The following is a 52,657-nucleotide window of genomic DNA, read 5'->3' on the forward strand; positions in this document are numbered from 1 at the left end:
CCTCGCCCTTCGACTGCTGGCTGACGGAGCGCGGCCTCTCCACCTTCACGCTCCGCTATGACCGGGCCGAGGCGACCGCCGCCGCGCTGGCGGACCGGCTGGCCGGGCTGAAGGGCGTCAAGCGCGTGCTCTATCCCGGCCGGTCCGACCATCCGGACCACAACCGGGCGGGCGACCTCCTGAAGGGCCGGTTCGGCAACATGATGAGCTTCGTGCTCGACGGCGGGCGGGAGACGGTCAACCGCTTCCTCCGCGCCGCCGAGCACATCCCCTTCGCGCCGACGCTGGGCGATGTCGGGACGACCCTCTCGCATCCCGCCTCCTCCTCCCATCGCGGGCTTACGGTCGAGGCCCGCGCCGCGATCGGCATCGAGGAGGGCTTCATCCGCACCTCCGTCGGCGTCGAGGAGCCGGAGCAGCTGATCGGCGAGATCGAACGCGCCGTCGCCGCCTCGCACGGCTGATCCCCCTCAGCCCGCGCGGAGCCCCTGCATGAGCCGCCCCGGGGCGCCGGCCCCTGGCCGCAACCCGGCGAGGGAGAGCATCCGCCAGCCAAGCGCGAGGTTGGAGGAGAGGAAGGGCCTGCCGCTCTCGGTCTCCATCGCCTCCACGATCCCGAGCGTGCGGAGATTGGTGCAGGAGGCGAAGACGGCCTCCACCCCCGGCGCGGCGGCGAGGCGGAGCGCGGCCTCCAGCGTCGAAGCCTCCGCGATCCGCGCGACCGTCGCCTCCCGCTCCTCCTCGTAGGAGGCGAAGGCGGCGATCTCGATCCCCGCCGCCTCCAGCGCCGCCCGCATCGCGGCGGAGACCTCGGGCCGGTAGGGCGTGAGGAAGCCGAGCCGCCGCGCGCCAAGCGCCCGCAGGGCGGCGATGACGGCGGAGAGCGGGTCCGTCACGGGAACGCCGGGGAGCGCGGCGCCGACCAGCCCGGCGACGCGCTCCGGCCCGATCACCGTCGCTCCCGATGTGCAGCCATAGCCGACGGCGCGGAGCCCGGCGGCGGGAAGGAGCGCGGCGGAGGCCGTCATCTCCCCCGCCATCGCGGCCAGCGTCTCCTTCGTCACGGTCGGGGCCGAGGGAATCCGGCTGTGATAGAGCGGCGCCTGCTCGGGGATCATCCGGCGCATCTCGGGCTCGAGCGTCTCGTCCGTCGCGAGCACGATGAGGCCGAGCGCCCCGTTCGCCGCGAAGCCGCCATCCGTCTCGAACCCCGCGCGCATGAACGCCTCCTCAGATCACGGGAAGGTCCGGCGGCGCCCGCTCCGTCAGGAGCCGCGCGCCCCCCTCCTCGACGACGATGACCTCCTCCGCGACCATCATCAAGCCCGGCCCCGTCTCGACCGAGGGCTCCAGCGTCAGCACCATGCCGGGGCGGAGCGGCGTCCCGTCCCAGGGCGCGAGGCTCGGCGGCTCCGTCAGCTGCATCCCGAGGCCGTGGCCGAAGCGGCCGACATCGCCCCCGGCGCCGGCGCCGAGGCTCTCCGCCATCGCGCGCCAGAGGCCCGCGCAGCTCTCCCCCGGCCGCGCCGCCGCGAGCCCGGCCTCCACCGCCGCGTGCAGCCGCGCATGGCCGCGCCGCGCCGCCTCCGAAGCATGGCCGAGCGCGAAATTGCGATCGAAATCGCAGAAATAGCCCTCAAGGCTCGCGCCCGTGTCGAGCATCAGAACGTCGCCCTCGCGGAGCGGCTCCGGGCCGGGCGGGGAGATCACGTCGGCGTAGCCCTCCGGCCCATGCCCGCCGACGAGATAGGGAACCTCCTCCGCCCCCGCCTCAAGGAGCGCGATGCGGAAGGCGCGGAAGGCCGCCGCCATGCTCATGCCGGGCGCGAAGAGCCGGGGCGCGCGGGCGAAGGCGGCGGAGCCGATCCGGCAGATCGACTCGATCTTCGCGATTTCCGCCACGCTCTTGACCATGCGGAGGTCGCGGAGGAGCGGCGCGGCGTCCCCGAACTCCCGCCCGAGCGCGCGGAGATCGGCGAGCGGCATCCGGAGGCTCGTCTCCGGCCCCGTCGGCAGGCCGAGCCGAGGATAGGGGCGGAGCGCGTCGCGGAGGAGGCTCACGCCGTCATCATCCGGGCGGGGCGCGGGCCAGGTCCGCATATCCTCCACCCAGGTCTGCGCCATCAGCGCGGCGCCGATCTCCGGGATCACGGCGACGGGCCGCCCCTCCCGCGGCAGGATCAGGAACCAGGGCCGCGTCGGGCTGAGCCAGAAGGCGGTGCGGAAGCCGCTGAAATAGCGGAACTCGGGCTCGGTTGTGAGGAGGATCGCGTCGAACCCCGCCGCCGCCATCGCCGCCTGCGCGCGCGCCGTCCGCGCCTCGTATTCCGCCCGGGGAAAGTCAGGCATCCTCCGGCCCCTCGCTGAGAAAGACGAGCGCGCGGCTCTCCGGCCCGAGCCCGGCAGCCCCCGCCCGCGCCGCCGCTTCGAGCCCGGCGAAGCCCGCGCCGCCCGAGGGCGTGGTGGGAAGCCCGGCCTCGCCGAGCGCGCGCCCGGCCCCGTCCGCCTCCGCCTCGGTCACGGTCATGAAGAGGTCCGCGTCCCGCGCCAGCGCCGCGAGCGCGAGATGGGAGGGCTCCTTGCAGTCGAGCCGCCCCATGATCGAGACGGGCCCGGGCGCGAGTGCGGGCCGCCCCGCCCGCACGCTTTCGAGGAGCGCGGGCGCGAAGGCCGGCTCGACCACGGCGATGACAGGCCCCGCGCCCCAGACGCGCCGCGCATGGGCGGCGACAGCCGCCGCCAGCCCGCCGACCCCGGCTTGGAGGAAGAGATGCGTGGGCGGCGCCGGCATGGCCGCCGCGGCCTCCTCCGCCATGATGAGGTAACCCTCCATCACGTCCCGCGCCGGGGCCGAATAGCCGGGCCAGCTCGAATCGGAGAGAAGAAACCACCCCTCCCGCGCAGCCGCTTCCGCCGCCGCCGCCATCGCCTCTTCATAGATCGCCCCGTAGCGGACGACGCGCGCGCCGCGGGCGCGGAGCCGGTCCGCGAAGGCCTCCGGCACCGTCTCCGCCACGTAGATCGCCGCCTCCGCGCCGAAGGCCGCGGCCCCCGCGGCGACGGAAAGGCCGTGATTGCCGGCGGACGCCGTGACGATCGTCTCCCCCTCCAGCCGCCCGCCCCGCGCCTCCGCCCGCTTCGCGATGGCGTGTGCGGCGCCCAGCGCCTTGAAGCTGCCGAGCCCCATCCGCCCGCGCTCGTCCTTGAGATGCAGCGCCCCGATCCCGGGCCGGGCGGCGAGGTCGGGCCGGTTCAGCAGCGGCGTCCCCGCCGCCTTCGGGCACCGGGCGAAAAGCGCACGCGCCGCCGCCGGGTCGCTCTCCACGCTTCCGGGTTCGACCGGGGCCCCGGCCGGCAGGCCGCTGCCGCGGAACGGATTGGCGAAGATCGTCAAGGGCTTCTCTCCCGGTCACGCTGCGCGGGCTTGCCCCGGCGGCCGCCCTTCGCTCTATCTGTCGACCATGCGGGGACCGGGGCGCAAGAACCAATCCGATTCGCCGGCGCGGCCATGAGCGCGCCGCATCTCTTCACGCGCGGGGCCGGGGCGGGGGCGGCGCATCTGCGCCTCATGGCGAGTTCCGACCTCCACGCCCATGTCCACCCCTGGGATTACCACGCCGACCGGCCTGACGGGACAATCGGCCTCGCCCGCCTCTCCGCCCTCGCGCGGGAGATGCGGGAGGGGGCGGCGAACGCGCTTCTCCTCGACAACGGCGACTTCCTGCAAGGCTCGCCGCTGGCGGATCATGTCGCCTTCGAGACGGGCTCGGGAACGGGCCACCCCGTCATCGCCGCGATGAACGCCGCCGGCTATGACGCGGCGGCGCTCGGGAACCACGAATTCAACTACGGGCTCGACTTCCTGCGGGGCGCGCTCTCCGCCGCCGCCTTCCCCGTCCTCTGCGCGAACGTGACGGACGAAGCGGGCGCCCCGCTCTTCGCCGGGACCGCGATTCTGGAGCGGCGGCTCACGGACGGCGCGGGGGCGGACCATGCTTTCCGCATCGGTCTTTTCGGCGTCCTCCCGCCGCAGATCATGGTCTGGGATGCGCGCCATCTCGAAGGCCGCGCCCGGGCCGGGGACATGGTCAGGGCGGCGGAGGCGGCCATCGCCGCACTGCGGGCGGCGGGCGCCGATCTCGTCATCGGCCTCTGCCATACCGGGATCGGGCCGGAGGCGCACAGCGAGGGGATGGAGAATGCCGCGCTCCCCCTCGCCGCGCTGGAGGGGCTCGACGCGATGATCCTCGGCCACAGCCACCGCGTCCTCCCCGGGCCGGACCATGCGGGCGCGCCGGGCGTGGACGCCGCGAAGGGCCTCGTCGGCGGAAAGCCCGCGGCGGCCCCCGGCGCCTTCGGCTCGCATCTCGGGGTGATCGACCTCCTTCTCCGCAAGGAGGGCGGGCGCTGGCGCGTGACGGAAGCCGAGTCCTCCGTCGCCGTGCCCGAAGAGGGCGGCCCGCTGGACGAGGCGGTGCTGGACGCCGTGCGCGCCGATCATGCGGCGACGCTGGCCTATGTCCGCCGCCCGGTCGGGCGGAGCGCCCAGCCGCTCCATTCGTGGTTCGCCCTTGCGGCGGAAAGCCCGGCGGTGCGCATCGTGGCGGAGGCGCAGGCCGCCTATATGCGCCGGATGCTGGCGGGCACGGAATGGGAGGCCCTGCCGCTCCTTTCCGCAGCCTCGCCCTTCAAGGCCGGCGGGCGCGGCGGGCCGGGCTACTATACAGACGTTCCGGCCGGCGACCTCGCCATCCGCAACGTCGCCGACCTCTACGTCTACCCGAACACCGTGCGCGCCCTCCTCGTCACCGGCGCGGAGGCGCGGGACTGGCTGGAGCGCGCCGCCGGCCTCTTCAACCGCATCGCGCCCGGAGCGCATGACGCGCCGCTGATCGACCCGGGCTTCCCGGCTTTCAACTTCGACACCCTCCTCGGCCTCACCTGGGAATTCGACCTTTCCCGCCCCGCGAGGTTCGACGCCGAGGGGGCGCCGGCTTTCCCCGGTCCGGGGCGGGTGCGAAACCTCTGCGTCGCGGGCCGGCCCGTTGAGCCGGACGAGCGCTTCGTGATCGTGACGAACAGCTACCGCGCCTCGGGCGGCGGCGGCTTCCCCGGCGCGTCGGAGGAGCGGGTGATCTTCGACGGGCCGGACGCGAACCGGGACATCCTCCTCGCCCATATCCGGGAGGGCGGGGCGGAGCGGCCGCCCGGCCCGCCCTCCTGGCGGCTGACCGGCCCGAAGGGCGCCACGGCGATCTTCCGGAGCGGTCCGGGCTCGGCCTTCCACGCCGCTTCCGCGCCCGGATTGCGGCTGGAGGAGGCGGGGATGGACGAAGCGGGCTTCCTCCGCTGGCGCATCCGGTTCTAGGCTGGACCTCCCGCGCCCGCGCGCCATGTCCTCGCGCATGAAGACGATACTGATCCTCGCCCTCCTCCTTCTCTCCCCGGTTCTCGCCCGCGCGAGCGAGGAGGCCGCCTGGGCCGCGCTCTCCCGCCCCGGCGCGATCGCCCTCATGCGCCACGCCCTTGCGCCCGGGACGGGGGACCCGCCGAATTTCACGCTCGGGGACTGCGCGACGCAGCGCAATCTCGACGGGCGGGGGCGGGAGCAGGCGCGCCGCGCCGGCGCGGCGCTCCTCGAGAAGGGCGTCGCGTTCGACCGCGTCTTCACCTCGGAATGGTGCCGGGCGCGGGAGACGGCGGAGCTGCTCGGCCACGGCGCGCCGGAGCCGCTTCCCGCGCTCAATTCCTTCTTTGGCGAGCGAAGCCTCGGGCCGGAGCGCACGGAGGCCGCGCTCGCCGCACTGGCCGCCTTGCCCGAAGGCGCGCGCGTCATGCTCGTCTCGCATCAGGTAAACGTGACCGCGCTCTCCGGCGTCTTTCCCGCCTCGGGCGAGATCGTCGTCGGCTTTCTCGGGCCGGAAGGGTTCGAGGCGGCGGGAACGATCCTGATCGCGCCCTGAGCCGGTTTCGCCGCCCTCGCCCGCCATGCTAGAAGCGGGGCGGGAGGATCGAACATGAACGCCGAAAGCCAGCCCCTCATCCTGCGCGAAGACTCCGCGGGCGTCGTAACGCTCACGCTCAACCGCCCCGGCGCGCGAAACGCGCTCTCCCGCCCGCTCATGGCGGCGCTGATGGAGGCGCTGGGGGAAGCGGAGGCGGACGAGGCCGCGCGCGTCGTCGTCATCGCCGGCGCGGGGCCGGGCTTCTGCGCCGGGCATGACCTCCGGGAGGTGCGGGCCAATCCGGGCCGGGCGGCCTATGAGGCGCTCTTCGCGGAATGCTCCGCGCTCATGCTCCGCATCCAGCGGCTGCGGCTCCCGGTCATCGCGCGGGTTCATGGCGTGGCGACGGCGGCGGGCTGCCAGCTCGTCGCGACCTGCGATCTCGCCGTGGCGGATCCGGGCGCCCGCTTCGCGACGCCGGGGGTCAACATCGGCCTCTTCTGCTCGACGCCGATGGTCGCCCTTTCCCGCGCCGTCGGGCGCAAGGCGGCGATGCGGATGCTGCTGACGGGGGAGATGATCGGGGCGGACGAGGCGCTGCGCCTCGGCCTCGTCTCGCATCTCGCCGCGCCCGGCGCCCTGGAGGCGGAGACGGCGGCGCTCGCCGCTCTCATCGCCGCGAAATCTCCGCTGACGCTCGAGATCGGCAAGCGCGCCTTCTACGAGCAGGCGGAGAAGGAGACAGAGGCGGCCTACGCCTTCGCCTCCGAGGTGATGACCCGCAACATGCTCGCACGCGACGCCGAGGAGGGGATCGACGCCTTCCTTCAGAAGCGGGAGCCGGTCTGGGAGGGGCGGTAGGCAATCGCCGCTGTCCCGGCCCTGAGCCGGGACCCCGGCGCACAACCAGCCCGGAAACCGCTATTTCTGATATTGATTTAATATCAGATAGTTGACCCCCTTGCACACTGTGTGCACACACGCCGCGCCGGCCGTTAAGCCCGCCTTAGGCGCGAGCGCGCAGTCTCCCTTTCTCTCAACAGGGGCGGGTGATGGCGGATGGCGGGGATTTCGGGGCGGAGGCGGGGGCGGAGCGTCTGATCGGCTCCTCGCCCGTGATGCGCGCCCTTCGCCGCCGCCTCGCCCGCGTCGCCCGGTCGGAGGCGACCGTCCTCCTGACGGGCGAGAGCGGGACGGGCAAGGAGCTCTGCGCGGAGGCGATCCACGCCGCCTCGCCCCGCGCCGCGGGGCCTTTCGTGCCGGTCAATTGCGGGGCGATCCCGGCGGAGCTGATCGAGGCGGAGCTTTTCGGCCATCGCCGCGGCGCCTTCACCGGCGCGGTGGCGGACCGGACGGGGGCGGCGCAGGCGGCTTCGGGCGGCACGCTCTTTCTCGACGAGCTCTGCGAATTGCCGCTCGCCTCGCAGACGCGGCTCCTCCGCTTCCTCGAAACCGGCGCGGTGACGCGGCTGGGCGACCCGACGCCGCGCGCGGCTGACGCCCGCATCGTCGCCGCCACGAACCGGGATCCGGCGGCGGAAATGGCGGCGGGAAGACTGAGGGAGGATCTCTATTGGCGCCTCCATGTCCTCCCCGTCCACGCCCCGCCGCTCCGGGAGCGGGGGGAAGACGCGGTGGAGATCGCCCGCGCGCTCCTGCCGCGCCTCGCGGCGGAGGAGCGGGTTCCTGTTCCTCGGCTCGGTCCCGAAGCGGAGGCGGCGATTCGCGCCCATCTCTGGCCCGGCAATGTCCGCGAGCTTGCCAACGCCCTCCGTCGCGCCGTCGTGCTTGGGGAGGGGGAGGCGGCGACGCCGGAACGGCTCGGCCTCGCCGCTTCGCCCGCCCCCGCGCCGCACAACGGCGCCGAGGGCGCGGCGGAGGCGCTGCTCGGCCTGCCCTTCGCGGAGATCGAGCGCCTCGTCATATCCGCCGCAATCCGCCGCTGGGGCAGCGCGCCGAAGGCCGCCCGCGCCCTCGGCCTCTCGCCCTCCACGCTCTACCGCAAGCAGGAGGGATGGGCGGAGGGCTGAACGCGCCGCTTGCCTCCGCCGCTCATCGGCGCTAGGCCCGCCGCGCAAAACGGAGCCTCGCCCATGCTGACCCGCCCCCTCCTGATCGGAATCGTCGCGATGGCGGCGGTCGTCCTCGCGTCGAACATCCTCGTGCAGCATCTGCTGGGGGACTGGCTGACCTGGGGCGCGCTGACCTATCCGCTCGCCTTCCTCGTGACCGACCTGACGAACCGGGCCCTCGGCCCCGCCGCGGCGCGGCGGGTGGTGGCGGCCGGCTTCGTCGTCGGGGTCGTGGCGTCCCTCATCGCGAGCCGCTTCGTGAACGAGTTCGGGGACCCGCTGGTGACGCTCCGCATCGCGCTCGGCTCCGGCCTCGCCTTCCTGACGGCGCAGTTGCTCGACGTCGCGATCTTCGACCGGCTGCGCGCCGGGGCCTGGTGGCGGGCGCCGCTCCTCTCCTCGCTCTTCGGCTCGGCGGTGGACACGGCGATCTTCTTCTCCGTCGCCTTCTCCGCCGCCTTCCTCTTCCTCGACCCGGCGGACCCGAACGGCTGGGCGCGGGAAATCGTCCCGCTGCTCGGCTTCGGCCCGGCGGCGCCGCTCTGGGTATCCCTCGCGGTGGCGGATTTCGGGGTGAAGCTGGCGCTGGCGGCGGCGGCGCTGGCGCCCTTCCGGCTTCTTTCCCGACGTTTCGCATAATCGCTTGCGTTCCTGCGCGGTCGTGGCATCCTTCTCGCAGTCGCAACAACTGAAAGGAGGTGATCCGATGCATCATGAGTTCGTCGGCGCGTCGGACGGATCGCAGCTCGCTACGCGGAAGGGGCAGCCCTCTTTCAGCTGATGCGCGCCGCCCGCCGGGGTTCGCCCCGCAGCGGACGACGCCCGTGACACTCAGGGGAGCCGCCTTTCCGGGCGGCTCCTTTGCTTCTTTGGGGGGCCCGATGATCCGGGTGAATGACGAGATCGCCATCGCCGAATGGGAGCTGACGGAGACCTTCGTCCGCGCCTCCGGGCCCGGCGGGCAGAACGTCAACAAGGTCTCCACCGCGGTCGAGCTGCGCTTCGAGGCGGAGCGCTCGCCCCATCTGCCCGGCCCCGTGAAGGCGCGGCTGAGGCGGCTCGCCGGCTGGCGCTGGACCTCGGAGGGCGCGCTGATCGTCACCGCCTCCGAGCACCGGACGCAGGGGCGGAACCGGGAGGCGGCGCTGGAGAAGCTGGTGGCGCTGATCGCCGAGGCGGCGGTCCGCCCGAAGCCGCGGGTGAAGACGCGGCCCACCCTCGCCTCCAAGCGGCGGCGGCTTGAGGGCAAGGCGCGGCGCGGCGCCGTCAAGACGCTGCGCGGGGCGCCGGAGGCGGAATAGGCCTGAGGCCGCCGGGTCAGTCGCCCCCACGCGGCCCAACGGGGCCGGCGGGCGAGCCTCACGGTCAGAGCGGTTGCAGATAGATCGTCGGTGCGGGGAACAGCGCCGGGTTCTGGCTGCGGATCACCTGCGCCGTGCGGTGGGGCCTGTCGCGCGGCCTTGTGTCGAGATAGTGCTGCGTGACCAGCGGCCGGAACCCTTCCGCCCGGATCCAGTAGTGGATATGCGGCGGGCGCGGCCAGTATTCCTTCGGGAACAGGGACATCACGCTGAAGCGGCCCTCGGCGTCGGCGATGACCGTTCCGCGCATGTCGATGTCGCCGTCTGCGAAGTCGCCATAGTCTCCGTTCTTCTCGGGGTGGTAGCGCCCGGTTCCGTCGGTCTGCCAGATCTCGACGCGGGCGCCCGGGACGGGCTGGTCGGGGGCGGCGGCGTTCATCACCTCTCCGGCGATCCGCATCGCCTCGCCCGGCTTGCCGAACCGGTTGAGGTTGGTCGCCACCGGGACATTGCGGATGTAGAACGGCCCCTCCATGTCGGCCGCCGTGGGGATTTGCGGCTCATCGGCGCCCGCCGCGCCCGCCGAAAGTCCGAACGCCGCGGGAAGCGCCGCGGCGAAGGTCAGGAAACGGCGGCGGGCAGGCAGGCGCGTCTCTTCGGTCATGCGATCGAACCCCGTGTTGCGTGCGCCCGACGGGCGCGCGGCCTGGTCGGCGGGAGATGGGAGCGGCGAACATGCGCTTCAAGTTCGGCGAGTCGAGGCTGTCATCAAGTTGATCAAGCGGCTTGCGGCTTTCCTGCGCTCGTTTCGGCTCGTCCTTCTTGAGGGGGCGATTGGCGGCCTCGCCTTCAGGCTTGGTCATGGCGGCGTTCGGCGCATCAACGCGCATCGGGCGACCCGCCCCTGCTGCCCCTCTCCGGAGAGCCGGTGACCGGAGCGGGCGCGCGCGGCTGGCCGATCGCTCCGGAGGCGATCTCCCCCAGCCCCGTCTCCCAGACGAGCGGCGGGCCGGCCTTGCCCGGCGCCCGTTCGAAGCGCCAGCGGGGCGGGCCGCCGCGCGCCGGCAGGGGCGCGCAGCGCCAGCGGCTCTCCACCGCGCCGGAACTCCCCGCCTCGGGCGGGAGGAGGAGGCAGAGCGGGTTCCCGCCCGCCTCCGCCGCCAGTTGCAGCCGGCGGAGCGGGGTGAGGCCCGGCGGCGCCTCCGGCTCCGCGACCACCAGCGGCGCGGCGCCCGAGCGCAGCGCCTCCTCCGCCGCCCAGAGGATGTCCGCCCCCCGCGCCGGCGCGGCGAGGACGAGGCGCGACGGGTCGAAGAACGGCAGCAGTCCCTCCGGATGCAACGAATCGCGCCGCCAGCCGGGGCGGATCCAGAGCACGGGGCCCGAGAGCCGCCCCGCGGTCAGCGCGGCGAAGATCGCGGCCGCCGGCCCCGTCGCCTCATGCGCGCGCCCGAGGGCGAGGTGCGGCGCAAGACCGGGCGCCCCCGGCCCGAGCGGGAGGAGCGGGCGCAGGGCAGGGGCGAATCCGCGTGATATGTTCATTATATGTTCTTATCAAAACCCCGCTCCCCCCGCGAGCGACAAGCCGCCGCGCCGAAAAGGGCGTCATAATTGCGTCGCAATATGATCAAGAAGGCCGCAAACTCGCCCCGGCGCCTCCATTCGGTCATTTGTTAACCAGATTCCGATTTACAGCGCTCCGCAGCCGGTGTTCTGTGCCGCACTGCAACGCGCGCAATCGGGGGGTCGCCATGCCGGAGCGGAAAACAACCGTCGTCACAGGATCGTCGAGCGGGATCGGGCTCGGCGTCGCCACAGCCTTCGTGGAGGCGGGCTACAACGTCGCGCTCAATGCGCGGAAGCTCACGCCCGAGGTTGAGGAGATCCTCGCCGGGCTGAAGGCGAAGGGCGAGGGCGAGGTGATCTTCGCCGCCGGCGACATGTCTGACCGGGCTCAATGCAAGTCCATGGTTGAGCAGGTGGTGTCCACGCTGGGCGCCGTCGACGTGCTCGTGAACAACGCGGGCGTGCAGTACGTCGCCCCGATCGACGAGTTCCCGGACGAGAAATGGGACCAGATCATCGCGATCAACCTCTCCTCCGCCTTCTTCACGACGAAGGCGGCGCTGCCCTCGATGAAGGCGAAGGGCTGGGGGCGCGTCATCAACATGGCCTCCGCGCACGGGCTCGTCGCCTCCGCCTACAAGTCCGCCTATGTCGCCTCCAAGCACGGCATCATGGGCCTGACGAAAGTGACGGCGCTGGAGACGGCGGAGATGGGGATCACCGCCAACACGATCTGCCCCGGCTATGTCTGGACGCCGCTCGTCGCCAAGCAGATCCCCGAGCAGGCGAAGGCGCATGGCATGTCGGAGGATCAGGTCGTGCGCGACGTGCTCCTCTCCAACCAGCCGAACAAGAAGTTCGCGACGGTGGAGGAGATCGGCTCCATCGCCGTCTTCCTCGCCTCTGACGGCGCGGCCTCCATCACGGGGGCGACGATTTCGGTGGATGGCGGATGGACGGCGCGTTGAGCGCGGCGCCCGCGCAACCGAAGCGCGCCGCGAAGCCGGTCAAGAAGCCGCTCTCGCTGGCCTTGCAGGGCGGGGGCAGCCACGGCGCCTTCGCCTGGGGCGTGCTGGACCGGATCTTCGAGGCGGACGTCTTCGACGTGAAGGCCATCGTCGGCACCTCCGCCGGCGCGATGAACGCCTCCGTCGCGGCCTACGGCCTCGCCAAGGGCGGGCCGGCCGGCGCGCGGGAGGCGCTCTCGGCCTTCTGGGGCCGGATTTCGGACGCCGCCAAGTCGAGCCCGATGCAGCCCACATGGCTCGACCGGATGATGGGCGTCGGCAATGTCGAATACTCGCCGGCCTTCATGATGATGGACGTGATGAGCCGCTTCGCCTCGCCCTACCAGCTCAACCCGATGAACGTGAACCCGCTGCGCGACGTGCTGGCGGCGAGCATCGATTTCGACTGGATGCATGAAGAAAAGGCGGTGAAGCTCTTCATCTGCGCCTCCAACGTGATGACGGGGAAAATCCGCGTCTTCACGGAGAAGGACCTCTCGATCGACGCGGTGCTCGCCTCCGCCTGCCTCCCCTTCATGTTCCAGGCGGTGGAAATCGACGGCGAGCACTACTGGGACGGCGGCTATATGGGCAACCCGCCGCTCTACCCGCTGATCTACGAGGGCGGCTGCCCGGACATCCTCATCGTCCAGCTCAACCCCATCGTCATCGACGAGCTGCCGAAGACGAGCCAGCAGATCATGGACCGGATCAACACGCTCTCCTTCAACTCCTCGCTGATGCGGGAGATGCGGGTGATCTCCTTCGTCTCCAAGCTGATCGACAAGGGCTTCGATGATGACGGCAAGCTGAAGCGGGTCTTCATCCACACCGTGGACGGGCAGGAGAGCCTGAAGGGCTTCGGCGTCTCCTCCAAGCTGAATGCGGACAAGGCTTTCCTGACCCATCTCTTCGAGGCGGGCCGGCGAGAGGGCGAGGCCTTCATCGCCGCGCATCTCGATGATGTGGGCGTCCGCTCCTCCACCGATATCGATACGAAATTCCTCTGACCGGCAGGCGCCCATGAACAAGGCCGAAATTCTCGCCCTCCCCTCCATGCCCGCGGCGGGCCCGAGCTATCCGCGCGGGCCCTACCGGTTCGTGAACCGGGAATACATGATCATCATCTACGAGAGCGACCCGGACGCGATCCGCGCCGCGGTGCCGGAGCCGCTGGAGCCGGACCCGTCGAACCAGGTTTTCTACGAATGGATCAAGATGCCGGATTCCTCCGGCTTCGGCGACTATACGGAATCCGGCGTCGTCATCCCCTGCAAGTTCAACGGCGAGGCCTGCAATTTCGTCGCCCAGATGTATCTGGACGACGATCCGCCCATCGCCGCGGGCCGCGAGATCTGGGGCTTCCCGAAGAAATACGCCCATCCGAAGATGGAGGTGGTGGAGGATACGCTGACAGGGCGCCTCTCCTACGCGGGCGTTGAGGTCGCGGTTGGCACGATGGGCTACAAGTTCGAAAGCCATGTGCGGAACCCGGAACGCTCCGCCGCCGCGCTCGCCAAGACTCAGTACAACCTGAAGCTCATCCCGGGCGTGGACGGAAAGCCGGCCATCGCGCAGCTGGTGAAGTACAATCTCACGGAGATCACGGTGAAGGGCTCCTGGTCCTCCCCCGCGCGGCTCCATCTCGTGCCGCATGTGAACGCGCCGGTTGCGGACCTTCCGGTGCGGAAGATCGTGACGGGCCGGCACATCATCGCCGACCTGACGCTGCCCTATGGCGAAGTGGCGGTGGACTATCTGAAGTAGGCGGAGGGGCGGGCGGCTTTCCTTTCGCAGGGCTCCGGGATAGACGGCGCCATGCCCGAAAGCGACGCCGCCCGCCCCGTCATCCGCCTCCGCCCCAACCGGGGGCGCCGCTTCTTCGAAGGGGCGCCCTGGCTCTACGACGACGAGATCGTGACGGACCGGCGCACGAAGGCGCTGGCGCCCGGAACGATCGCCACGCTGGAAAGCGCGGAGCGCGCGCCTCTCGCCACCGTCACCGTCAATCCGGGCTCGACGATCATGGCGCGGGTGCTCGACGCCGACCCCGAGGCGGAGATCGGCCCGGACTGGCTGCGCCGCCGCCTCGCCGCCGCGCTCGCGCATCGCGAGCGGCTCTACCCCGATCCCTATTACCGGCTTGTCCACGCCGAAGGGGACGGATTGCCCGGCCTCGTGATCGACCGCTTCGGCGCCGCCGCCGCCGTCCAGCCGAACGCGGCCTGGGCGGAGGCCATGCGCGGCGAGATCTGCGACGCGCTGGCCGCGGTCGCCGGCGTCACCACCATCGTGGTCAACGGCGCGGGGCGCGCGCGCGCGCTCGAAGGGCTGGAGGCGGAGGTCTTCGTCGAGCGGGGCGACGTGGCGGGGCCCCGGCCCGTGCCGATGAACGGCGCCTTCTACCTCGCGGACCTGCTCGGCGGGCAGAAGACCGGGCTCTTCTACGACCAGCGGCCGAACCACGCCTTCGTCGCCGCGCTTTCCGCCGGGGCGGAGGTGCTCGACGTCTTCTCCCATGTCGGCGGCTTCGCGCTCGCCTGCCTTGCGCGCGGGGCGGCGACGGCGCTGGCGGTGGACAGTTCTGCGCCCGCCCTTGCGCTCGCCGAGCAGGGCGCCGCGGCGGGCGGGGCGGCGGACCGCTTCGCGACGCGGCGCGGCCAAGCCTTCGACGTGATGCGCGCGCTGAGGGATGAAGGGCGGAGCTATGACGTCGTCATCTCCGACCCGCCGGCCTTCGCCCCCGCCAAGGCGGCGCTGGAGAAGGGATTGCGGGCTTACGAGACGGCGGCGAAGCTCGCCGCGTCGCTCACCCGGCCGGGCGGCTATCTCTGCCTCTGCTCCTGCTCCCATGCGGCGACGCCGGACCTTTTCCGCTCCGCCTGCGTCGCCGGGATCAGGGCCTCAGGCCGCACGGCGTCGCTCGTTCACGAGGGCCGGGCGGGGCCGGACCATCCGGCGCATTTCGCCCTGCCGGAAACGTCCTATCTGAAAGCGCTGGTCTTCCGGCTCGCATGATCCTCTGTCTCGACGCCTGCGCGCTCTATCCGGTCGCGCTTCGGGAGATGCTCATTGCCTATGCCAAGGCCGGGGGCTTCACGCCCGTCTGGTCCGCACGGGCGGCGGAGGAATGGGCGCGGGCGGCGGGCGCAAAGCAGGGCGAGGCGGCGGAGATGCTGGCGCGGGGGGACGCGGCGCGGATGCGCGCAGCCTTTCCCGATGGCGAGATCGACGCTGCGGGGGACTTCGAAGCCGGATTTGGGGGGCCGGACCCGGCGGACGCCCATGTCGTCGCCGCCGCGCTGGCCGGGGGCGCCGAGGCGATCCTCACCTTCAATCTCAAGGACTTTCCGCCCCGCGCGCTTCGCCCTCTCGGCCTCGTCGCGCTCCATCCGGACGCGTTCCTCGCCGGGGCGTTGAAGCGGGACCCGATGCGCCTCCGCGCCGCGCTGGCGGAGATGGAGCGCGCGGCGGGAGAGCGGGGGATGCGCGCCTTCCTGAAGCGGGCGGGCCTGCCGCGCTTTGGCAGGGCGTGGGAGATCGGCTCCTAGAGCGGCCTTAAGCCGGCGCGAAACCGGCGCATCCGCTCCTGATAATGCAGAGCGGACAGGCGAAGCCGCGCCATCGCGTCCTCGTCCAGCTCCCGCACCGGCTTCGCGGGCGAACCCATGATAAGCCAGCCGTCAGGAAATTCCTTGCCTTCCGTCACCAGCGCATTGGCGCCGACGAGGCAGCGCCTCCCGATCCGTGCGCCGTTCAGCACCGTCGCCCCCATGCCTATCAGCGCCCCCTCGCCGACCGTGCAGCCGTGGAGGATCGCCTTGTGCCCGATCGTACAGCCCGCCCCCACGGTGAGCGGGAAGCCAGGGTCGGTGTGCAGCACTGAGCTTTCCTGCACGTTCGATCCGGGGCCGATGTCGATCAGCTCGTTGTCCCCACGCAGCACCGCGTTGAACCAGATCGATGCTCCGGCGCCGAGCCGGACATTCCCGACCACGGCCGCGCCCGGCGCGATCCAGAAATCTCCGTCCTCCGGCGTCTGTGGCGCGACGCCATCGAGCGCATATAGACCCGTCATGCCTGCCTCCCTTCGAATTCCTCGCCGAGGCGCCGCACGAGGCCGGTGAGGCCCGGCCGCCGCATCCGGCGCAGCCGCTCCGCTTTCAGGATCGCGAAGACCTCCGCCGCGCAATCGTCGATATCCTCGTTCACGAGGACGTAATCATAGGCATCCCAGTGGCTGATCTCGCTCAGGGATTTCTCCATGCGCCCCGCGATCACTTCCGCGCTGTCCTGCCCGCGGGCGCGGAGGCGGGCCTCGAGCGCGGCGATGGAGGGCGGCAGGATGAAGACGGAGACGGCGGCGTCGCGCAGCGGCGAGTTCGCGATCTGCTGCGCGCCCTGCCAGTCCACGTCGAAGATCACGTCGCGCCCGGCGGAAATCGCCGCCTCGACGGGCGCGCGCGGCGTGCCGTAGCGGTTGCCGAAGACGGTGGCGTGTTCGAGGAGGTCGCCCGCCGCCACCATCTCCGCGAAGCGCTCCGCGCTGACGAAATGATAATCCGCCCCGTCCCTCTCCCCCGGCCGCGGCGGTCGCGTCGTGGCCGAAATGGAAAACCCGAGGTCGGGCTCCGCCGCGAGGAGCCGGCGGGAGATCGTGCTCTTCCCCGCCCCAGAGGGCGAGGAAAGGATGAAGAGGAGCCCGCGGCGCTGGAGATCCATGCTCATTCGACGTTCTGCGCCTGCTCGCGGAGCTGGTCGATCACCACCTTGAGGTCGAGCCCGATGGCGGTGAGAGCCGCGCTCCCGGCCTTCGAACAGAGCGTGTTCGCTTCGCGGTTGAATTCCTGCGTCAGGAAATCGAGCTTCCGCCCGACCGGCCCCTTCGCGGAGAGGAGCGCGCGGGCGGCATCGACATGGCCGCGGAGCCGGTCCAGCTCCTCCCGCACGTCGGCCTTCACGGCAAGGAGGGCGAGTTCCTGCGCCAGACGCTCCGGCGCGGGCTCCGCTCCCGCCTCCTGCAGCCTCGACACCCGTTCGGCAAGCCGTGCCGGCGCGCCCGCCTCCTGCTCGGCGAAGGCCGCCTCCGCCGCGTCGGTCAGGGCGGCGATGCGGTCGATCTGCCCCGCGAGTGTCGCTGCCAGGCGCCCGCCTTCCTCCGCCCGCGCCGCGTCGAGCGCGGAGAGGAGCCGGTCTAAAGCGGCGCGGAAGGCGGGGGCGGCCGTCTCGTCCGGCGCCGCGGCGCCCGCCTCCATGACGCCGCGAAGGGAGAGGATCTCCCCGAGGCTCGCCGGCTGAAGGTCCAGCCCGGCTGCCGCAGCGCGCGCCTCAACGACTTTCGCCGCCGCGATGGCGGTGTCGAGCGCGGCGAGGTTGAGCGCGGGCGCGCCCGTCTCGCCCGCCTCGTCCGGCCTGAGCGCGACGGAGACGGAGCCGCGGGCGAGGCGCTTCGCCGCCGCGGCGCGAAATTCCGGCTCCAGCGATTCGGTCCCCTCGGCGAGGCGCAAGCGCAGCTCCAGCCCTCGCCCGTTGACGCTGCGGGCCTCGAAGCGCCAGCGCCGCCCCCCGGCCTCGAACGCCTCTGCGGCGAATCCCGTCATCGACCGCATAGAGCCACCCTCCCGATTCCGGGCGCAGGTTATGGCGGAGGCGCGCCCACGCCAAGGGCGGCGCGGCGCCCCCTTTCGGATGGCACGGCATTTGCGAGGCATTGTTCGCAAAATCCCCGAAAACCGGGGCCCTGGCGAGACGGAAGAGGAAAAAGAACATGGACATCAGCGGCGGCGGCAATCACTCTGAGGGCCTGTGTTCCGAAACGAAGCGGCATCGCGGGAAACCGAGGGTCGAAATGAAACATCCGGGGTCGGAAGCGCTCTATCATTTCTGGTCCGCGCTCCGCGCCGGCCGCTCTGCGCCATACAAGGCGGAGGTCACGGCGCAGGGCCTGGGGCGGACCCTCTCGGCCCATGTCTTCATGCTCGAGGCGCTCACGGGCGGCGAGCTGCGCTTCCGTCTCGGCGGCTCCGCGCTCCACGATCTCTTCGGCATGGAGCTTCGGGGCATGAGCGCGCTGTCCGTCATGGAGGGTGAGAGCCGGGCCCGGTTCGCCGACCTTGCGCAGGAAGTGCTCGCCTCCGGCGTCGTCGGCGTCCTTTCCGGCGAAGCCGTAGCCGCCGGCGGCGAGGCGGTCGGCATCGAGATTGTCCTCGCCCCGCTTCGCAGCGATTTCGGCCGGATGGACCGACTGCTCGGCGCGATCCACACGCTCGACGGCGCGCGCGAGGTGGCGCCCGTAGCGCGGCGTTGCCGTCTTTCCGATGGCTCGATCCGCGGCCTCGCCGCGATGGAGGGGCCGGCGGCGGCCCTGCCGGGCTTCGCCGAGGCGCCGGCCGGCTTCGCCGGCAAGAAGCCTGAACTCCGAGTCGCCGGCGGCGCCTCCAGCCCCGCTCCCCGCCGCGGCGTGCGGCGGCGCGACCATCTGCGGGTGGTGAAGGGCTGAAGCCTCAGTCGCCCATTGCGCCGGCGAGGGCGCCGGCAAGGTCGCCATAGCCGGTGAAGCGGCGCCGGTATTCGAGCCCGAGCCGCCGCGCCGCCTCCTCCGCCTTCGCGTCGAGCGCGGGGTCGTCGGTCTGCGCCAGATAGATCAGCGCCTCGTAATTGCCGAAGAGCATGTCCCGCAGCTGCGGATGCCGGTCCAGCCCCATCGGCCGCCAGACGAAGGCGTCGAACTGGCGGACGAGGAAATCGGTGAGGTAGAAGGCGCGCATCTCCTCGTCGCCCCGTGCGGCGAAGGCCTGGTTCCCGTCGAAAAAGCTGTAGCAATGGGGGCCGGCGATCCGCTCGACGCCCTCCTCCTCGCACATCCGGTCCAGCATCCCGCCGGTGCCGCAATCGGCGTAGAGGACATAGATGCGCCGATGCCCGCCCGCCCTCCCCTTCGCGACCGCCTCGCGCACCGCGCCGGGGATCTTCTCGGGAAAGAGATGCAGCTTCGCGGGCAGGCAGACGAGATCGAGATGCGCCCAGCCGTTGAGCCGCTTGAGCGCCAGAACCTCATGAGCGAGCGCGCCGCACGCTATGACGAGGAGCCGGCCCTCGCCGGCCGGCTCCGAAAGATCGAGCCCGGTTTCGGTCAGCGCCCTGTCGCTGACCGGCGCCGTCAAGCCAGGGCCCGATTATGCTTTCGCGCGACGAGGCTCTTCGCCGTCTCCACCGCGACCGCGGCGTCCCGGCAATAGGCGTCGGCGCCGATGGCCTTGCCGAATTCCTCGTTGAGCGGCGCGCCGCCGACGAGGATGATGAAGTCCTCCCGCATCCCCTTCTCCACCAGTGTGTCGATCACGACCTTCATGTAGGGCATGGTCGTGGTGAGGAGGGCGGACATGCCGAGAATGTCCGGCTTCTCCCGCTCAAGCGCCTCGAGATATTTCTCGACGGCGTTGTTGATTCCGAGATCGGTGACCTCGAACCCGGCGCCTTCCATCATCATGGCGACGAGATTCTTGCCGATGTCGTGGATGTCGCCCTTCACCGTGCCGATCACCATGCGGCCAAGCCTGGGCGCGCCCGTCTCGATCAGCAGCGGCTTCAGGATCGCCATGCCGCCCTTCATCGCGTTGGCGGCGAGCAGCACCTCGGGCACGAAGAGAATCCCGTCGCGGAAGTCGATGCCGACGATCCGCATCCCCTCCACCAGCGCCTTGGTGAGGATGTCATAGGGCGTCCAGCCGCGTTCGAGGAGGATGTGGACCGATTCCTCGATCTCCTCCTTCAGACCGTCATAGAGATCGTCATGCATCTGCTGCACGAGCTCGTCGTCGTCGAGTTCGGAGAGGATGATCTCTTCATCGTCGTCTGCGGCCATGTCTCGCCCCTTCGGCTCCGGGCGGCGCGCCCGATATCCAGCCTCAATCTACGGATATGATGCGCTTCGCGCAGCGAATGGCGACTTCGCGATGCGACAAAACGACAGATGGCTCAGCCGCGCCGCCTCCGGCCCTCGCGCTTCGGCGGCGCGCCTGCCGAACCGTCGTCGGCGGATGTGAAGGCGCCGAGCTTCGCCTCGACCTCTTCAAGGCTGGGCCGCCGCCCGCCCGGCGGCGTCGTCTCCAGCGCGCGGCGCATGGCGGCGATGTGCTCCGGCTTCGAGCCGCAGCAGCCGCCGATGATCCGCGCGCCCGAATCGCGGGCGAGAAGCGCGTAGTCCGCCATCAGCTCCGGCGTGCCGGAATAGACGATCTTGCCGTCCTGGTAGGAGGGGATGCCGGCGTTCGCCTTCGCGATCAGCACCGCGTCCGGCGCTGCGGCGGAGAGGCCGAGCAGCGTCCGCACGAGGTCCGAGGCGCCGGTGCCGCAATTGGCGCCGAAGGCGATCGGGGCCTTCGGGAGCATCGGGGCGATCCCGGCATAGCCCGGCGGGGTGACGCCCATCATGGTGCGCCCCGCCGTATCGAAGCTCATCGTGCCGCAGAAGGGCGCGCCGAGCCGCGCCGCCGCCTCCGCCGCCGCGCGCATCTCCTCTTCCGAAGAGATCGTCTCGGCCCAGAGCACGTCCGCCCCGCCGTCGAGGAGGCCGCGCGCCTGCTCCTCGAACATCTCCACGGCCGCCTCATGCGTCAGCGGCCCGACCGGCTCCAGAAGCTCGCCTGTCGGCCCCATGGAGCCCGCGATGATGACCGGCCTTCCCGCCCGATCCGCCTCCGCCCGCGCCAGCTCAGCCGCGCGGCGGTTGAGCTCATAGGCCCGGTCCTGATGGTTGTGGAGCTTCAGCCGCGCGCGCGTGCCGCCGAAGGAATTGGTCAGGATCAGGTCCGATCCCGCCTCGATGAAGCTGCGATAAAGCGCGCTGATCCGCTCCGGATGGTCGACGTTCCAGAGCTCGGGAGGCTCCCCGGCCTCCAGCCCCATCGCGAAAAGATTCGTCCCCGTCGCGCCGTCGGCCATGAGCCAGGGGCGGATTTCGAGGAGTTTCGAGAGGGCGTCGGTCATGGTCGTCTCGCTTTGTTGCGGTGCGAGACAATAGGCGCATCGGCGCGGGATGCAAAGGGGGCCGCTCAGTGCGGCCCCCGATACGCCGTCAGACCACGCCGAAGGCCAGCATCGCGTCGGCGACCTTCTTGAAGCCGGCGACGTTGGCGCCCTTCACATAGTCCACATGGCCGTCCGGCTCGGAGCCGTGGCGGACGCAGGCGTCGTGGATGTCGTCCATGATCTTCCGGAGCGCGAGCCGCAGGTCCTCCTCCGTCCGATGCAGCCGCGCGGAGTTCTGGCTCATCTCGAGGCCGGACATGCCGACGCCGCCGGCGTTGGATGCCTTGCCCGGGGCGTAGAGGATGCGCGCCTCGTGGAAGGCGGCGATGGCCTTCATGTCGCAAGGCATGTTCGCGCCTTCCGAGACCGCCTTGCAGCCGTTCTTCAGGAGCGTCTTCGCGTCGTCCCCCAGAAGTTCGTTCTGCGTGGCGCAGGGCAGGGCCGCGTCGCAGGGCACGCCCCAGGGGGTCTTGCCCTCGTGATACTCGCCGCCAAATTCGGCGACATAGGCGGAGATGCGGGCGCCGCGCTGCTTCTTGTGCTCCTTGACCCAGTCGATCTTCTCCTGGGTGAACCCGTCCGGGTCGAAGATGAAGCCCCCGGAATCAGAGAGCGTCACCGGCTTGCCGCCGCGATGGAGAATCTTCTCCGCCGCATGGGTCGCCACGTTGCCGGAGCCGGAGATGACCGCCGTCTTCCCCTCGATCTCCTGCCCGATATGGTGGAGCATGTTCTCGAGGAAATAGACCGCCCCATAGCCCGTCGCCTCAGGCCGCATCAGCGAGCCGCCATATTCGAGGCCCTTGCCGGTCAGCACCCCCTCGAAACTGTTCGTGATGCGCTTGAACTGGCCGAACATGTAGCCGATTTCCTTGCCGCCCACGCCGATGTCGCCGGCCGGCACGTCGATGTTCGCGCCAACATGGCGATAGAGCTCGGTCATGAAGCTCTGGCAGAAGCGCATGATCTCATGCTGGCTCTTGCCCTTCGGGTCGAAGTCCGCGCCACCCTTGCCGCCGCCCATCGGCAGGCCCGTGAGCGAGTTCTTGAAGGTCTGCTCGAAGCCGAGGAATTTCAGCACGCCCTGGTTCACCGAGGGGTGGAAGCGGATGCCGCCCTTGTAGGGCCCGATCGAGTTGTTGAACTGGACGCGGTAGCCCCGGTTGACCTGCACCTCCCCGTTGTCGTCCGCCCAGGAGACGCGGAAGGAGACGATGCGGTCCGGCTCCGCCATGCGCTCCAGCACCTTTATCTTCTCGTAGACCGGGTTGGCGTTGATGAACGGGATCACCGTTTCGGCGACCTCGTGCACCGCCTGATGGAATTCGGTCTCGCCCGGATTGCGGGCGACGACCCAATCCATGAAGTCGCTCAGATTGACAGCCATAGCGTTTCCCCTGCTTTTCGGCGACCGTTCTCGGCCCGCCCTTGTCATAGCGGGGAAACCGTGCGCCCCGCCGCACGCGCGGGTCAAGCGGGTTCCTGCCTCGGGCGGGCTCCGGCCTGTGCGTTCCTGCACGATAGCCGCCATCCTCCCGCCGTTTCGGGGGCTTGAAGCGGACAAGTTTCGTGATGATTATGAAAACTTAACGATATGCGGGCCTTGTGGAGGCCGCGAGGCGGGATCGGGAGGGGCGGATGGCTCTGACATTTCGGTTGGCGGGGCTCTGCGTCGCCGCTTTTGCGCTGGCCGGATGCGCCGTCCCGCCGCTTGATCCCACGACGGAGTTGAAGGGCGCAGGGCCCGGCGTCGACGGCTGGTCGCTCAACGAGGTGCGCGTCTCGATCCCCGAGGCGATGCCGGTCTCCGAGGATCCGGACATCCGCTATCCGTCGCCGGACACGCTGGTCTGGTGGGGCGATCCGCCGGGCGACCGGAAGGCCCAGGTCGCCGCCCTTCTTGCCGATGCGGCGCGCGAAGGGGCCGCCCCGGCGATGACCGGCGCGCGACCGGTCGATCTCACGATTTCCGTGATCCAGTTCCACGCGATGACGCCGAAGGCGCTGGCCACGGACATCAATCTCGGCGTCCACGAGATGCGCTTCGACCTCGGCGTCCGCGACGCGGCGACGGGAGAGATGCTGGCTTTCGAGTCCGACGTAAGCGCCGACATGCGGGCGCAGAGCGGTCCTGACGCGCTCATCGCCGAAGAGGAGGGGCGGGGGCAAAAGCCGCAGATCCACGCACGCATCCGCGCCGTCATTCGTCGCTGGCTGGGCGGCTGAGATCAGGCGGCGGCGCGCGCCAGCTCCCTCACCCGCGCCACCATCGCCCGGAGCCCGTTCGACCGTTGCGAGGAAAGATGCTGGTCGAGCCCGAGCTCCGCCAGCCGGCCCTCGACATCCGTCGCGACGATCTCGCCCGGCGTCCTGCCGCTCAGCATGAGGCGAAGGACGGCGATCAGGCCGCGCACGATCATCGCGTCGCTGTCTCCCACGAAATGAAGCCGCCGCGCCTGGCCCTCGCCCTCCAGCGACGGCGCGATCCAGACCTGGCTGGCGCACCCGTCCACCTTTGTGAGCGAGGATTTCAGCGTGTCGTCCATCGCCGGCATCTCCCGCCCGAGGTCGATGACATAGCGATAGCGATCCTCCCAATCGTCAAGAAAGGCGAAGGTCTCCGCCACGTCGTCGAAAGTCTCGGCGCTCATCCGCAGTCCTCCCTCCGGGGGCACATAGGCGGCGCGGGCCGGCGCGTCCAGAAGCGGCCTTTGCGCGGCGGAGCCTTTCCGGCTATTCCGGCTTCGTGATGCGGGGCAGGGAGGAACCATGACGCGGATCAGGCTCATCGTCGCGGCGCTCTTCGCCGCCCTCGCGCTTTCGGCCTGCGACATGGGGCCGATCTTCGACCCCGAGAAGGCGGAGGCGGAGCGGCTTGCCGCGCTTCCCGCCAAGGTGGCGGTTGACCGGATCGAGACGCTGGAGCTCGGCCGTCTCTATGACGGCTACGTGCTGACCGCCTTCGGCCTCGCGCCCGGCGCCGGGCATTATCAGCCTGAGCTGCGCATCCGCTATGAAGGGCGCCCGGCGGCGGACGGCTTCTACGAATACGATTTCCTCGTGCGCCCGCCGGCGGATGCGGCGGCGCTCGCCGGCGCGCCCGAATCCGCAAGGCGGATGCGGGCGGACGTGACGATGCCGGTCGCGATGCTGCGCGGCGCGCGGGGCGTTCGCGTCTGGTCCTCCCGCGACTCAATCGAGGGGCGGTTCTAGCGCTCCGCGCCGAGCGCGCCTTCCCAGAAAGCGGCCTCCAGCCGGCATGCCTCCGCGAAGAGCGCTGCGAGCGCCGGCCAGCGCGCCGAATCCTCCGTCGCCGGCCCGATCCGCCGCGCCGCCGCCCGTTCGAGCAGCCGTGCGTCCCGCGCCGCGGCCTCGCCGTAGTCCGGCCCGGCATAGGCGTCGATCCAGGCCGCGAAGCGCCGGTCCGCCGGCCGCGGCCCGGCGGCGAGCTTTCGCCCGATCTCCGCATAGCCGAGCACGCAGGGCGTGAGCGCGACGATGAGGTCGAGCTCGTCCCCCGCCAGCCCCGCATCGATCACGTAACGGGTATAGGCCACCGTCCACGGCGCCTCCCGCCCCCCGGCGAGCGCCGCGCGGTCTATCCCCTCCTCGGCGCAGAGCGCGACATGGAGCTCCAGCTCCGTCTCGACCAGGGCGAGGGAGACGCGCGCCGCCTCCCGCATCGTCTCCGCATCCCCCGCCTTGAAGGCGAGGAGGGACCAGGCGCGCGCAAACTGGACGAGGAAGAGATAATCCTGCCGCAGATAGCGGAGGAAGGCCGCCTCCGGCAGGTCGCCGCGCCCGAGCGCGCGGACGAACTCATGGTCCACATAGGCGTCCCAGTCGGCGCGCGCCTCCTCGCGGAGCCGGGCGAAAAGGGGGGAGCCGAAATCGCTCATCGGTCTGTCTCCATCTGGTGAAAATGGTGGATCGGCCCCACCCCGGAGCCGACGGAGAGCCTTCCCGCCGCCGCGATGGCGGCCGCGACGAAGACCTTCGCCCGCCGCGCCGCCTCTTCCGGCGGCGCGCCCTTCGCGAGCTCGGCGGCGAGGGCGGCTGAAAGGCTGCATCCCGTGCCATGCGTGTTCCGAGTCTCGACGCGCGCGCCCGGCAGCCAGGTCTCGCCCGCAGCGGTCAGCAGGAGATCGGGCGAGGCGGCGCCCTCGAGATGGCCGCCTTTCAGGAGGACGCCTCGCGCGCCGCGCGCACGGAGCGCCGCCGCGACCGCCGGCATCTCTTCCGCGCTCCGGGCCTCCGGCATGCCGGTCAGCGCCGCAGCCTCGGGCAGGTTCGGCGTGACGATGTCCGCGAACGGAAGGAGGCGGCGGCGCAGCGTCTCCGCCGCCTCCGGGTCGAGCAGCCGCGCGCCGCCCTTCGCCACCATCACCGGGTCGAGCACGACATGCGCGGGCCGCCAGCGCGCCAGCGCCTCCGCGACCGCCTCGGCGATTTCCGCCGTCGCGATCATCCCGATCTTTACGGCGTGCACCTCCACATCCGCGAACACCGCGTCGATCTGCTCCGCGACGAAGCCGGGCGGGATGAGGTGAACGCCGGTCACGCCTTGCGTGTTCTGCGCCGTCAGGGCGGTCAGCGCCGCCATCGCATAGCCGCCCGAGGCGGAGATCGCCTTGATGTCGGCCTGTATCCCGGCGCCGCCCGAAGGGTCGGAGCCGGCGATGGAGAGGATGTTGGGGATCATGCGCGCCTCCATGCCTCGATGAGCCCCCGCGCCGCCGTTTCCGGCTCTGGCGAAGCGGCGATGGCGGAGACGACGGCGAGGCCCGCGGCCCCCGCCGCCTTCAACCCCGGCGCATCCGCCGCGACGACCCCGCCGATGACGACGACGGGCCGCCGCGCGAGGCGGATCGTCTCCGCGACGCCTTCGAGGCCGAGCGGCGCGGCCGCATCCCGCTTCGTCGCCGTCGCGCGGAGGGGGCCGGCGCCGAGATAGTCCGCCGCCGGATCGGCGTCCGCCGCATGGGCCGGCGTCTCGACCGAGAGGCCGATCAGCGCCGAAGGGCCGAGCAGCGCCCGCGCCTTCGCCGGGCATTCGTCTCCCTGGCCGAGATGCACGCCCGCGGCGCCCGAGGCGGCGGCGACGCCGATCCGGTCATTGACGATCAGCGGCGCGCCGAGGGGCGCAAGCGCGGCGACGAGCGCGCGCGCCGCCTCCGCCAGCGCCATGTCCCCGCTCCGCTTGTCGCGAAGCTGGACGATCCCGGCCCCGCCCCTCGCGGCGGCGAGCGCCGTCTCGATCAGGCCGCCGGGCGCGTCCGGGTCAGTGACATACATCAGGGTGTAGTCCGGCGCGGGCCTCATGCCGGCTCCACCTTCGCCAAGCGGTCGAGCGCGGCGCCGTCCAGCGCGAAAAGCGCGTCAGGGAAGCGCTGCGCGAAATCGCCCGGCCCCGCCGCCGCCGCCGCCGCTCGCTCCCCTGCGACGCCATAATAGGCGAGCGCGGCGGCCGCGGCTTCGAGCCGGTCGCCTTCGCCCGCGAGGAAGGCGGCGACCACCCCGGTCAAGGCGCAGCCGATCGCCGTGACGCGGGTCATCACCGCATCGCCGTTCGCGATCCGGAAGGCGCGCGCCCCGTCCGTCACGAAATCCACCGGGCCGGTCACGGCGACGATCCCGCCCGTCAGGCGCGCCAGCGCCCGCGCCGCGTCCTCCGCCGCCGCAACATCGTCACCCGCCTCAACGCCGCGCCCGGCCCCGCCCGCGCCGGCGAGGGCGAGTATCTCGGAGGCGTTGCCCTTCACTGCGTCCGGCTTGAGCGCGACAAGGCGGGCGGAGACCTCGCGGCGATAGGCGGTCGCGCCCGCCGCCACAGGGTCGAGAACCCATGGGCGGCCGGCGCCCCGCGCCGCGCCCGCAGCCTCCGCCATCGCCGCCGTCCATTCGGGCGAAAGCGTGCCTATGTTGACGGTGAGCGCGGAGGCGATGCGGGCGAACTCCGCCGCCTCCTCGCGTGCATGGATCATCGCCGGCGCGGCCCCGGCGGCGAGCAGGATGTCCGCCATTCGCTGCATCGCCACATAATTCGTGATGTTGTGGACGAGCGGGCCCGCGCGCCGCATCGCCTCCAGCCTCTTTCCGATCTCCATCGTCCCTCCTTTGGCGGAGGGGGGCGGCGGATGCGCGGGCGAGGAGAGCCGGCGGTCGCCGCGACTTCCTCCGCCGGCATGATCCGGTTCAGGTTCAAAGGGTGCTTCTCAGCCCGGTCGCCCGGACGCCCCTGTCGCGATGTCTTCGTGACACGCCGCGCCCGGCGGCGCAACCCGTGCGATCAACGGTCGAGCGAGACGATCTTCACCCCGCGCGGCCCGGCGGAGAGCGCGATCTCCCCCCGCTTCAGCCGCAGCGCGTCCTCCCCGAATGCCTCGCGCCGCCAGCCTTCGAGCGCCTTCACCTCCGGCTCCTCCGCATGGGCGAGTTCGTCCAGCTCGGCGGAGGAGGCGATGAGACGCTGCGCGACGCCGAGATCGTCCGCCTTCGCCTTCAGAAGGACGCGCAGGAGCTCCGCCAGCGCCTGCCCGCCCGGTTTCTGCTTCGGCCGGTCCGGCGCGGGGGGGAGGCGAAGCGGCTGCGCCTGCCCGGCGGCGACGGCTTCGAGGATCTGGTCGAGGATCTCGGGCCGCCGCCCTTCCCGCTGGAGCGCGCGGGATTCGAGCAGCTTGTCCCGCGTCGTCGGGCGGCTCGCCGCAATTTCGAGGATCGCCTCGTCCTTCAGGATGCGCCCCCGCGGCTGGTCCCGCTCCTGCGCCAGCCGCTCCCGCCATTCGGCGAGCGCGCGAACGACGCCGAGAAAGCGCGCGTCGGTAGAGCGGGTCTTGATTCGCTCCCAGGCGGCCTCCGGCTCGGTGACATAGGTCTCCCGCGCCCTGAGCGCCTCCATCTCCGTCGAGACCCAGGCGGTTCGCCCGGTATCCGCAAGTTGCGCGGAAAGCTTCTCATAGATCACCCGCAGGTGCGTCACGTCCCCCGCGGCATAGACCAGCTGCTTTTCCGAAAGCGGCCGGCGCGCCCAGTCGGTGAAGCGGGAGGACTTGTCGAGCGAGGCGCCGGCAAGGCTCCGCACCAGCGTCTCGTAGCCCGCCTGGTCGCCATAGCCGCAGACCATCGCCGCGATCTGCGTGTCGAAGATCGGGGCCGGCACCTCGCCCATGAGGTTGACGAAGATCTCGATGTCCTGCCGCGCGGCGTGAAAGACCTTGAGCACTCCCGGGTTCCGCATCAGGTCGAAGAGCGGAGCGAGGTCGAGCCCTGCGAGCGGGTCGATCAGCGCGGCGTTCTCGGCCCCGTCCGCGTCGAGTGGCCGCGCGATCTGCACGAGGCAAAGCTGCGGCCAGTAGGTCCGCTCGCGCATGAACTCCGTGTCGATCGTCACATAGTCGGTCCCGGCCATCTCCCCGCAGAGCGAGTCGAGCTCGCCCTGTTCAACGATCATCCGATAGTCGCCCGCCATTGTCCGCCTTTTGGTCACGGTTCAGTCATTTTTACCTGTATCCTGAGGATCATGGATTGTATATGCGGTGTGTGGGGGGGGTGGCGTGGGGCCGAAGGACTTCCTCAACATGTGGTGGTCATAAGCGGGCCTATGGCGGCTGCGCAGCGTGCGTCCTGTGTGGCGCAGCTTCGTTGGCTTGGGTGGAAGAATGGCGCAGTACGGGACTGGTCATAAGGCTGAGAGCGCCCTTTCCGCGTCGCCTGTGGCGGATGCTTCGGCGCTGCTGTCCCGTGGCGGGCGCAGGGCCAGGGGGGCGCACACGCTCCTCGCGGAGGGCGTGGCGGTGTTCCTCCTGATGCCAGGTCTCGTCTTCTTCCTCGCGGGCGCGGCGGCGGCCCCGTTCCTGCTCTCCGCGATTCTGTGGACTTCGGTCATCCTCCTCTCGATGTCCCGCAATTTCCTCTGGGCCGACCTCCTGCCGCGCGACGCGCTGTCCGAATGGCCGCTCTTCGCGGGGCTGACCGCCAGCTTCGCCGCAGCCGCGCTGGCGCTCGGCCTCGTCTTAGCGCCCGGGTCCCTCTTCAGCCCCGAACCCGAGATGGCGCTGCGGCTTCTCCTCTACCCGGTCCTCGTCGCCCTGCCGCTGGAACTCTTCTGCCGGGCGCTCTTCTTCCGTCGCTACGGCAGGCTCTTCGCCTCGGAGCGCGGCGCCATCCTTTTCTCGGCGGCGGCCGGGGCGGCGCTCTGGGCCGCAATGGGCTGTGGCTGCGGTTTCGCCGCTTTCGGCGCGGCGACCGGCGCGGCGCTCAGCTGGGCCTATCTCCGCACCGGCCAGTTCGCGCTCTCCGTCGCGCTCAACTGGGCGACGGCGCTCGCCTTCTTCCTTATAGCGCCGGGGCTCGCGGAGTTCTGATCGGAGCGCCGGAATTTCGCCGCTTTCGCGTATGATGTCGGCGACCCGCGTCCGAAGGGGCGCAGGCCTGCATTGGAGGAATAGAAATGATGACGAGATGCGTGGCCGCTCTGGCCGCTGTGGGGCTCCTGGCCGCGTGCCAGCCTGACGGGACGGTGGGCCAGCGAACCGGCGCCGGGGCGATCCTCGGCGCGGTCGGCGGCGCCGTCGTCGGCGGGCTGATCGGGGACCGGCGCGGCGCCCTGATCGGCGCGGGCATCGGCACTGTCGCCGGCGCCGCCGTGGGCGCCCAGCTCGACGCGCAGCAGCGCGAGCTCGAGCGCAACCTCGAAGGCACGGGCGCGACCGTCACCAACACCGGGGAGGAAATCCGCGTGAACCTGCCGGCAGGCGTCACCTTCGCCTTCGACCGGGCCGAGATCCAGCCGCAATTCGTCGAGCCGCTCACCCGCGTCTCCCGCACGCTGGCGCAATATGAGAGCAGCCTGATCGACGTGGTCGGCCATACCGACAGCGTGGGCTCCGCCGCCTACAATCAGGACCTGAGCCAGCGCCGCGCCGACACGGTGGCGGACTTCATGTCCCGCCGCGGCGTTCTGCCGGCGCGCATCGCCGCCTTCGGGCGCGGGGAGGATCAGCCCGTCGCCTCGAACGAGACGGAATCGGGCCGCGCGCTGAACCGGCGGGTCGAGATCGTCATCACGCCGCTCACCGAAGGGTGACGGGCCGGGCGCGGCGCTTGACCGGGCGTCGCGCCGCGCCATTCTCGGCTCCATGACCGACGCGACAGCCTTCGCCGCCGCCCCATCAAGGGCCCGTCTCTGGGCGGAGTTCATCGCCTTGTTCGTCGGTCTGCCGCTCCTGATGGCGGCGACCTTCGGGCTCTACCCGCTCTTTCCCGTCCTGCTCGGTCTAGCCGGGCTGGCCTGCCTGCTCCTCCATTTTTCGCCCGCCTGGCGCTGGCGGAAGCTCCTGCAGGGGCCCGTTCTCGGCGAATGGCGGCTGATCCTGCTCTTCTCCGCCGCCACCGCGGCGGTCAGCTACGCCGTGATCATGCAGGCGGCGCCGCAGCGCTTCCTCTCGCTGCCGACCTGGAACACAGGGCTCTGGCTCGCGATCATGGCGCTTTATCCGCTTCTCTCCGCCCTGCCGCAGGAGCTGATCTACCGCTCGCTCTTCTTCGAGCGCTATGGCGCGCTCTTTCCCTCGAAATGGGCCGCCATCGCGGCGAACGGCGCGGCCTTCGCGCTCGGCCATCTCTTCTTCGGCCATTGGGTGACCATCGTGATGACGGGGATCGGCGGGGCCGTCATGGGGTGGGCCTATCTCCGGAACGGCTCGCTCGGCCTCGCCTGGGTCATCCATTCGCTGGCGGGGCAGATCCTCTTCACCTTCGGGCTCGGCATCTATTTCTACCACGGCGCGGCGGGGTAGGGCGGGGGCGCATTCGGGTCCCCATCGCCGCGCCGCCTGCCATCAGGTTGCGGATCGTCATCAGGAGCGCCCGGCGGATCAGACACGCGGCTGATCCGCCCGCGCCCGCCGCGGCGGTCACGATCGGATCTTTGACCGACGCGGCGGCTTGGCGCCCCTCGCCCTTCGGCTTACGTCTCCGGGCGACGGCCTCTGCGGCCTTCCCCCGGAAGGCCGCTGATCGAGGCCGTGGAGCCGAATGTTGACCGAGCGCCACTTGAGAGCGACCTCAAGGCGTCACGGCTCCGCGCCCTCCCCCCGCTCCTTGACTTGACCGCCGCCCTGTCGTTTCTCCGCCCCTGCCTTTCCGGGAGACGAAGATGCACCGCTATCGCAGCCATACCTGCGCCGCCCTCGGCGCCGCCCATGTGGGCGAGACCGTCCGCCTCGCCGGCTGGGTGCACCGCGTGCGGGATCATGGCGGCGTGCTCTTCATCGACCTGCGGGACCATTACGGCGTCACCCAGATCATCGCGGATGCAGACAGCCCGGCCTTCCGGGATGTCGAGCGCGTGCGCGCCGAATGGGTGATCCGCATCGACGGCGTGGTGAAGGCCCGCGCGCCCGAACTCGTGAACCCGAAGATCCCGACCGGGGAGATCGAGGTCTTCGCGCGCGAGCTTGAAGTCCTCTCCGAGGCGGAGGAACTGCCGCTCCCCGTCTTCGGCGAGCTGGACTACCCCGAGGAGACGCGCCTCAAATACCGCTTCCTCGACCTGAGGCGGGACAGGCTGCACCAGTCCATCATCCTCCGCTCGAAGGTCATCGCCTCGATCCGCCGGCGGATGACCGATCTCGGCTTCATGGAATACCAGACGCCGATCCTGACCGCCTCCTCGCCCGAGGGCGCGCGGGATTTCCTCGTCCCCTCCCGCCTCCATCCCGGCAAGTTCTACGCGCTGCCGCAGGCGCCGCAACAGTTCAAGCAGCTCATCATGGTCGCGGGCTTCGACCGCTATTTCCAGATCGCCCCCTGCTTCCGGGACGAGGACCCGCGGGCGGACCGGAGCCCCGGCGAGTTCTACCAGCTCGACCTCGAAATGAGCTTCGTCGAGCAGGAGGATGTGTTCCAGGCCATCGAGCCCCTGATGCGGGGCGTCTTCGAGGAATTCGGCGGCGACCGCCCCGTCACGAAGGAATTCCCCCGCATTCCCTATCGCGAGTCCATGCTGAAATACGGCTCGGACAAGCCGGACCTTCGCAACCCGATCGAGATGCAGGTGGTGAGCGAGCATTTCGCCGGCTCCGGTTTCAAGGTCTTCGCCTCCATGCTGGAGAACCCCGGCATGGAGATCCGCGCCATCCCCGCGCCGGGCGGCGGCTCCCGCGCCTTCTGCGACCGGATGAACGCCTGGGCGCAGAAGCAGGGCCTGCCGGGGATGGGGTATATCTTCTGGCGGGAGGAGGCGGGCGCGCTCGAAGGCGCGGGCCCCCTCGCGAAGAACATCGGCCCGGAGCGGACCGAAGCGCTGCGCCTCCAGCTTGGCCTGAAAGCGGGGGACGCCGCCTTCTTCCTCGGCGGCGACCCGGCGAAGTTCGTCGATGTCGCGGGCAAGGCGCGCAACGTGATCTGGGCCGAGCTTCAGCCGAACGGGGACTGGAAGAACGAGTTCAGGTTCTGCTGGATCGTCGATTTCCCGATGTACGAGCGCGACCCGGAGACGGGGAAGCTCGACTTCTCGCACAACCCCTTCTCCATGCCGCAGGGCGGCCTCGAAGCCCTGAACGCGGCGGACCCGCTGGACGTGCTCGGCTACCAGTATGACATCGTCTGCAACGGCGTGGAGCTTTCCTCCGGCGCGATCCGGAACCACAAGCCCGAAATCATGTATCGCGCCTTCGAGATCGTCGGCCATGACAAGACCTTCGTGGACGAGCATTTCGGCGGCATGATCGACGCCTTCCGCTACGGCGCGCCGCCGCATGGCGGCATCGCGCCCGGCATCGACCGGATGGTGATGCTGCTCGCGGATGCGGAGAACATCCGCGAGGTCATCATGTTCCCGATGAACCAGCGCGCCGAGGACCTGATGATGGGTGCCCCCGCCGCGCCGACGAACGAGCAGCTCAGGGATTTGGGGCTCAGGCTCGCGCCGAAGGGGTAGGGCCTCCGGTCAGGCGGCGGGCGCGCTTCGGCGCGCAAACCGCTATTTCTGATTTCTATTTATAATCAGATACATGGCCCCCCTGCGCAATGTGCGCATCCCTTCGCGCGGCTCAACCGAGCAGCCCCTCCACCAGCCGGCTCCTCGGCTCCGCCAGCCCGTCGATCACGTCGAAATGGTGCCGGCCCGGGATCTCCTCCGCCGCCGTCGCCGCGCCGAGCCCGGCCCAGATGTTGGCGAGGAGGGCGTTCTGCCGGCGGAATTCCGGCCGCTCCTCCGCCCCCGCGACGCAGAGGAGCCGCGCGCCCGGAACGGGGGAGAGGAGCGCGGGGCTTTCCGCCGCCGCCTCCCGGGCGTCGAGCCGGAGGTCGGCGTTCATCGCCGTGCGGAGGAGCGGCCGCAGGTCATGCACGCCCGAGATGGAGACGACGCGCGCGACCCGCGCCAGAACGTCGGCCGGGAGCGGCCCGCCCTCCGCGATCATCCGCGCCGCGAGATGCCCGCCCGCCGAATGCCCGGTCAGCCGCAGCGGGCCAGGAACGCGCCGCGCGGCGAAGGCGACGGCGCGCCCGATCTCCTGCGTGATCGCCGAGAGTCGCGCATCGGGCGCGAGCGTGTAGGAGGGCATGGCGACTGCCCATCCCCGCGCCAGCGGCCCGCCCGCGAGCCATGACCAGGTGGACTTGTCGAAGGCCCGCCAATAGCCGCCGTGGATGAAAACGACGAGCCCCTCGGCCGCGCCTTCGGGATGAAAGAGGTCGAGCCTCTGCCGCTCACCCGGCCCATAGGCGAGGTCGAGTTCGGCCCGCGCTCCCAGCGCCTCCCGGAACGAAGCCGCCGCCGCGGCCCAGCGCGGCGGATAGTCCGCGGCCCCGGCGATATGGGCGCCATTGGCGTAGGCGTCGTCCCAATCCTCGATCCGCGTCTCGTCCATCGCGCCCTCCTCGTCCTCAGGCCGACAGAAGGGCGGATGCGGCGCGGATTGTCGAGGGGCGGGGCCTCAGGCGAACTCGCCTTGCGCGAACCATTCCCCCCGCCGCTCCGCCCCCAGCGCCTCGAAGAGCCAGAGCCGGCGGCCGCATTCCGTCTCCGCCCGCCAGTAATCCCGCGGGCCGGAGCGCCAGGCCGGGTCGTCGAGCCACCATTCCGGTGCGATCCGCTCCGGCCCCTCGGCATGGGCGAGGCTCCAGGTCCGGCCGCGCCAGCGGAACCGGGCGGGCGGCCGGGCGGAGCCTTCCGCACTCATGGGTTCGGGCGGGAAGAGCGCGAGCGGGCGGATGCGCCCCCGGTCCGGCCAGCCGCCCTCGGGCGGCGCGGCATAGGCCGCCTGTGCGATGATCCAGCCCTTTTCCGGGATGTGGCTCTCCGCCGGCAGGGGGCGCGTGAGCCGCTCGAGCCCGATCCGCGCGCCGATCCGCGTCAGGAGATCGGCGAAATCCTCCCCCCCGCCGGCGTCACGCCGCGCCTCCGCCTCGGCCAGCGCCTCGAAATGGCCGCGACGCGACCCGCCGTCGAAGGGCTCCGCCTCCGTGACGGCGAGGCGCGCCGCGTCCGCGCCAAAACCGGTCTCCATCGCCGCGATCTTCGGCGCGAGGAGGGCGAGGAGGCGCGCCGGGTCCCGCCCCGGCCGGGCGAGCCCGATCTCCGCCGTCGCCCACCCCCCTTCCGCGAGCCGGAGCGAGAAGCGGAGCCGGCGCGCCCCCAGCCCCCGCTCCGTCAGCCGGGCGGAGACGCGCTCCGCAAGCCGGAGCGCCGCCGCCTCGACATCCGCGACGAGGCCGATCGGCTCGGGGAAGCTGATCCGGGCGGAAAGCGGCGGCTCCGCCCGGAGGGGGGAGATCGGCTCCGGCGCATGGCCCAGCGCCTGGTCGAGCCGGAGCACGAGTTCCGCGCCGAAGCGGCGGGCGAGCCCGGCGCGGGGCGTGAGCGTCAGCTCCTCGATCCGCCGGAGCCCGAGCCGCATCAGCCGCTCCGTCACCGCCTCCGGCAGGCGCAAGGCGGCGACCGGCAGCGGCGCAAGCGCCGCCCGCGCGCCGCCGACGGGGACGACGAGCGGCGGCGCCGGCGGCGCGGGCGGCGCCGCGGGCGGGCGCGGGCGGCGCGGGCTCCGCACCCGCGTCGCCCGCGCATCCGCCGCCACCGCATCCCCGCCCGGCGCGCCGCCGGGCCTCGCCCCCGCCGCATGGCGTGCGAGCGCCCAGGCCGCGCCGCGCGTATCCGCCACCGCGCCCCGCGCCGTGAACCCGAGATCGGAGAGCGCTTCCAGCGCCTCCGTCAGCGTCTCCGCCTCCCCGCCGAACAGATGCGCCGCCCCCGCGATGTCGAGCGCGAGGCCCGTCCACGGCCCCGGCGGCTCCGCGGCGACGAGGGGGCTCCAGCGTCCCGCCCAGCGCGCGAGGCCGGCGAGCGCCGCCGCCTCCCGCTCCGGCGCTGCCGGGCGGGTCAGGAGATCGGGCTGGATCGCCCGCGCATCCGTCAGCATCATGCCGGCGCCGAGCCCGGACGCCGCCGCCGCGCGGTTGACCGAGGCGAGCCGGAGCGCCCCGGAGATCTCCTCCACCAGGGCGAAGGCCGGCCCGTCCGCCCCCGCGCCGCTCCGGCGCAGCCGCCATTCCGCCGCGAAATGCGGCAGCCAGAGCGAGAGGATGCGGCGGCGCGGGGGCATGGTTCACGGGCGATCGCGGTTGGGGCGCGCCGGCCGGCTTCCGGCGGAATGCTGCTTTGTCCCAAGGTTGCGCATTCACGTCCGGGCGAAGAGATCGACGAAGGAACGCGCGCCGGGCATCCGCTCCCCTGGACGGCTCTTCGGCATGGCGACCCGGTAATGGTTCCTGTTATGTTCTTATATGCTGCGCCCGTCGATTCGCGCCAGACCCTTCAGCCGCGAAGCAGCGACCCGATCCGCCGCAGCGCGAGGAGATACCCCTCCGTCCCGCAGCCGGCGATCACCCCATCCGCCCGCGCCGAGACGAAGGAGTGGTGGCGGAAGCTCTCCCGCTTGTGGATGTTGGAGATGTGCACCTCCATCACCACGCCCTCGAAGGCGTTGAGCGCGTCGAGAATGGCCACCGACGTATGGCTGTAGGCGCCGGGGTTGATGACGATCGCCGCCGCCTCCTCCCGCGCCCGGTGGATGAGGTCCACCAGCGCCCCCTCATGGTTCGACTGATAGGCGGTGAGCCCGAGGCCAAGTTCGCCCGCCATCGCCGCCGCCGCCGCCTCGACATCCGCCAGCGTCTCCCGCCCGTATATTTCGGGCTGGCGCTTGCCAAGGAGGTTGAGGTTCGGCCCGTTCAGCAGGAACACCATCTTCTTCATGCGGCTGCCGCCTCGTCGACGAGCCCGGCCAGCGCCTCCGCCGCAAGGGCGAAGGAGCGTAGGCGCAGCGCGTGGTCATGGATCATGCCGGTGACCATGATCTCGTCCGGCCGATAGCGGGAGGCGAGTTCCGCGAAGCGCCGCCGCGCCGTCGCCGGCGAGCCTACCGCGGCGCAGGAGAAGGCGGCCTCCGCCTGCGCGATCGCCTCGGGCGGCAGATGGGCGGACAGGTCCTCGACGGGGCGGGGCAGGGGGCCGGGCCGCCCCATCCGGAGATTGGCGAAGCCGAGTATCTGGGAAGAGCGGAGATAACGCGCCTCCTCGTCCGTCTCCGCCAAAGTCGCGCCTACGGCCATGATGGCGTAGGGCTTCGCCAGATGCGCCGAGGGCCGGAATCGCGCGCGATAAAGCGTCAGCGCCTCTTCGAGCGCGAACGGCGCGAAATGCGAGGCGAAGGCGTATGGCAGACCGAAATGCGCGGCGAATTCCGCGCCGTAGAGGCTGGAGCCGAGAATCCAGACCGGCACGTTCGAGCCCTCGCCTGGCACCGCCCGGATGCGCGCCCCATCCCGCGGCGCGCCGAGATAGCCGATCAGCTCCGCCACGTCGGAGGGGAAATCCTCCGGCCCGGCGAGGTGCCGGCGCAGCGCGCGGGCGGTCAGCATGTCCGTCCCCGGCGCGCGGCCGAGGCCGAGGTCGATCCGCCCCGGGAAGAGCGCAGCGAGCGTGCCGAACTGCTCCGCGATCACCAGCGGCGCATGGTTCGGCAGCATCACGCCCCCGGCGCCGACCCGGATCGTCTTCGTCCCCGCCGCGACATGGCCGATGACCACCGCGGTGGCCGCGCTGGCGATGCCAGGCATGTTGTGATGTTCGGCGAGCCAGAACCGCCGATAGCCGCTCTCTTCCGCCATCCGGGCGAGCTCAAGGCTGTTGCGGAGCGCATCCGCCGCCGCCGCGCCCTCGGGAATCGGCGCGAGGTCGAGCAGGGAATAGGCGCGCATGGCTTGGTTCCTTCTTCGCCGAGTGTGGCGGGAAGATGCCGAAGCCGCGCGCGCCCGTCGAGTCCGCGTTGAGCGCGGACGGGGTTCAGCTCACGCCGAAGGCCGCATCCGCCTCCCGGCGCCAGAGCCGCGCGCCTGCGCTCTCCGCGAGCATCCAGAGAAGCAGGAGATGCGCTTCCCCCGGCGCAACCTCGCCCACGGCGGGCCGCGCGTCGATCAGCGCCGTGATCCGCGGGGAGAGCGAAACGGAGGCGCCAGAGGCGCGCCATTCGAGGGCGAGCGGCGTGGCGTCCGCCCGCGCAAGGGTCAGCACGCCGCCCCGCGGCAGCGCGGAGGCGGCGGCGAGCGCGAGGAGCAGAAGCGGCCGCCCCTCCGCGAAACGGAGCGAGCCGGGGGCCGCCGACCAGTCCAGCGTCACCTTCCGCCGGGAGAAATGGGCGGCGGCCGCCGCCTCCAGCTCCCCGCGCCCGATCGCTTCGGCCGGGTCCCGCGCGCCGAAGGCGAGTCGCAGGAACTGGAGCGTCGCGCTCGCCGCGCCGGCGCAATCGGCGATGAGGTCGATGACGTCCTCATGGCCGCCGCCCGGGCCCAGCAATTCCAGACCGTTGCCGATCGCGCCAACCGGGCTTATGAGATCGTGGCAGATGCGCGAGGCGACGAGGCCGGCGACGGCGAGTTCGTCGCTCATCGCGCCGCCTCCGGAAGAGAGGTCTGAGCCCGATGAGCCGATCCGCGCCCTATGAGCCTGGCGCCATCGTTCGCAGCCGGGCCCGGCCTGATTGGGGGCTCGGGCAGGTCCAGTCGAATATTGGCGGGCGGATCACGATCAATTTTCAGCATGCGGGCAAGCTCGTCCTCCAGGGGGGCGCCGCCGATCTGGAGCTGGTCGCCCCGGATTGGGAATGACGCCATTCGGGCCAGCATAGGGCATTGCGTCGCCATGATGGTTAACAGGCTTTCCCCGGGGCTTGTTGCGTCGTATCCGGCGCTCACCTAATGTCCGCGCCGATCGCGGGGAGGCGCCCGCGCGCAAAGGAGCGTTGCATTGCGGATCGACGCAGGCCGGTTCACCTTAAGGCTGGCGGAGAGCGAAGAGGATGTCGCCGCCGCGCAGCGGCTCCGCTATCGCGTTTTCGTTGAGGAGATGGGAGCCCGCCCGTCGGAAGAAGACCGTGCACTCCGGCGGGAGCGGGATGCGTTTGACCGGCATTTCGACCATCTTCTGCTGATCGACAACGAGGCGAAGCCGGAGGACCCGCTGGACAGGGTGGCCGGCGTCTACCGCCTCCTGCGTGGCGCGGTCGCGAGGAAGGGCTGCGGCTTCTACGGCGAAAGCGAATACGACCTCACCAAGATCAAGAACTATCCTCGCGAGACGATGGAGCTTGGCCGCTCCTGCGTCGGCCCCGAATACCGCGGCGGCGCGGCGATGCACCTGCTGTGGACCGGGCTTGGCCAATATGTCGCGGACCATGGCGTCGAGATCATGTTCGGGGTGGCCAGCTTCCACGGGAACGACCCGGCGAAACTCGCTGTCCCGCTTTCGTGGCTTCACTGGAACCATCTCGCGCCTGAAGATCTCCGCGTTCGCACGCGGGAGGAGTTCTTCGTGCCGATGGACGTGATCCCGCCGGAAAAGCTTTCGCGCGCCGAGGCGATGCGGCAGATCCCCCCGCTTATCAAGGCCTATATAAGGCTCGGCGGCTTCGTCGGGGACGGCGCCTTCATCGACCACGCCTTCAACACGGTGGACGTGTGCCTTCTCATGGACACGACGCGCATGGTGAACCGCTACCGCGACTTCTACCAGCGCGAATCCCGCGGCGCGACGGATCGCATCCTTGGCTGAGATCGCGACGGGCGCGACGCTGACGTGGAAGGAGGCGGAGCCCCCCGCGCTCCCGCCCGCAACACAGTTGCAGAAGCTGCGCGGCGGCCTTCGGATCGCGGCGGCGCTGATCGTGACGGCCGTGCTTCTCCTCGTCTTCGTTCTCGGGAAATGGCTCAAGGGCCGTTTCGGCCCGCGCGTGACCTTTCAGTACGGCGCGGCGCGGTTCTGGTCCCGCCTCATGCTGGCGCTTTTCGGGCTGAAGCCCGTGGTGCGTGGCCGCCCCATCAGGAAGGGCGGCGTCCTTGTGGCCAACCACGCCTCCTGGGCGGACATTCTCGCCCTCCGTTCGGTCACGCGGATCAATTTCGTCTCGAAGGCGGAGGTGCGGGACTGGCCTGGCGTCGGCCGCGTCGCCGAGCTTTGCGAGACGGTGTTCATCGAGCGCAAGCGGAGCCACGCCAAGCGGCAGCAAACGGACCTCCTCGAGCGGATCGTCGCGGGCGAGCTTCTCTGTCTCTTCCCCGAGGGGACGAGCACGGACGGCCTGCGCGTCCTGCCGTTCAAGTCCACGCTGATGTCGGTCCTCTTTATCGAAGGGGTGCATGAGGAAGCGATGGTGCAGCCCGTCTCCCTCGTCTACCGCCCCTCGCCGCGGCTTGGCCTGCCGGTGAACTTCTACGGCTGGTGGGGCTCCATGTCCTTTGAAGGGCATATCTGGGAGGTCGCGTGCCGCTCCCGCGGCGGGACAGTGGAGATCGTGTTCCACGAGCCTTCGCGCGCCGTGGACTGGGCGGACCGCAAGGCGCTGACAGCGCATTGCGAGACGGCGGTGAGGAGCGCCTTTCCGGCCGAAGCGCTCGCCTGAAGGTTGCGCGTTGGCTCCTGTCGCCCCTAGGCTCGCGCGGCAGGGCGGAGATTTCTCATGGCGCGGATCGACGGACGGGCTGGAAATGACGGGAGCCTTCGCGGCGGCGCGGCGGACGACGTCGTAAGCGGCCTTTCGGGTGCGGATCGGCTGGCTGGAGCTGGCGGCGACGACCGGCTGACTGGCGGCGAAGGGTCGGACAGGGCTCGAGGCGGCGCCGGAAACGATACCCTGATCGGGGACGATCCCGGCGGCGGCTCGACCCTCATCAACTCCGCCCGGATCGAGACGGGGCTCGACAGGCTCGTCTTCGCCGCCGTCGCGCCGGGGGATGACGCCTTCTTCCTCGTCGAGCAGCAGAACGGGGCCGTCCACCGGTTCGACCTCGAAACGGGAAGCTCGACGCCCTTCCTCGACCTGCCCGAGGGCGCGATTTCCACCGCGGGGGAGGAGGGATTGCTCGGCCTCGCCTTCCACCCGGATTATGCGGCGAACGGCCGCTTCTTCCTCCACCTCGTGAACGACGCCGGCAATGTCGAGGTGCGAGAGTTCAGGCGGGACGCCGACGATCCGTCGCGCGCCGATCCGGGGAGCGGGCGTACGGTGATCGAGATTCAGCATCCCGGCCGCACCAACCACAATGGCGGCACTGTCGCCTTCGGGCCGGACGGGATGCTCTACGTCTCCGTCGGCGACGGCGGAGGGCGCGGCGACCCGGACGGAAACGGCCAGAACCCCGACACGCTCCTCGGCGCGATCCTGCGGCTCGACATCGACGGCGACGATTTTCCCGCCGATGCGGCGCGCAACTACGCGATCCCGGCGGACAACCCCTTCGCCGTGGGGGGCGGCGCGCCCGAGATCTGGGATTTCGGCCTCCGCAATCCCTTTCGCTTCGGCTTCGACCCGGAGACGGGCGATCTCCTGATCGGCGATGTCGGACAGGGCCAGAGGGAAGAGATCAGCCTCCATCCCGCGGGCGCGCCGGGCGGGATCAATTTCGGCTGGAACATCCGCGAGGGCTTCGTGCCCTTCGCCGGCGGGCCGACGGAAGGGCTGACCGACCCGATTTTCGACTATTCCCGCGATCTCGGTGTGTCCGTCACCGGCGGCGGTTTCGTTCCTGAAGGCGGGGGGCTCGCGGGCGCCTATGTCTTCGCGGATTTCGTCACCGGGCGCTTCTTCACCCTCCGCGCCGTCGACGGGGCCGCCGTTGACGCAGTGGAGCGGACCGAACAGTTCGGCGGGGACGGCCTCCCGGAGAACGTCGCCGCGTTCGCGACCGGGCCGGACGGCGCGCTCTACGCCGTCTCGCTGCGCGGCGCGCTGTTCCGGCTGGAATTCGGCGCCGCGGCCGGAGCGGGGGACGATACGCTTCGCGGCGGAACAGGGGACGACCGCATCCTCGGCGGCGCGGGCGACGACCGGCTCTTTGGCCAGGCGGGCGAGGACACGCTGCGCGGTGGAGGGGGGGAGGACATGCTCAAGGGCGGCGCAGGCGCGGACATCATCCGCGGCGGCGCCGGGCGGGATCGGATCGAGGGGCGCGGCGGGGATGACGCTCTCATCGGCGGCGGCGGGGCGGATGTCTTCGTCTTCGGTCGCCGGAACGGCGACGACGATGTGCGGGGCTTCCGCGCTGGGTCGGACATAGCGGACCTTTCTGCGCTCCGCCTCGAAGGGTTCGAAGCCCTTGCGCAGGCGCTGTCGGACGGGCCGGAAGGCGCGCGTCTCGATCTGTCGGCGCTGGGAGGAAGCGGTTCGGTCACCTTTCACGCGGTCGCGGCAGCAGCGCTTCAAGCTAATGATTTCATTTTCTAATCTTGATGAATCCTCGTTGAAGATTGCCAAAAAGCGGCGCCGTTTTTTGACAAGTGGCCTCCGGGCTCTCTATCATTGGAAAAAATCGATCCACGAAACGCCGCGGCGAAGCGGGGCGAAAGCCCGGCCCGCTCTCCGCATGTCACGGGAGACGAAGACGATGAGACAGGGACCGGCCATCGCCATCGCAGCGCTGCTCGCCGCCTCCGGCGCGGGCGCCGCAGATCTTTCCATCGTATCCGGGGCCATCGGACGGGACATCGAGACGCTGCGCGGCAATCTCGACCGGTTCGAGGAGATGACGGGCCATACCGTCTCCATCGTGGAGATGCCGTCCTCCACCACAGACCAGTTCGCGCAATACCGGCTCTGGCTCTCCGCCGGCGCGGGCGATATCGACGTCTACCGGACGGACATCGTCTGGGCGCCGCAGCTCGCCGATCATCTCCTCGACCTCGGGGAAAGGGGGCGCGAGGCCGCGAAGGATCATTTCCCCTCCATCATCGAATCGCAGACGGTGGACGGCCGCCTCATCGCGCTCCCCTTCTACGCCGACGCGCCGGCGCTCTATTACAGGACTGACCTTCTGGAGGAGTACCGCCTCTCCGTGCCTGAGACCTGGGCGGCGCTGGAGGAGGCGGCGCGGACCATCCAGGAGGGCGAGCGCGCGAAGGGAGAGAGCGACTTCCACGGCTTTGTCTTTCAGGGAGCCGCCTATGAGGGGCTGACCTGCGACGCGCTCGAATGGGTCGCCTCGCATGGCGGCGGCGGGATCGTGGAGGCGGACGGGACGATCTCCATCAACAACCCTGAAGCTGCCGCGGCCATCGACATGGCCGCCGGCTGGATCGGGACGATATCGCCCGAGGGCGTGCTCGGTTACAAGGAGGAGGAGAGCCGCGGCGTCTGGCAGACGGGCAAGGCCGCCTTCATGCGCAACTGGCCCTACGCCTACGCGCTCGGGCAGGGCGAGGACAGCGCGGTCAAGGACCGTTTCGCCGTCGCCCCGCTTCCCTCCGGCGGCTCTGGCTCGGCTGCGACGCTCGGGGGCTGGAACCTCGCCGTCTCGAAATACACCGACGAGCCGGAGGCGGCGATCGAGCTGGTTCTGTTTCTCACCGGCGTCGAGGCGCAGAAACTGCGCGCCGTGCGCAATTCGAGCCTTCCGACCCGCCCTGCGCTCTATGACGATCCGGAGATCGCGGCGGCGCAGCCGATCATCCCGGAGTGGAAGGAGATATTCCTGAACGCGGTTCCGCGCCCCTCCGCGCCCACGAAGGGCGACTATAACGAGGTCTCCAAGGAGTTCTGGGACGCGGTGCACGCCACGCTCTCCGGAAACGGGGACGCCGCGCGCAACCTCGCGCGGCTCGAGGCGCGGCTCAAGCGGCTGAAGGGCCCGGGCTGGGACTGAGGCGGGTTTGAAGCGGGGAGGAACGACAGGCGGCTGCCGGCGCCGCACGGCGGCGCTCTTCCTCGCGCCCATGATGCTGACCTTGCTGGTCGTCGCCGGCTGGCCTTTGGCGAGGACCATCTGGTTCGGCTTCACCGACGCCTCGCTCGGAAACCTTGACGAGGCGCGTTGGGTCGGCTTCGCCAACTATCTCGAATGGTTCGATTATGGCGACGGGGAGGGGGAGTGGTTCGGCCTGCTGGCGGACGGGCAATGGTGGCGCGCCGTCTGGAACACCCTTTGCTTCGCCTTCGTCACTGTCAGCATCGAGACGGCGCTCGGCCTTGTCATCGCGCTCGCCCTCAATCAGAAGTTCCCGTTCCGCGGCCTCGTCCGCGCCGCGGTGCTGATACCCTGGGCGATCCCCACCATCGTCTCCGCCAAGATGTGGGCCTGGATGCTGAACGACCAGTTCGGGATCATCAACGACCTTTTCCTCCGCCTAGGCCTCATCTCCGCCCCGGTCGCCTGGGTGGCCTCGGCGGACACGGCGATGATCGCGGTGATGATCGTGGATATCTGGAAGACGACGCCCTTCATGGCGCTCCTCATCCTCGCCGGGCTCCAGATGATCCCGGAGGACATCTACGAGGCGGCGCGGGTGGACGGTGTGCATCCGCTCAAGGTCTTCCGCGAGGTGACGCTCCCGCTTGTCGCGCCGGCGCTCCTTGTCGCCGTCATCTTCCGCGCGCTCGACGCGCTCCGCGTCTTCGACATCATTTACGTGATGACGCCGAACAACTCGGAGACGAGGACGATGTCCGTCCTCGCGCAGGAAAACCTTTTCCAGTTCGACCAGTTCGCCTACGGCTCCGCCGCCTCCACGATGCTCTTCCTCGTCGTCGCCCTCGTCACGCTCGGCTATATCCGCGTGGCGCGGCTTACTCTCGGGGGCGCGCGATGAAGCTGGCGAAGGCGGCGGGCTTCTGGGCGCTGATCGTGGCGATCCTCCTTTTCGCGCTCTTTCCCTTCTACTACGCGATCCTGACCTCGCTGGAGAGCGGCACGGCGGTCTTCACCCCGAACTACCTGCCGGAGGCCTTCGACCTCTCGAATTACACGTTCGTGCTGGGGCAGGGCGTGTTCGGGCGGAACGTGTTCAATTCGATCCTTGTCGCGACGCTGACTGTCGCCATCTCCCTCGGCCTCGGGTTGACGGCGGCCTTCGCGCTGGCGCGCATCCCGTTCCGCGGGCGGGGGCTGATGCTGATGACGATCCTCTCCGTCTCGATGTTCCCGCAGATCGCGGTGCTGGCCGGGCTCTTCGAGACGGTGCGCGTCCTCGGCCTCTACAATTCCCACGGCGCGCTGATCTTCAGCTACATGATCTTCACGCTGCCCTTCACCGTCTGGGTGCTGACGACCTTCATGCGCGACCTGCCGAAGGAAGTGGAGGAGGCGGCGATCATGGATGGCGCCTCGCCCTTCGTCATCGTCACGCGCGTCTTCCTGCCGCTGATGTGGCCGGCTATGGTGACGACAGGGCTTCTCGCCTTCATTCAGGCGTGGAACGAGTTCCTCTTCGCGCTCACCTTCGTCTCCAGCGCCGAGATGCGGACGGCGCCGGTCGCCATCGCGCTTATCTCCGGGACCTCGGCGCAGGAGACGCCATGGGGCCCGATCATGGCGGCCTCCGTCACCGTGACCATGCCGCTCGTGATCCTCGTCCTGATCTTCCAGCGGCGGATCGTGGCCGGGCTCACCGCGGGCGGGGTGAAGGGATAGGAGAACGCATGGCCCGTCTGAGCCTCGAAAAAGTCTCGAAATCCTTCGGCGCCGCGAAGGTGATCCGCGAGGTCGATCTCGTTATCGAGAAAGGCGAATTCGTCGTCTTCGTCGGCCCCTCGGGCTGCGGAAAATCCACCCTCCTGCGCCTCATCGCCGGGCTGGAGGAGATCACGTCGGGCGAGTTGCGCTTTGACGGGGACTTGATGAACGACCGCCCGCCATCGGCGCGCGGCGTCGCAATGGTGTTCCAGTCCTACGCGCTCTACCCGCACATGACCGTGCGGAAGAACATGGCCTTCGGGCTGAAGCTCGCCGGAGCCGGGCGGAATGCGGTGGAGGAGAAGGTGCGGGAGGCGGCGCGGATGCTCGCCCTGGAGCCCTATCTCGACCGCCTGCCCAAGGAGCTTTCCGGCGGCCAGCGCCAGCGCGTCGCCATCGGCCGCGCCATTGTGCGGGACCCGCGCGTCTTCCTCTTCGACGAGCCCCTCTCTAACCTCGACGCCGCGCTTCGCGCCCGCACGCGGGTGGAGATCGCCGCCCTGCATGAGCGGATGGAGGGGACGACGATGATCTACGTCACCCATGACCAGGTCGAGGCGATGACGCTGGCGGACCGGATCGTGGTGCTGAACGAGGGTCGGGTGGAGCAGGTCGGCGCGCCGATGGAGCTCTACTCCCGCCCGACCACCCGCTTCGTCGCCGGCTTCATCGGCTCCCCGGCGATGAACCTCCTCGCCGCGGAGGCGGATGGCGAAGAGGTCCGCCCCGAAGGCGGCGCCCCGCTCCGCCTAGGGGAGGGCGCGGCCCGCGCCCGAACCATTGGCGTCCGCCCCGAGGATCTCGCGCCGGCGGCGGAGGAAGACGCGCTCTTCTCCGGCCGCGTCTCCCTCGTCGAGCGCCTCGGGGAGGCGGAGCTTGCGCATCTCGATCTCGAAGGCGCGGCGTCGGTGATCGTCAAACTGCCAAGGGGCGCCGGCGCGAAGCGGGGCGAGCGGCTCTCCGTTTCCGCCCCCGCCGAAGCCATCCACCTCTTCGACGAGGCGGGGCGGCGGATCGGCTGAGTCAGTCCAGGAGCGCCGCGAAGGCCCGCGCGCCCGCCGCCGGCCCCTCCGGGTGGGACCAGATCGCCGCGCCCGCAGCGATGAAATCCGCATGCGGCGCCAGCGCCTCCGCCAGCGCGAGCGTCATCCCCCCCTCAGCGACCGAGGGCGTGGTGATCGCCTCCGCCCACCATTCGAAGAGCTCCTGCTCCGCGATCTCCCCCGCGCCAAGCGCGCTTTCCGCCACCGGCCCGAGCGAGACGTAATCCGCCCCCGCCTCGGCGAGCGTCATCCCCATATGGCGCGAGGCGCCGGCATGGGCGCCGACGATCGCCTCCTCCCCCAACGCCTTCCGCGCCTCCCGCACCGAAAGCCGCGGATTGGCGAGATGCGCGCCGTCGAGCCCGAGCTGGCGGGCGAGGCGGAAATGATCGGTCAGGACCAGCGCCACGTCATGCCCGAGGCAGACCTCGCGCAAAGGGTCCGCCACGGCGCGGATCACCCCCTCCTCCTCCGCAGCGAAGCGGAGCCGCACGCAGGCGCAGGGCGCGGCGGAGAGCGCGGCGTCGAGCAGCGGCGCGAAGGACGCGCCCTCGGAAAGCGGCGGGGTGAGGAGATAGAGGCGAGGCTCGGTCATCGCCGCTCCATAGCGGAGCGGGGGCGGGCGGGGAAGGGGGCGCTACTTCAACCGGATCGGCAACCCCGCCGCCACGAACTCCACCCTGTCCGCCGCCGCGGCGATGCGCTGGTTGAGGCGCCCCTGCTCGTCCCGGAACCGGCGGGAGAGCGGCTCCATCGGCACGAGGCCGAGGCCGATCTCGTTCGAGACGAGGATGACGGGCGCCTGCGCCGCCCTCAGCGCCGCGATCAGCCGCGCCGTCTCCGCCTCCGGCTCCCGCCCCGCCGCCATGAGGTTCGAGAGCCAGAGCGTGAGGCAATCGACGAGCGCCGTCCGCCCGCCCGCCTCCGCGAGCGCCGCGGGGAGGTCGAGCGGCGCCTCGATCAGCGCCCAGTCCTCCCCCCGCTCCGCCTTGTGCCGGGCGATGCGCTGCGCCATCTCCCCGTCCCCCGCCTCCGCCGTCGCGATGAAGGCGCGGGGCGGCGCCGCGAGCGCCAGCGCGCGCGCGGACTTGCCGGAGCGGGCGCCGCCGAGGATGAGCGTGATCTCAGGCATCGGGCGCCTCCAGCGCGGTCGCGAACGGGATCTTCCGGGCGAAAGCCTCGGCGAAGCTGAGCCCGGCCCGGGCGATGAGGAGCGCGCGGATCGGCCCGGCATGCGTCACCAGCGCCGCCTCCGGCCCGGCCTCCGCCGCCGCCGCCAGCACCCGCGCCTCGAGCGCGGCGAAGGTCTCGCCCCCCGGCGGCGCGCGGCGGCGCGGGTCCTCCGCCCAAGGGTCGGATTCGCGGCGGGGAATGGCGAACCAGCGCTTCCCCTCCCAGGCCCCGAAATCGAGCTCCAGCAGCCGCTCGTCGAAGCGAAGTGTTGCTCCCGAAGCCTCGGCCAGCGCCTCCGCCAGTGCGCGGGCCCGGAAGGCGGGGCTGGCCATGACGAGCCGGAGCGGCGGCGCCGCCCGCCGCGCCGCCGCGATCTCCGCCCGCGCCGAGGGTGCTAGCCCGATATCGAGCCGCCCGTAGCAGAGCCCGGGCTCCGCCGCTGGCGTCGGATGCCGGTAGAGGATCACAGGAGCCCCGCCAGCAGCAGAAGCGCGCCCGTATGCCCGAATTGCTCCGCCGTGCCGAGCGTATCCCCGGTATAGCCGCCGATCCGTCTTGTCGTGAAGCGGAGAAGCAGCGCCGCGAGGGCTAGCGCCAGCGCCAGCGCCAGCATTCCGGCGGCCCCGCAGAGGAGCGCGGCGCAGGCGGCCGTCAGGATCGCGAAGCCCGCCTCGCCCCGCGTCGTCCCCGCCGCCTCCCTCGCCGCGCCCTCCTCCCGCGCATAGGCCCCGAGCGCGAGGGTCAGTGCGATTCCCGCCCGTCCCGCCGGCAGCGCAACGAGCAGAGCGAGCGCGCCGGCCTCGGGATCGAACGAGGCGAGCGCCGCCCAGCGGAGACCGAGCGAAAAGACAAGCGCCAGGGCGCCGTAGGTTCCGATCCTTGAATCCCGCATGATCTCCAGCGCCCGCTCCCGCGGCGCATGGCCGCCGAGAGCGTCCGCCGTGTCGGCCAATCCGTCCTCATGCAAACCGCCGGTGAGGACGATGAGGAGGAGGAGCGCCAGCCCCGCCGCGGCCGCCGAAGGCAGCGCGAGGTTCAGCGCCAGCCAGAGCCCCGCCGCCGGCAGGGCAAGGAGGAAGCCGACCGCCGGATACCACCGCGCCGCCCGCGCCAGCCGCCCTCGCTCCCACCCCGGATCGGGAAGCGGCAGCCGGGTCAGGAGCTGCGCGGCGGAAAGGACGCGGGCGAACTCCCGCCTCACCCGGCCTTCCCCGAAACGCCCGCGCTCTCGAAGCTCGCCATCTCGTTCAGCATCGCCGCGGCCGCCGTGACCAGCGGCAGGGCAAGGAGCGCGCCGGAGCCCTCGCCCAGCCGGAGCCCGAGATCGAGCAGCGGCGCGCCCGCCTCCGGCGCGGTCTCCAGCATCGCCGCATGGCCCGGCTCCGCGCCCCGGTGCGCGAACTGGAGGAAGGGCGCGAGCCCGGGCCGCGCCTTCAACGCCAGAAGCGCCGCGGCGGTGGCTATAAACCCGTCCACGAGCACGAGCGCGCGAGCGGCGGCCGCGCCGATCGCGGCGCCCGCCATCGCCGCGATCTCAAGCCCGCCGAAGGCCGCGAGCGCGTCCTCGGGAGAGAGCGGCCCGGGCCGCCGCGCCGCGCAGGCTTCGAGAGCCGCGCGCTTGCGCTCCAGCCCCGCCGCGTCATGCCCCGCGCCGGGGCCGACCAGCGGGCCGAGCGGCAGGCCGAGCGATGCGTGGGCGAGAAGCGCGGCGGCGGAGGTGTTGCCGATCCCCATCTCGCCGAGGAGGACCACCCCGGCGCCCCCCTCCACGGCGGCGTGGGCCTGATCCGCCCCGAAAGCGAGCGCGGCCGATACCTCCTCCGCCCTCAGCGCATCCTCGCGCAGCGCGTTGCGCGTTCCGGCGCGTATCCCGGCGCGCATAAGTCCGGGATGGTCCGGCAGGGGCGCAGCCACTCCGCAATCAAGCACCCGCACCTCCGCCCCCGCCGCCCGCGCGAAGACGTTCGCCGCCGCGCCGCCTGCGAGGAAGTTGAGGACCATCTGCGCCGTCACCTCCGAGGGCCAGGCGGAGACGCCCTCGGCATTCAGCCCGTGATCCCCCGCGCAGAGGAGCAGCGCCGCGCGCGCGTTCGGCGCCTCCCGCCCTTGGGCGAGCGCGAGGCGGAGCGCCAGCGCCTCAACCCGCCCGAGGGAGCCAGGCGGCTTCGTCTTGCCGTCGATACGCGCGGAAATGCGAGCGGAAAGTGCGGCGTCCGGCACGGCGAAAGACAGTCGCGAAAGCATGAAAAGCTCCTCAGCGTGTCGCGGCGGAGACGATCTTCACGGCGCCCAGGCCGACCAGAAGCCCGACGATCCCGTCGAGCCCCGCCGTCACCGCCCATTCCGCCGCCCCGCCCGCAACGGATCCGACCGCCTCCGCCGCATGTTGGATCAGCTCATAGGGCGCATGGAGCCCCAGTTCATGCGCGCCGTGGACGAGGATCGAGCCGCCGACCCAGAGCATCGCGGCCGTCCCCACAGTCGCGATGACGGAGAGGACGTAGGGCATCCCGAGCACGATCCCGCGCCCGAGAGCCCGCGTCGCCCCGAGCGAGCCGCGCGCCAGCCGGAGCCCGAAATCGTCCGCCTTCACCAGCAGCGCGACGGCGCCGTAAACCGCCGCCGTGATGGCGACCGAAACCGCGACGAGCGTGGCGGCGGTGACAAGGAACGGCGCATCTCCGATCGCGGCGAGGGAGATCGCCGTGATCTCCGCCGAGAGGATGAAGTCGGTCTTGATCGCCCCCTTGACCCGCGTCTCCTCGAGATGCGCGGCGTCCAGCGTCTCCGCCTCCTGTGCATGGCTCTCGGGATGGGGGTGGAGCGCATGCCATATCTTCTCCGCGCCCTCGAAGCAGAGATAGACCCCGCCGACCATCAGGAGAGGCGTCAGGAGGAAGGGCGCAAAGGCGTCGAGCACAAGCGCAGCGGGGACGAGGACGCCGATCTTGTTGAAGAGCGAGCCCTTCGCGATCTTCCAGACGATCGGAATCTCCCGCGCGGCGGGGAGGCCCGTGACGTATTTCGGCGTCACGGCCGCATCGTCGATCACGACGCCCGCGGCCTTCGCCCCGGCCTTCGCCGTCATCGCGCTGACATCGTCGGCCTGCGCGGCGGCCAGCTTTGCGATGGCGGCGACGTCGTCAAGGAGGGCGAGAAGTCCGCTCATCTCCGGGCTCCCGTGTTGCGGCGCATCATCTCCTACCGCAAGCGGTCAGGTCAGGCCAGCGCGGCGACGGCGGCGGCGAGGAGCACGATCCCCCAGGCTTTCCACAGGAGCGCGACCGCGGCGTCGATATCCGCCGGCCCGGCCTCGCGCCGCCCCTCCGGATTGATCCACGGCTGGTCCGTCATCTTCCCGTGATAGGCGCGCGGGCCCGAGACCGCGAGGCCGAGCGCGCCCGCCATCGCCGCCTCCGGCCAGCCCGCATTGGGCGAGCGATGCCGCCGCCCGTCCCGCAGCGCGACGAGCGCGGCGCGAGGGGAAAGCGCGGCGAGCGCGATGAGAAGCGCGGAGAGCCGCGCCGGGGCAAGGTTCAGGAGGTCGTCGAGCCGCGCCGCGGCCCAGCCGAAGCGCTCATGCCGTTCCGTCCTGTGGCCGATCATCGAATCGGCGGTGTTCACCATCTTGTAGGCGAAGAGTCCCGGCAGACCGAGGAGCGCGAACCAGAAGACCGGGGCGACGAGACCGTCGGAGAAGTTCTCCGCCGCGCTCTCCACCGCGGCGCGCGCCACCGCCGCCTCGTCCCCTGCTTCGAGATCGCGCCCGACGATCTCCCCCGCCGCCGCCCGGCCTTCCGCGAGCGACTGTCGGAGCCCGGCGGCGACGGCGGAGACATGGTCGACGAGGCTCTTCTGCGCCAGAAGCACAGCGGCGGCCAGAACCTGGGGCAACGGCTCCAACGGCGCCGCCTCTATCAGGGCGCCGACGCCCGCAGCGAGGCCTGCCAGGAGAAGGATCGCCGCCGCGCCCTTCTCTTTCCGGAAGCCGCTGGTGTTGAGCGCGCCGTCCAGCGTGGAGATAACCCGCCCGAAGACAACGACAGGATGGGGTATGCGCCGCCACAGCGGCTTGGGGTCGCCCATCAGGGCGTCGAGGAGGAGTGAGAAAAGAAGAACCATGCGCCTTCGGTCGCGCTCCGGCTGCGCGCAGTCAAGCCCCTCTTCGTCTGGCGCGTTGCGACGGAATGCGTTAGCGTCCGGCGCAAGCTGCGGAGAACGCGGCGCGAGGGACAGACGAAGAGGGACAGTGCCGATGCGGGATCGGGTTCAGGGCGCCGCGCGCGCCGTCATGTTTGGCGCGGCCGTCCTTACGCTCGCCGCCTGCGGCCTGCCCCGTTCCGGCCCCTATTTCGAGGACCTGCGCTACTCTCAGGAGCGGAATGACGGCGTCGACCCCGGCTTCGATCTCGTGCGCGTCACGTCCGGGATCGTGGAGGCCGCCAATGTGGCCGAGCCGCTGGGCTTCTCGCTCGACCTGATCGAGGCGCAGCCGGAGAAGACGGCGATACTCGGCGTCGGCGACGTACTTCAGGTCACGGTCTGGGAGCGGGGGGAGAACGGCCTCTTCTCACCGATCGGCGGGGCGACCAACCTTGTGACAGAGATCGAGGAGAGCGGGAACATCTACATCCCGTATCTTGGCCCCGTTTCGGCCTCCGGCCGCACGGCGGACGGGCTTCGGCGGCACATCATCGGGCTTCTGGCGGACAAGACGCTGGACCCGCAGGTTGAGGTTGCGCGGCAGACGGGTGATTCGAAGTCCATCACCATAACGGGCACCGCCGGCGTCGCCGGCGTCGTGCCGATCGAGCGCACCACGCGCTCGCTCCTTTCGCTTCTGGCGAAGACCGGCTTCTCCGTTCCGGACACGGAGGTGATCCGGGTCATCGTGCGGCGCGGTCCGGTCGAAGGTTCGATCTGGATGACCGATCTCTTCGAGAACCCCCAGTATGATGTGCCCGTGCGCGCCGGCGACGTCATCTTCCTCAATCGGGATCGCCGGTTCTTCCGCTCTCTCGGCGCCGTCGGCCAGACCCGGGTGCCCTTCCCGACGCGGGACGTCTCGGTGCTCGACGCAATATCCCTCGTCGGCGGGCTTCAGGGCAACGTCTCCGACCCGTCAGGCGTCTTCATCTTCCGGGTGGAGCCGCCGGAAATCGCGACGCGCGTCTCCGCCAACGCGCGGGCCGACGGGACGCGGAACATCGCCTATCTGCTGGATCTTTCCGAAGGCTCGGGCATGTTCCTTGCCGATCAGATGCTGATGCGTGACGGCGATGTCCTCTATGTCACTGACGCGCCGTTCGCCCGCTTCCAGAAGATCGCCGGCTCCGTCGCTTCCTTGGTCGGGTTCACGGGCGCCGCCGCTTCGACGGCGCGCGTCATTCCCTGAGAACCGGAGCGACGCAGGGCCGCCTCGGCCTCTGGTCCCTTTCGTTCCTGAGGGACGGCGCGCTCCGCACGGCGCTCGCTGCGGCGGGCTGGCGGCCGCGACCCGGCTTTCTGCCGCATGATGCA

At 70.9% G+C, this 52,657-nt stretch carries 59 protein-coding genes and 1 riboswitch (2 of these 60 only partly in view); of the genes, 29 read left to right on the forward strand and 30 right to left on the reverse strand.

Annotation, left to right across the window (positions count from 1 at the left end; all coding sequences use genetic code 11):
- Positions 1 to 464 carry the end of a trans-sulfuration enzyme family protein gene (locus tag ACE37J_RS09915; RefSeq protein ID WP_409710840.1) on the forward strand. 730 nt of this gene lie to the left of the window's left edge, so the window shows 464 of its 1,194 coding nt (coding positions 731-1,194); the start codon falls outside the window, past its left edge; it ends in the stop codon at positions 462 to 464.
- Positions 465 to 470: 6 nt separating this feature from the next.
- Here the strand turns inward: ACE37J_RS09915 and ACE37J_RS09920 are convergent, their stop codons facing one another.
- Genes ACE37J_RS09920 through ACE37J_RS09930 form a run of 3 tightly spaced genes read right to left on the reverse strand, consistent with a single transcriptional unit; the run spans position 471 to position 3,394 of the window.
- Positions 471 to 1,220, reverse strand: a complete 750-nt coding sequence (locus ACE37J_RS09920) for an Asp/Glu racemase (RefSeq protein WP_409710842.1) — start codon at positions 1,218 to 1,220, stop codon at positions 471 to 473.
- 10 nt (positions 1,221 to 1,230) lie between these two features.
- Complete coding sequence (locus ACE37J_RS09925; protein WP_409710844.1) at positions 1,231 to 2,349, reverse strand: M24 family metallopeptidase; 1,119 nt, start codon at positions 2,347 to 2,349, stop codon at positions 1,231 to 1,233.
- Positions 2,342 to 3,394 (reverse strand): pyridoxal-phosphate dependent enzyme, encoded by a 1,053-nt coding sequence (locus ACE37J_RS09930; RefSeq protein WP_409710845.1) that lies wholly within the window; start codon positions 3,392 to 3,394, stop codon positions 2,342 to 2,344. The genes ACE37J_RS09925 and ACE37J_RS09930 overlap by 8 nt, the downstream gene beginning before the upstream one ends.
- A gap of 114 nt (positions 3,395 to 3,508) precedes the next feature.
- Here ACE37J_RS09930 and ACE37J_RS09935 point away from each other — a divergent pair, with 114 nt between their 5' ends.
- The 6 genes from ACE37J_RS09935 to arfB all read left to right on the forward strand — a co-directional run bounded on the left by ACE37J_RS09935 (position 3,509) and on the right by arfB (position 9,318).
- A complete protein-coding gene (locus tag ACE37J_RS09935) occupies positions 3,509 to 5,368 on the forward strand; it encodes a bifunctional 2',3'-cyclic-nucleotide 2'-phosphodiesterase/3'-nucleotidase (protein WP_409710847.1) in 1,860 nt (619 codons plus the stop codon).
- Between the two features lie 37 nt (positions 5,369 to 5,405).
- On the forward strand, positions 5,406 to 5,963 hold the full coding sequence (locus ACE37J_RS09940) for a histidine phosphatase family protein (RefSeq protein ID WP_409710849.1): 558 nt from the start codon (positions 5,406 to 5,408) through the stop codon (positions 5,961 to 5,963).
- A 54-nt stretch (positions 5,964 to 6,017) separates the two neighbouring features.
- The gene (locus ACE37J_RS09945) at positions 6,018 to 6,806 is read left to right on the forward strand and encodes an enoyl-CoA hydratase (RefSeq protein WP_409710851.1); all 789 of its coding nucleotides are present in this window, start codon (positions 6,018 to 6,020) and stop codon (positions 6,804 to 6,806) included.
- Positions 6,807 to 6,997: 191 nt separating this feature from the next.
- Positions 6,998 to 7,975, forward strand: a complete 978-nt coding sequence (locus tag ACE37J_RS09950; RefSeq protein WP_409710853.1) for a sigma-54 interaction domain-containing protein — start codon at positions 6,998 to 7,000, stop codon at positions 7,973 to 7,975.
- 66 nt (positions 7,976 to 8,041) lie between these two features.
- Positions 8,042 to 8,656 carry a queuosine precursor transporter gene (locus tag ACE37J_RS09955; RefSeq protein WP_409710967.1) on the forward strand — a complete coding sequence of 205 codons (615 nt, stop codon included), beginning with the start codon at positions 8,042 to 8,044 and terminating at the stop codon, positions 8,654 to 8,656.
- Between the two features lie 242 nt (positions 8,657 to 8,898).
- The gene (gene arfB, locus ACE37J_RS09960; protein WP_409710855.1) at positions 8,899 to 9,318 is read left to right on the forward strand and encodes an alternative ribosome rescue aminoacyl-tRNA hydrolase ArfB; all 420 of its coding nucleotides are present in this window, start codon (positions 8,899 to 8,901) and stop codon (positions 9,316 to 9,318) included.
- 64 nt (positions 9,319 to 9,382) lie between these two features.
- Here arfB and ACE37J_RS09965 read toward each other — a convergent pair whose 3' ends face one another.
- Both ACE37J_RS09965 and ACE37J_RS09970 read right to left on the reverse strand, forming a co-directional pair.
- Positions 9,383 to 9,982 carry a hypothetical protein gene (locus tag ACE37J_RS09965; RefSeq protein ID WP_409710857.1) on the reverse strand — a complete coding sequence of 200 codons (600 nt, stop codon included), beginning with the start codon at positions 9,980 to 9,982 and terminating at the stop codon, positions 9,383 to 9,385.
- Between the two features lie 215 nt (positions 9,983 to 10,197).
- Positions 10,198 to 10,860, reverse strand: a complete 663-nt coding sequence (locus ACE37J_RS09970) for an ImuA family protein (RefSeq protein ID WP_409710859.1) — start codon at positions 10,858 to 10,860, stop codon at positions 10,198 to 10,200.
- Positions 10,861 to 11,069: 209 nt separating this feature from the next.
- Here ACE37J_RS09970 and ACE37J_RS09975 point away from each other — a divergent pair, with 209 nt between their 5' ends.
- The 5 genes from ACE37J_RS09975 to ACE37J_RS09995 are packed head-to-tail and all read left to right on the forward strand — an operon-like array spanning position 11,070 to position 15,442.
- Entirely contained in the window at positions 11,070 to 11,852 is a 783-nt protein-coding gene (locus tag ACE37J_RS09975) for a 3-hydroxybutyrate dehydrogenase (RefSeq protein WP_409710861.1), read from the forward strand.
- Complete coding sequence (locus ACE37J_RS09980) at positions 11,849 to 12,901, forward strand: patatin-like phospholipase family protein (RefSeq protein ID WP_409710863.1); 1,053 nt, start codon at positions 11,849 to 11,851, stop codon at positions 12,899 to 12,901. Before ACE37J_RS09975 ends, ACE37J_RS09980 begins: the two co-directional genes overlap by 4 nt.
- A gap of 13 nt (positions 12,902 to 12,914) precedes the next feature.
- Positions 12,915 to 13,658 (forward strand): acetoacetate decarboxylase, encoded by a 744-nt coding sequence (locus ACE37J_RS09985; RefSeq protein ID WP_409710865.1) that lies wholly within the window; start codon positions 12,915 to 12,917, stop codon positions 13,656 to 13,658.
- A gap of 51 nt (positions 13,659 to 13,709) precedes the next feature.
- Complete coding sequence (locus ACE37J_RS09990; RefSeq protein ID WP_409710867.1) at positions 13,710 to 14,909, forward strand: RSP_2647 family RNA methyltransferase; 1,200 nt, start codon at positions 13,710 to 13,712, stop codon at positions 14,907 to 14,909.
- Entirely contained in the window at positions 14,906 to 15,442 is a 537-nt protein-coding gene (locus tag ACE37J_RS09995) for an RSP_2648 family PIN domain-containing protein (protein ID WP_409710869.1), read from the forward strand. Before ACE37J_RS09990 ends, ACE37J_RS09995 begins: the two co-directional genes overlap by 4 nt.
- Here ACE37J_RS09995 and ACE37J_RS10000 read toward each other — a convergent pair.
- From ACE37J_RS10000 to ACE37J_RS10010, 3 genes are read right to left on the reverse strand one after another with little or no spacing between them, the layout of a single operon-like run.
- Positions 15,439 to 15,969: a gamma carbonic anhydrase family protein gene (locus tag ACE37J_RS10000; RefSeq protein WP_409710871.1), complete on the reverse strand. Its 531-nt coding sequence runs from the start codon at positions 15,967 to 15,969 to the stop codon at positions 15,439 to 15,441. The genes ACE37J_RS09995 and ACE37J_RS10000 overlap by 4 nt on opposite strands.
- Positions 15,966 to 16,613, reverse strand: coding sequence for a guanylate kinase (gmk, locus tag ACE37J_RS10005; RefSeq protein WP_409710969.1), 648 nt, complete (start codon positions 16,611 to 16,613; stop codon positions 15,966 to 15,968). The genes ACE37J_RS10000 and gmk overlap by 4 nt, the downstream gene beginning before the upstream one ends.
- 2 nt (positions 16,614 to 16,615) lie before the next feature.
- A complete protein-coding gene (locus ACE37J_RS10010; protein WP_409710873.1) occupies positions 16,616 to 17,491 on the reverse strand; it encodes a YicC/YloC family endoribonuclease in 876 nt (291 codons plus the stop codon).
- A 248-nt stretch (positions 17,492 to 17,739) separates the two neighbouring features.
- Here ACE37J_RS10010 and ACE37J_RS10015 point away from each other — a divergent pair, with 248 nt between their 5' ends.
- Positions 17,740 to 18,390, forward strand: coding sequence for a PAS domain-containing protein (locus ACE37J_RS10015; RefSeq protein WP_409710875.1), 651 nt, complete (start codon positions 17,740 to 17,742; stop codon positions 18,388 to 18,390).
- Between the two features lie 4 nt (positions 18,391 to 18,394).
- Here the strand turns inward: ACE37J_RS10015 and ACE37J_RS10020 are convergent, their stop codons facing one another.
- From ACE37J_RS10020 to gdhA, 4 genes are all read right to left on the reverse strand, one after another.
- A complete protein-coding gene (locus ACE37J_RS10020; RefSeq protein ID WP_409710877.1) occupies positions 18,395 to 19,054 on the reverse strand; it encodes a DUF1638 domain-containing protein in 660 nt (219 codons plus the stop codon).
- A complete protein-coding gene (locus ACE37J_RS10025; protein ID WP_409710879.1) occupies positions 19,051 to 19,755 on the reverse strand; it encodes a corrinoid protein in 705 nt (234 codons plus the stop codon). Before ACE37J_RS10025 ends, ACE37J_RS10020 begins: the two co-directional genes overlap by 4 nt.
- 113 nt (positions 19,756 to 19,868) lie before the next feature.
- On the reverse strand, positions 19,869 to 20,879 hold the full coding sequence (gene bmt, locus ACE37J_RS10030; protein WP_409710881.1) for a betaine--homocysteine S-methyltransferase: 1,011 nt from the start codon (positions 20,877 to 20,879) through the stop codon (positions 19,869 to 19,871).
- Between the two features lie 88 nt (positions 20,880 to 20,967).
- Positions 20,968 to 22,308 (reverse strand): NADP-specific glutamate dehydrogenase, encoded by a 1,341-nt coding sequence (gdhA, locus tag ACE37J_RS10035; RefSeq protein ID WP_409710883.1) that lies wholly within the window; start codon positions 22,306 to 22,308, stop codon positions 20,968 to 20,970.
- 251 nt (positions 22,309 to 22,559) lie between these two features.
- Between gdhA and ACE37J_RS10040 the strand changes: the two genes are divergently transcribed.
- Positions 22,560 to 23,147 (forward strand): DUF6778 family protein, encoded by a 588-nt coding sequence (locus ACE37J_RS10040; RefSeq protein WP_409710885.1) that lies wholly within the window; start codon positions 22,560 to 22,562, stop codon positions 23,145 to 23,147.
- A gap of 2 nt (positions 23,148 to 23,149) precedes the next feature.
- Here the strand turns inward: ACE37J_RS10040 and ACE37J_RS10045 are convergent, their stop codons facing one another.
- Positions 23,150 to 23,572, reverse strand: coding sequence for a SufE family protein (locus tag ACE37J_RS10045; protein ID WP_409710887.1), 423 nt, complete (start codon positions 23,570 to 23,572; stop codon positions 23,150 to 23,152).
- Positions 23,573 to 23,690: 118 nt separating this feature from the next.
- On the opposite strand from ACE37J_RS10045, the gene ACE37J_RS10050 reads away from it, so the two are divergent.
- On the forward strand, positions 23,691 to 24,134 hold the full coding sequence (locus tag ACE37J_RS10050) for a hypothetical protein (protein ID WP_409710889.1): 444 nt from the start codon (positions 23,691 to 23,693) through the stop codon (positions 24,132 to 24,134).
- On the opposite strand, the gene ACE37J_RS10055 is transcribed toward ACE37J_RS10050, so the two are convergent.
- The 5 genes from ACE37J_RS10055 to rnd all read right to left on the reverse strand — a co-directional run bounded on the left by ACE37J_RS10055 (position 24,131) and on the right by rnd (position 28,407).
- Positions 24,131 to 24,820 carry a TenA family protein gene (locus ACE37J_RS10055; RefSeq protein WP_409710891.1) on the reverse strand — a complete coding sequence of 230 codons (690 nt, stop codon included), beginning with the start codon at positions 24,818 to 24,820 and terminating at the stop codon, positions 24,131 to 24,133. The two genes, ACE37J_RS10050 and ACE37J_RS10055, sit on opposite strands and share 4 nt — an antisense overlap.
- A complete protein-coding gene (gene thiD, locus ACE37J_RS10060) occupies positions 24,817 to 25,623 on the reverse strand; it encodes a bifunctional hydroxymethylpyrimidine kinase/phosphomethylpyrimidine kinase (RefSeq protein ID WP_409710893.1) in 807 nt (268 codons plus the stop codon). Before thiD ends, ACE37J_RS10055 begins: the two co-directional genes overlap by 4 nt.
- Positions 25,620 to 26,243 (reverse strand): thiamine phosphate synthase, encoded by a 624-nt coding sequence (thiE, locus tag ACE37J_RS10065; protein ID WP_409710895.1) that lies wholly within the window; start codon positions 26,241 to 26,243, stop codon positions 25,620 to 25,622. The genes thiD and thiE overlap by 4 nt, the downstream gene beginning before the upstream one ends.
- Positions 26,240 to 27,028 carry a hydroxyethylthiazole kinase gene (gene thiM, locus ACE37J_RS10070; protein WP_409710897.1) on the reverse strand — a complete coding sequence of 263 codons (789 nt, stop codon included), beginning with the start codon at positions 27,026 to 27,028 and terminating at the stop codon, positions 26,240 to 26,242. The genes thiE and thiM overlap by 4 nt, the downstream gene beginning before the upstream one ends.
- A 48-nt stretch (positions 27,029 to 27,076) precedes the next feature.
- Positions 27,077 to 27,171, reverse strand: a riboswitch (TPP riboswitch).
- Positions 27,172 to 27,210: 39 nt separating this feature from the next.
- Positions 27,211 to 28,407 carry a ribonuclease D gene (gene rnd, locus ACE37J_RS10075; protein WP_409710899.1) on the reverse strand — a complete coding sequence of 399 codons (1,197 nt, stop codon included), beginning with the start codon at positions 28,405 to 28,407 and terminating at the stop codon, positions 27,211 to 27,213.
- Positions 28,408 to 28,633: 226 nt separating this feature from the next.
- Here rnd and ACE37J_RS10080 point away from each other — a divergent pair, with 226 nt between their 5' ends.
- The 4 genes from ACE37J_RS10080 to aspS all read left to right on the forward strand — a co-directional run bounded on the left by ACE37J_RS10080 (position 28,634) and on the right by aspS (position 32,862).
- Positions 28,634 to 29,284: a type II CAAX prenyl endopeptidase Rce1 family protein gene (locus ACE37J_RS10080; RefSeq protein ID WP_409710901.1), complete on the forward strand. Its 651-nt coding sequence runs from the start codon at positions 28,634 to 28,636 to the stop codon at positions 29,282 to 29,284.
- An 89-nt stretch (positions 29,285 to 29,373) separates the two neighbouring features.
- Entirely contained in the window at positions 29,374 to 30,006 is a 633-nt protein-coding gene (locus ACE37J_RS10085) for an OmpA family protein (protein ID WP_409710903.1), read from the forward strand.
- Between the two features lie 52 nt (positions 30,007 to 30,058).
- Positions 30,059 to 30,718 (forward strand): CPBP family intramembrane glutamic endopeptidase, encoded by a 660-nt coding sequence (locus ACE37J_RS10090; RefSeq protein ID WP_409710905.1) that lies wholly within the window; start codon positions 30,059 to 30,061, stop codon positions 30,716 to 30,718.
- Positions 30,719 to 31,077: 359 nt separating this feature from the next.
- On the forward strand, positions 31,078 to 32,862 hold the full coding sequence (aspS, locus tag ACE37J_RS10095; protein ID WP_409710907.1) for an aspartate--tRNA ligase: 1,785 nt from the start codon (positions 31,078 to 31,080) through the stop codon (positions 32,860 to 32,862).
- Positions 32,863 to 32,974: 112 nt separating this feature from the next.
- On the opposite strand, the gene ACE37J_RS10100 is transcribed toward aspS, so the two are convergent.
- The 5 genes from ACE37J_RS10100 to ACE37J_RS10120 all read right to left on the reverse strand — a co-directional run bounded on the left by ACE37J_RS10100 (position 32,975) and on the right by ACE37J_RS10120 (position 37,872).
- Positions 32,975 to 33,796, reverse strand: a complete 822-nt coding sequence (locus ACE37J_RS10100) for an alpha/beta hydrolase (RefSeq protein ID WP_409710909.1) — start codon at positions 33,794 to 33,796, stop codon at positions 32,975 to 32,977.
- A 66-nt stretch (positions 33,797 to 33,862) separates the two neighbouring features.
- A complete protein-coding gene (locus ACE37J_RS10105) occupies positions 33,863 to 35,527 on the reverse strand; it encodes a Y-family DNA polymerase (RefSeq protein WP_409710911.1) in 1,665 nt (554 codons plus the stop codon).
- 212 nt (positions 35,528 to 35,739) lie between these two features.
- Positions 35,740 to 36,180: a type II 3-dehydroquinate dehydratase gene (gene aroQ, locus ACE37J_RS10110; RefSeq protein WP_409710913.1), complete on the reverse strand. Its 441-nt coding sequence runs from the start codon at positions 36,178 to 36,180 to the stop codon at positions 35,740 to 35,742.
- Entirely contained in the window at positions 36,177 to 37,184 is a 1,008-nt protein-coding gene (locus ACE37J_RS10115) for an LLM class flavin-dependent oxidoreductase (RefSeq protein WP_409710915.1), read from the reverse strand. The genes aroQ and ACE37J_RS10115 overlap by 4 nt, the downstream gene beginning before the upstream one ends.
- Before the next feature lie 85 nt (positions 37,185 to 37,269).
- On the reverse strand, positions 37,270 to 37,872 hold the full coding sequence (locus tag ACE37J_RS10120; protein WP_409710917.1) for a histidine phosphotransferase family protein: 603 nt from the start codon (positions 37,870 to 37,872) through the stop codon (positions 37,270 to 37,272).
- Positions 37,873 to 37,904: 32 nt separating this feature from the next.
- Between ACE37J_RS10120 and ACE37J_RS10125 the strand changes: the two genes are divergently transcribed.
- From ACE37J_RS10125 to ACE37J_RS10160, 8 genes are all read left to right on the forward strand, one after another.
- Positions 37,905 to 38,090: a DUF3553 domain-containing protein gene (locus ACE37J_RS10125; protein ID WP_409710919.1), complete on the forward strand. Its 186-nt coding sequence runs from the start codon at positions 37,905 to 37,907 to the stop codon at positions 38,088 to 38,090.
- A 139-nt stretch (positions 38,091 to 38,229) separates the two neighbouring features.
- Positions 38,230 to 39,033: a GNAT family N-acetyltransferase gene (locus ACE37J_RS10130; protein ID WP_409710921.1), complete on the forward strand. Its 804-nt coding sequence runs from the start codon at positions 38,230 to 38,232 to the stop codon at positions 39,031 to 39,033.
- On the forward strand, positions 39,026 to 39,880 hold the full coding sequence (locus ACE37J_RS10135) for a lysophospholipid acyltransferase family protein (RefSeq protein WP_409710923.1): 855 nt from the start codon (positions 39,026 to 39,028) through the stop codon (positions 39,878 to 39,880). The genes ACE37J_RS10130 and ACE37J_RS10135 overlap by 8 nt, the downstream gene beginning before the upstream one ends.
- A gap of 57 nt (positions 39,881 to 39,937) precedes the next feature.
- Positions 39,938 to 41,701, forward strand: coding sequence for a PQQ-dependent sugar dehydrogenase (locus ACE37J_RS10140; protein ID WP_409710925.1), 1,764 nt, complete (start codon positions 39,938 to 39,940; stop codon positions 41,699 to 41,701).
- A 160-nt stretch (positions 41,702 to 41,861) separates the two neighbouring features.
- Positions 41,862 to 43,115: an ABC transporter substrate-binding protein gene (locus tag ACE37J_RS10145; RefSeq protein WP_409710927.1), complete on the forward strand. Its 1,254-nt coding sequence runs from the start codon at positions 41,862 to 41,864 to the stop codon at positions 43,113 to 43,115.
- 70 nt (positions 43,116 to 43,185) lie between these two features.
- Positions 43,186 to 44,058: a carbohydrate ABC transporter permease gene (locus ACE37J_RS10150; protein ID WP_409710929.1), complete on the forward strand. Its 873-nt coding sequence runs from the start codon at positions 43,186 to 43,188 to the stop codon at positions 44,056 to 44,058.
- On the forward strand, positions 44,055 to 44,879 hold the full coding sequence (locus ACE37J_RS10155; RefSeq protein WP_409710931.1) for a carbohydrate ABC transporter permease: 825 nt from the start codon (positions 44,055 to 44,057) through the stop codon (positions 44,877 to 44,879). The genes ACE37J_RS10150 and ACE37J_RS10155 overlap by 4 nt, the downstream gene beginning before the upstream one ends.
- Positions 44,880 to 44,887: 8 nt before the next feature.
- The gene (locus ACE37J_RS10160; protein WP_409710933.1) at positions 44,888 to 45,943 is read left to right on the forward strand and encodes an ABC transporter ATP-binding protein; all 1,056 of its coding nucleotides are present in this window, start codon (positions 44,888 to 44,890) and stop codon (positions 45,941 to 45,943) included.
- Position 45,944: 1 nt separating this feature from the next.
- On the opposite strand, the gene ACE37J_RS10165 is transcribed toward ACE37J_RS10160, so the two are convergent.
- From ACE37J_RS10165 to cbiB, 7 genes are read right to left on the reverse strand one after another with little or no spacing between them, the layout of a single operon-like run.
- The gene (locus ACE37J_RS10165) at positions 45,945 to 46,559 is read right to left on the reverse strand and encodes a thiamine phosphate synthase (RefSeq protein ID WP_409710935.1); all 615 of its coding nucleotides are present in this window, start codon (positions 46,557 to 46,559) and stop codon (positions 45,945 to 45,947) included.
- Between the two features lie 42 nt (positions 46,560 to 46,601).
- Positions 46,602 to 47,096, reverse strand: a complete 495-nt coding sequence (gene cobU / locus ACE37J_RS10170) for a bifunctional adenosylcobinamide kinase/adenosylcobinamide-phosphate guanylyltransferase (RefSeq protein WP_409710937.1) — start codon at positions 47,094 to 47,096, stop codon at positions 46,602 to 46,604.
- Positions 47,089 to 47,604, reverse strand: a complete 516-nt coding sequence (locus ACE37J_RS10175; protein ID WP_409710939.1) for a histidine phosphatase family protein — start codon at positions 47,602 to 47,604, stop codon at positions 47,089 to 47,091. The genes cobU and ACE37J_RS10175 overlap by 8 nt, the downstream gene beginning before the upstream one ends.
- Positions 47,601 to 48,338, reverse strand: a complete 738-nt coding sequence (gene cobS / locus ACE37J_RS10180; RefSeq protein WP_409710941.1) for an adenosylcobinamide-GDP ribazoletransferase — start codon at positions 48,336 to 48,338, stop codon at positions 47,601 to 47,603. Before cobS ends, ACE37J_RS10175 begins: the two co-directional genes overlap by 4 nt.
- Positions 48,335 to 49,381, reverse strand: a complete 1,047-nt coding sequence (gene cobT, locus ACE37J_RS10185; RefSeq protein WP_409710943.1) for a nicotinate-nucleotide--dimethylbenzimidazole phosphoribosyltransferase — start codon at positions 49,379 to 49,381, stop codon at positions 48,335 to 48,337. Before cobT ends, cobS begins: the two co-directional genes overlap by 4 nt.
- A 10-nt stretch (positions 49,382 to 49,391) precedes the next feature.
- Complete coding sequence (locus ACE37J_RS10190; protein ID WP_409710945.1) at positions 49,392 to 50,306, reverse strand: DUF808 domain-containing protein; 915 nt, start codon at positions 50,304 to 50,306, stop codon at positions 49,392 to 49,394.
- Between the two features lie 50 nt (positions 50,307 to 50,356).
- Positions 50,357 to 51,259 (reverse strand): adenosylcobinamide-phosphate synthase CbiB, encoded by a 903-nt coding sequence (gene cbiB / locus ACE37J_RS10195; RefSeq protein ID WP_409710947.1) that lies wholly within the window; start codon positions 51,257 to 51,259, stop codon positions 50,357 to 50,359.
- Positions 51,260 to 51,392: 133 nt separating this feature from the next.
- Here cbiB and ACE37J_RS10200 point away from each other — a divergent pair, with 133 nt between their 5' ends.
- Entirely contained in the window at positions 51,393 to 52,532 is a 1,140-nt protein-coding gene (locus tag ACE37J_RS10200; RefSeq protein ID WP_409710949.1) for a polysaccharide biosynthesis/export family protein, read from the forward strand.
- Positions 52,533 to 52,642: 110 nt separating this feature from the next.
- Positions 52,643 to 52,657 carry the 5' end (the start) of a capsular polysaccharide biosynthesis protein gene (locus tag ACE37J_RS10205; protein WP_409710971.1) on the forward strand. Its footprint extends 1,803 nt past the window's final position, so 15 of the gene's 1,818 nt are visible here — the first part of the coding sequence; its start codon is at positions 52,643 to 52,645; its stop codon lies beyond the right edge, outside the window.

The organism is Pikeienuella sp., assembly GCF_046290545.1.
Taxonomy (GTDB): Bacteria; Pseudomonadota; Alphaproteobacteria; order Rhodobacterales; family Rhodobacteraceae; genus Pikeienuella.

What these genes read in the sequence shown, in the direction of transcription:
- aroQ (WP_409710913.1), bottom strand. Translation starts at nt 36,180, where the DNA reads ATGAAGAAGATGGTGTTCCTGCTGAACGGGCCGAACCTCAACCTCCTT.
- ACE37J_RS10150 (WP_409710929.1), top strand. Translation starts at nt 43,186, where the DNA reads ATGATGCTGACCTTGCTGGTCGTCGCCGGCTGGCCTTTGGCGAGGACC.
- ACE37J_RS10010 (WP_409710873.1), bottom strand. Translation starts at nt 17,491, where the DNA reads ATGACGGGATTCGCCGCAGAGGCGTTCGAGGCCGGGGGGCGGCGCTGG.
- ACE37J_RS10040 (WP_409710885.1), top strand. Translation starts at nt 22,560, where the DNA reads ATGGCTCTGACATTTCGGTTGGCGGGGCTCTGCGTCGCCGCTTTTGCG.
- ACE37J_RS09995 (WP_409710869.1), top strand. Translation starts at nt 14,906, where the DNA reads ATGATCCTCTGTCTCGACGCCTGCGCGCTCTATCCGGTCGCGCTTCGG.
- ACE37J_RS09925 (WP_409710844.1), bottom strand. Translation starts at nt 2,349, where the DNA reads ATGCCTGACTTTCCCCGGGCGGAATACGAGGCGCGGACGGCGCGCGCG.
- bmt (WP_409710881.1), bottom strand. Translation starts at nt 20,879, where the DNA reads ATGACCGACGCCCTCTCGAAACTCCTCGAAATCCGCCCCTGGCTCATG.
- aspS (WP_409710907.1), top strand. Translation starts at nt 31,078, where the DNA reads ATGCACCGCTATCGCAGCCATACCTGCGCCGCCCTCGGCGCCGCCCAT.
- thiD (WP_409710893.1), bottom strand. Translation starts at nt 25,623, where the DNA reads ATGATCCCCAACATCCTCTCCATCGCCGGCTCCGACCCTTCGGGCGGC.
- ACE37J_RS09920 (WP_409710842.1), bottom strand. Translation starts at nt 1,220, where the DNA reads ATGCGCGCGGGGTTCGAGACGGATGGCGGCTTCGCGGCGAACGGGGCG.
- ACE37J_RS09940 (WP_409710849.1), top strand. Translation starts at nt 5,406, where the DNA reads ATGAAGACGATACTGATCCTCGCCCTCCTCCTTCTCTCCCCGGTTCTC.
- gdhA (WP_409710883.1), bottom strand. Translation starts at nt 22,308, where the DNA reads ATGGCTGTCAATCTGAGCGACTTCATGGATTGGGTCGTCGCCCGCAAT.
- ACE37J_RS10045 (WP_409710887.1), bottom strand. Translation starts at nt 23,572, where the DNA reads ATGAGCGCCGAGACTTTCGACGACGTGGCGGAGACCTTCGCCTTTCTT.
- cobT (WP_409710943.1), bottom strand. Translation starts at nt 49,381, where the DNA reads ATGCTTTCGCGACTGTCTTTCGCCGTGCCGGACGCCGCACTTTCCGCT.
- ACE37J_RS10085 (WP_409710903.1), top strand. Translation starts at nt 29,374, where the DNA reads ATGACGAGATGCGTGGCCGCTCTGGCCGCTGTGGGGCTCCTGGCCGCG.
- ACE37J_RS10050 (WP_409710889.1), top strand. Translation starts at nt 23,691, where the DNA reads ATGACGCGGATCAGGCTCATCGTCGCGGCGCTCTTCGCCGCCCTCGCG.
- ACE37J_RS10090 (WP_409710905.1), top strand. Translation starts at nt 30,059, where the DNA reads ATGACCGACGCGACAGCCTTCGCCGCCGCCCCATCAAGGGCCCGTCTC.
- ACE37J_RS09975 (WP_409710861.1), top strand. Translation starts at nt 11,070, where the DNA reads ATGCCGGAGCGGAAAACAACCGTCGTCACAGGATCGTCGAGCGGGATC.
- ACE37J_RS10105 (WP_409710911.1), bottom strand. Translation starts at nt 35,527, where the DNA reads ATGCCCCCGCGCCGCCGCATCCTCTCGCTCTGGCTGCCGCATTTCGCG.
- ACE37J_RS10155 (WP_409710931.1), top strand. Translation starts at nt 44,055, where the DNA reads ATGAAGCTGGCGAAGGCGGCGGGCTTCTGGGCGCTGATCGTGGCGATC.
- cbiB (WP_409710947.1), bottom strand. Translation starts at nt 51,259, where the DNA reads ATGGTTCTTCTTTTCTCACTCCTCCTCGACGCCCTGATGGGCGACCCC.
- ACE37J_RS10120 (WP_409710917.1), bottom strand. Translation starts at nt 37,872, where the DNA reads ATGAGCGACGAACTCGCCGTCGCCGGCCTCGTCGCCTCGCGCATCTGC.
- ACE37J_RS10015 (WP_409710875.1), top strand. Translation starts at nt 17,740, where the DNA reads ATGAAACATCCGGGGTCGGAAGCGCTCTATCATTTCTGGTCCGCGCTC.
- ACE37J_RS09950 (WP_409710853.1), top strand. Translation starts at nt 6,998, where the DNA reads ATGGCGGATGGCGGGGATTTCGGGGCGGAGGCGGGGGCGGAGCGTCTG.
- ACE37J_RS10165 (WP_409710935.1), bottom strand. Translation starts at nt 46,559, where the DNA reads ATGACCGAGCCTCGCCTCTATCTCCTCACCCCGCCGCTTTCCGAGGGC.
- ACE37J_RS09985 (WP_409710865.1), top strand. Translation starts at nt 12,915, where the DNA reads ATGAACAAGGCCGAAATTCTCGCCCTCCCCTCCATGCCCGCGGCGGGC.
- ACE37J_RS10145 (WP_409710927.1), top strand. Translation starts at nt 41,862, where the DNA reads ATGAGACAGGGACCGGCCATCGCCATCGCAGCGCTGCTCGCCGCCTCC.
- thiM (WP_409710897.1), bottom strand. Translation starts at nt 27,028, where the DNA reads ATGGAGATCGGAAAGAGGCTGGAGGCGATGCGGCGCGCGGGCCCGCTC.
- ACE37J_RS09965 (WP_409710857.1), bottom strand. Translation starts at nt 9,982, where the DNA reads ATGACCGAAGAGACGCGCCTGCCTGCCCGCCGCCGTTTCCTGACCTTC.
- thiE (WP_409710895.1), bottom strand. Translation starts at nt 26,243, where the DNA reads ATGAGGCCCGCGCCGGACTACACCCTGATGTATGTCACTGACCCGGAC.
- ACE37J_RS10140 (WP_409710925.1), top strand. Translation starts at nt 39,938, where the DNA reads ATGGCGCGGATCGACGGACGGGCTGGAAATGACGGGAGCCTTCGCGGC.
- ACE37J_RS10200 (WP_409710949.1), top strand. Translation starts at nt 51,393, where the DNA reads ATGCGGGATCGGGTTCAGGGCGCCGCGCGCGCCGTCATGTTTGGCGCG.
- ACE37J_RS10115 (WP_409710915.1), bottom strand. Translation starts at nt 37,184, where the DNA reads ATGCGCGCCTATTCCCTGCTCGACCTCGCGCCGATTCCCGAGGGCGCG.
- ACE37J_RS10125 (WP_409710919.1), top strand. Translation starts at nt 37,905, where the DNA reads ATGAGCCGATCCGCGCCCTATGAGCCTGGCGCCATCGTTCGCAGCCGG.
- ACE37J_RS10160 (WP_409710933.1), top strand. Translation starts at nt 44,888, where the DNA reads ATGGCCCGTCTGAGCCTCGAAAAAGTCTCGAAATCCTTCGGCGCCGCG.
- ACE37J_RS10190 (WP_409710945.1), bottom strand. Translation starts at nt 50,306, where the DNA reads ATGAGCGGACTTCTCGCCCTCCTTGACGACGTCGCCGCCATCGCAAAG.
- ACE37J_RS09935 (WP_409710847.1), top strand. Translation starts at nt 3,509, where the DNA reads ATGAGCGCGCCGCATCTCTTCACGCGCGGGGCCGGGGCGGGGGCGGCG.
- ACE37J_RS09990 (WP_409710867.1), top strand. Translation starts at nt 13,710, where the DNA reads ATGCCCGAAAGCGACGCCGCCCGCCCCGTCATCCGCCTCCGCCCCAAC.
- ACE37J_RS09970 (WP_409710859.1), bottom strand. Translation starts at nt 10,860, where the DNA reads ATGAACATATCACGCGGATTCGCCCCTGCCCTGCGCCCGCTCCTCCCG.
- ACE37J_RS10000 (WP_409710871.1), bottom strand. Translation starts at nt 15,969, where the DNA reads ATGACGGGTCTATATGCGCTCGATGGCGTCGCGCCACAGACGCCGGAG.
- ACE37J_RS09945 (WP_409710851.1), top strand. Translation starts at nt 6,018, where the DNA reads ATGAACGCCGAAAGCCAGCCCCTCATCCTGCGCGAAGACTCCGCGGGC.
- cobU (WP_409710937.1), bottom strand. Translation starts at nt 47,096, where the DNA reads ATGCCTGAGATCACGCTCATCCTCGGCGGCGCCCGCTCCGGCAAGTCC.
- ACE37J_RS10025 (WP_409710879.1), bottom strand. Translation starts at nt 19,755, where the DNA reads ATGGCCGCAGACGACGATGAAGAGATCATCCTCTCCGAACTCGACGAC.
- ACE37J_RS10100 (WP_409710909.1), bottom strand. Translation starts at nt 33,796, where the DNA reads ATGGACGAGACGCGGATCGAGGATTGGGACGACGCCTACGCCAATGGC.
- gmk (WP_409710969.1), bottom strand. Translation starts at nt 16,613, where the DNA reads ATGGATCTCCAGCGCCGCGGGCTCCTCTTCATCCTTTCCTCGCCCTCT.
- ACE37J_RS10055 (WP_409710891.1), bottom strand. Translation starts at nt 24,820, where the DNA reads ATGAGCGATTTCGGCTCCCCCCTTTTCGCCCGGCTCCGCGAGGAGGCG.
- arfB (WP_409710855.1), top strand. Translation starts at nt 8,899, where the DNA reads ATGATCCGGGTGAATGACGAGATCGCCATCGCCGAATGGGAGCTGACG.